The organism is Desulfocicer vacuolatum DSM 3385, from assembly GCF_900176365.1.
GTDB classification, from domain to species: Bacteria; Desulfobacterota; Desulfobacteria; order Desulfobacterales; family Desulfobacteraceae; genus Desulfocicer; species Desulfocicer vacuolatum.
This window is the reverse complement of record NZ_FWXY01000006.1, coordinates 173014-230684: the sequence shown is the minus strand read 5'-3', so window position 1 is coordinate 230684 and position 57671 is coordinate 173014. Positions and strand designations below refer to the sequence as shown.

Sequence of the window (57671 nt, the reverse complement as noted above, 5' to 3'; positions counted from 1 at the left end):
CAGACATAAAAAACCGGCAGACCCGGTGCAATACAGCAGTAAAAACAAAGGGGGCAGAATCTGTTTCTGCCCCCTTTCCTTGAGATGTTTATCTGATGGAACATTTTACAACATAGCTTTTCACCGCATTTTGAAGCGCCAGCATCTCATGATCCTGAAAAAACCGGTTTTCTTTCTCAAAAAAAACGGGATTCAACACCGATACATTCCGGGAACAATGCTGCAAAATATAATGGGAGGCGCCCTTTATCATCTCCCCGATACCTGCCATTATCTCCAAATCAATAAAAGGCCGAACACAGGTGGTTCTGAACTCATAGGCAGGGGCTTTTTCCATGAGCAGCCCCACCGTCTCCATGAGCGCTTGTTTCTGAAAGCTGCCCTTGACAAGGGAAGGGTACCCGTCAAGGTTACTTTTAATGTCCATGGCCACAAAGTCAACCAGTTGCTGCTCTAACAGTCCTGCCACCATGCGTGGATGACTGCCGTTGGTGTCCAGCTTGATACGGTATCCCATGTTTTTAATTTCAAAACAAAACCCTTGAAGATCCTTTTGAAGGGTTGGTTCGCCGCCGGTGATCACCACCCCGTCCAGGAGCCCTTTTCGTTTTTCCAGAAATGCAAAAAATTCCGACGGTGTAATGCCGTCATCCACATCTGAAACAATTCCCTTTGCAAGGTCCGGATTGTGGCAATAGGGGCAGGTGAAATTACACCCCGATGTAAACGCCACACACGCCACTGTACCGGGAAAATCAATGAGACTGTTTTTCTGAAGCCCGCCCAGAATCATTGGGACTTCCCTCCTCAAGACGCCACTTTAAAGGTTTTTCGCATGCAGAACTCGGTCTGTTTACCGTTGTTCCATTGCTTCACCGGTCGCAGATATCCCACCACCCGGGAGTAAACTTCTGTCTCTTTCCCGCATTTGTGACACACGGCCTCTTCCCCGGCAATGTATCCATGGGAGGCGCACACACTGAAAGTGGGTGTCAGGGTAAAATAGGGCAGTTTATAATTATTGGCCACTTTACGTACCATCTGTTTTACAATTTCCACATCACACACCTCTTCTCCCAGGAACAGATGAAGCACAGTGCCACCGGTATATTTAACCTGGAGACCGTCTTGGAGATCCAGCACCTCAAACACATCATCGGTGTAATTCACCGGCAGATGGGTGGAGTTGGTGTAAAAGGGATCACTGCCCTCTTTGTATTCTGCCTCATTGGCACAGAGAATCTCAGGGTAGCGATTCTTATCCTTCATGGCAAATCGATAGGTGGTTCCTTCGGCCGGGGTGGCTTCCAGGTTAAACATCTCACCGGTTTCCACCTGCATTTTTTCAATTTTGCTCCTCAAATGATCCATGACACGGATGGAAAAGGCCTGTCCCTCTTCCGAGGCAATTCCCTTGCCCATGAAATTAACACAGGCTTCGTTCATGCCAAGCACCCCAATGGTGGAAAAATGGTTGCGCCAGAAACACCCGGCACTTTCTTTAATTTTTCTAAGATAAAATTTTGAATAGGGGTAAAGGTTGCCGTCGGTGAATCGCTCCAGCACCTTGCGCTTGATACTCAGGGATTCTCCGGCAATTTTAACCAACGCATCCAGATGATCCAGAAACTCCTGTTCAGAATTGGAAATATATCCCAGACGGGGCAAATTTATAGTGACAACTCCAATGGAACCGGTGAGGGGATTGGCGCCAAAAAGGCCCCCGCCCCGTTTTTGTAACTCTCTGTTATCCAGACGAAGGCGGCAGCACATGGACCGGGCATCATCCGGAGACATGTCTGAATTCACAAAATTGGAGAAATAGGGAATACCGTACTTACCAGTCATTTTCCAGACATTTTCAAGGTTTTCATTGTCCCAGTTAAAGTCCCGGGTGATATTATAGGTGGGAATGGGAAAGGTGAACACCCGGCCCTTGGCATCGCCTTCCATCATCACCTCGGCAAAGGCGTTGTTGATCATATCCATTTCATGCTGGTAGTCTGCATAGGTGTCCCGGCGGTATTCTCCTCCAATGACCACCGGAGAATCTTTGAGAATGGAGGGCACCACAAGATCCATGGTGATATTGGTAAAGGGTGTCTGAAATCCCACCCGGGTGGGGATGTTGATATTGAACACAAACTCCTGCAGGGCCTGCTTTACCTCTTTGTAACCCAGTTGATCTTCCCGCACAAAGGGTGCCAGCAGGGTATCAAAATTGGACATGGCCTGGGCCCCGGCAGCTTCCCCCTGGAGGGTGTAGAAAAAATTCACCATCTGACCAAGGGCCGTTCGAAAATGTTTGGGAGGTGCACTTTCCACCTTGCCGGACACCCCTTTAAACCCTTCCATTAAAAGATCCTGAAGATCCCACCCCACACAATAGACCGATAAAAGGCTCAAATCATGGATGTGGAGGTCCCCTTTTTCATGGGCTTCCCTGACACTGGGAGGATATATGCGATTGAGCCAGTATTCTGCGGTTATGTCCGATGAGATGTAATTATTAAGCCCCTGGAGAGAATAGCTCATATTGCTGTTCTCCTTTACCTTCCAATCCATGCGGCCAATATAGTTTTCCATGAGATCCAGGTGTTCACGGATGGTTATCTTTCTAATCTGATTGTGCTGCTCCCGGTAAAGGATATACGCTTTGGCTGTTTTGTAAAAAGGAGAATCAAGGAGTACCCGTTCCACAATGTCCTGGATCTCTTCCACCTCGGGACAGACCCCAAGCCGCAGATCCCTGGCAAGGGTGATCACCTTCATGGTCAGTTTCTTGGCCTCTTTTTCATCAAATTCGCCGGTTTCTTTACCTGATTTGGCTATGGCATCACTGATCTTAGATGAGTCAAATTCCGCAATCCTGCCGTCACGTTTTTTTATTTTTTCAAACATTCACCGCTCCCTTGAAATCCCTGATTTTTTATATGAATTATGGCTGTTTTTGAATCGTTTTACCGGTAGTTCTTCATTTATTAAACAGAATACCAGAGGAGGCAAAAATAATCAATATATAGATTTAAGTCAAGCGATAAAACGATATATTGTGTGTTTTTTGAAAAATCAAATCAGACAACGACTTGAAAACATAGGAATAAAAGGCCAAAAAAATCCTTAAAACAGATGGCCGGAGCATCTGCTGTGCTAAAAGCATTTTCAAAGCTGATTTTCTTAATTTTGAGACCTGATTAAAAGGTATTTAAAGGAAGGGATAAGGGGTTTATAGGTGTTCTCACGGCAAAAAAACAAAAAGAAACCGGGCAGGCAGCGCAAATTACCTGTGAAAAGAAAATAAAGACCATACGGTGGGATAAAAAAACAACTCAAATTCATCAACGGGAATGAGAGCCGTTGAGTCTGTCCGGTAAAATTTCCATGAGATGATGAATAATTTTTGCCGTAACCCCCCACACCACCACATCTTCATAGGGGTAGGTCAATTCCTGGATATCCGGATATCTGCCGTTGAATTTTTTATCCCTGTGAATCTGAACAAAATGGCGTAACGGAATTTTAAAAACCCGGGAAATTTCATTTCGATCAAAGTCAATCTCTCCCATTTGGTCCCATATTCCCAGAAATGCTTCGATATCCCTATTATTAATGGTCTGAAAATGGCCAAGGGAGCCCACCACAGTCACCTGCTCCCGGGGAATATTCATCTCTTCTTCAAGCTCACGCAGGGCAGTCTCCTCCCGGTTGAGATCTTCAGGGTCCACATGGCCCCCGGGAAATGCCATCTGGTTACGCCAGGGATATCCCTGGCGGTCGGCTTTCTGGATCAGGAGCAAAAAAGGGTCCGGACGGGCACCGGCCAATGCCATGACACTGGTGGGTTGGAACAGATCGGCATCCGGGGCAAGGGGGTGGCTGGCGTCATTAACAGCGCGACTGAGTAGTTCACGGCAATGGATTTCACGGGATAACATTACATTCAGCTCCTTTCTTTATAACCGCCACGGGCGGACCTTATTCTGATCCGGTTCTGCCCACAACAAAATTTAAAATACACCCCCGGTTTGCGGAGTATTTCTTATAAAACGGGCATGCCCTGTGGAACACAACAAATATAGAAAATGGTATTATACCGCCGCCCCCCGATGGGTAATGGGCCCGGACCGGAACTGTAGACAGCTCAATTGTCCGGTTCCTATTACCCATCGGGGGGCGGCTCTGCTGAAGTTGCCTTGGAGGCTGCATTGTATATAAACTGCCATGGGCAGACCGTATTCTGATCTCGTTCTGCCCACCACAACGCTGGAAATATTACTTAAACAGATTTTAGAAGTCCTGAAATGTCTTGGGAAATTTCTTTTTCCATATCAAACAAATTTTCCTCAGGTCCCCGGGTTTCCACTCGATCCAGGAGCCTGAAAAAAAGATCAACCAGATAATCATTCACCTTTTGTGACACGGTCATGTCCGGCATATCCCAGTAAATGGGGGATTTTTTGTCTGACATGGACCTTAGCACCGTGTGGCAGGCAAATACCACACGCCGGGCCATCCATTCCACACCGGGGTCCAGAAAAGTCACTTCCCCTTCAAACCCGAAGAGACCGCTTTTTTCCAGGCGGTTGAGCTGTTCAAATGCAGCATACCCTGAGGTGCCGGCAAGGACAATCTGGCAGTGACACATGAGATTAGCGGTGCGCTCCAGCCGATCCAGGAGATTGTTTTCCATGAGAAAAGCCATGTTGGCCCGAAGATCTGCCACAGAACTGTCCGGCACAAACATGAGAAAACCGATTTCCGGCTCAATGCCGTGCCTCCGGCAAAGGGCAATGGCCCCGGCCCCGGCCCGGGCCGCTGATTGTTTATTTAAATTGCCAAGCACTCTTTCAGACCCGCTCTCAATGCCCATGAGAAGGGAATTAAAGCCTGCGGCTGTCAATTTTTCCAGAATTTCATCATCCAGGTCTGCCGGACGTGTTTCCATGCCAAAACGGATATTCAAAGGCTCAATAAGCGTCAACAGATCCAGCACCCTTTTTTTACCCCGGCGGCCGGGACCAATGAAATTAGGGTCTGCAAAATAGAAATTTTTCACTCCCCGGGCAACCAGTTGCGACATCTCCAGGGCAATGTTTTCCGGGGTCCGGCCCCGCCATAACGGCCCCTGGTTGTAAAAGGAAGGCACCGGGCAGAAACTGCAATGATTATAACAGCCCCGGCTGGCCAGCACCGTCACCGTCCCCTCCAGGGAGGAGCGCCAAGGAAAAGCAAAGTGATCAGGGTTTTTCTCCGGTGATCGCACCGGGGTTTTTATCAGGCCACCATTTTTCCGGGATGCCAGTCCCTCAATTCCATGAAAGGCCTCTCCCTTGTCAAGGCGGTTTGCCAGTTCCACCAGGGTATGTTCAAACTCCCCCACCGCCACAGAATCCACTGCTGACCACTTCTCCAGAATTTCACCATACACAAGAGTGGGAAAAAAGCCAAACAGATTAATATGGCCGTTAAAGCCCTTTTTTTTCAAATCCTCCAGAAAATCAAAAAATAAAATGGTATGTTCCCAGAAATAGACGGCATTGATACACAATAACGCCGGGGCCGAACAAAGGATTTTCTCCTCGGTTTCCCGGAAACTCCACCCCCCCTGGGCTCCGTCCATGAATCGGGTATGAAATCCGGCCCTGTCCAGTGCAGCTGCGGCATATCCCCCCATGAGACAAGACCACAACGGGGTATTTGCAATGTCATTGAATCTTTTTGTGGAAGGCATTCTGGGATGTTCCAGAACCACTGTGTTTATCATTTTGCAACCTCCATGGCATGTTGATCCAGTTTCAGGCGGGAAAAAACACCGGCACTGTGGCACCGGGCTTCAAATTCATGGAGCAGATGGCTCCCCCGGGCCGGATTGTGGTATACGGGATAAAGTAAATCCGTTTCCGGGTCCAGATGTCCGTCACGGATTAATTTTTGGGTAACGGGGGCACCGGGATAGAGACGGATATGATTAAAAATAACAGCCCCCAGATTACCGGCAGCATGGTGTATGGCAAGGAGTTCATCCAACATCTGTCGAGCCTCTTTCACATGATTTTCTGTTTCTCCGGGCAGATTCACCAGAAAATGGCACATGGTGAGCACCCCTTGTTCTGCCGTCAACCGGGAGGCCTTGAGAATATCCTCCCGGGTCATTTTTTTATTCAAAAGCTCTAATCCATGATCGGTGAGGGCATCCCCGGAAAAGTACACGGCCACCACCCCGGCTTTTTTGGCCAGATCAAGGTTGTCCCGGGTCAGGGAATCCTCCCGGAAAAAACCGGTCCAGGAAAAATCCAGATTCCGGCGTATCAGCTCCCGGCAAAGCGCTTCAAAATGATCTGCCGGACGGTTGAGCACCCCATCTGTGAAATGAAAAAGTTTTATCCCTGCATCCTTATGGAGCAATTCCATCTCATCCACAATTTTGACGGGGCTTCGAAGGCGCATGCGATTCCCTCCTAAGAAGGGATAGAGGCAATAGCCGCACCACAGATCGCACCCCCTTTTTCCCTCAATGCCCATGGCCGCCACATAGGCATTGCCATGGGTATAATCCAGGGGAGGAAAGGCCCCAAGGTCCATGGGCGGGAGGGTATCCATGTCAATCCTGGCCCCGGGGGGATTTAAAACAAGCTCTCCCCCATCCCGCCAGATAATGCCGGGAATGCTTCCATAATCAGGGTCCGGCTGCACAAGTAAGGGAAAAATCAACTCCCCCTCTCCCTTGAGCCCCACATCAAGCTGGGGCACCTCCTCCATGAGGCGCCGGGCAAAAAGTGAAAAAGCAGGGCCACCTGCCAGAACTCTGACATCGGGGAGCTGGTTTTTCACCACCAGGGCCGCTGTTTTTAAAGAAGACAGATAGGATGCCTGATGACCTGCCAGGGGATCAAGATTCCGAAAGGAAAGGGCCACAACATCCGGCCGCTGCTGTGTCAACGCTTCATTAAGTGCAGGCCATGGGTCCACACATATATTCATATCCAGCACCTTTTTTTCCACGCTGTCCGGCACCGTGCCGGAGAGTCGGGAGAGGCCCAGGGGGTACACTTTTTCCCCGGCCCCCAAATGGGAGGTTGGAAGCTGCACAAGTAAAATTTTCATCATAACTCCATATTTCATATAACCGCCACGGGCGGACCTCATTCTGATCCGGATCTGCCCACAACAAAGCTTGAAATACGCCTTAAATTTTCGGAGTATTTCATATAAACTGCCACGGACAGGCCTTATTTTAGAAGCAAAAGCCCCATGTATTTGACATAATCCATTTTTTTCTGCACAGGTTTTAACCGCACCCCGGCCCGGGCTGCGGTTTCATAGACATCTATGCCCGAGGCTTCCATGGCAGGACGGGCCAGATCATGGTGACGACAGGTGTCGTCATCGCTACATCGGGGGCATAAGGTGCAGGGGCCTGCCCCGAAAACAAAGGCTTTGTGAAATCCTGCCATAAATGCTGTTTTTTCCAGGGCCAGCAATTTTTCATGAAACGCCTTTCCCGGAGGAGTTCCCTCCAGAAGAATCAGGGTTTCATAACTGTCTATCATCTCCCGGGTCTCTTTATGGGACATGCCCCGGGGTGGACATTGCAGATTTTTCCCAAACCCGTCACACCCCCATTGACATTTTTTGCGCACCCACGGGGCTGTCACCACGGTGTCAGGGGATATGCCCACGGCACGCTCAAATCCATGGTTTCGGGCAATGTTTATCCATGCCTTGAGGGGATCTCCGGCCTTGCCGCTGCCACCTGCCACCATGAGGGAGGTATCCGTATCAAGGTCAATGATCTCACACGGTGTCATCCCGCCGGATTTAAGCCAGCGTGCAATATCCCGGGCCTCATGGCAACACCCATTATAAGTGTTGAGCATCATAGTTAAATCATAGAGTGCCCCTTTTTCAGGATTTTTTCCTGCCCTGTCCGGAAAATAGTCATGGATCAGTATAACGCCGTGATCGGACAGGAGAGAGATGGCCTTTTCAAGGAGTTCCCGGGCTTCTTGCGGGCCATAGGCATGGAGAAAATTACTCAACATCACCACCCCGAATTTCTCATCAAATGAATGACTCCTGAAATCCCCCTCCATTGTTTCAATGCAATTCCAATCGGATGTTTCGGGATAGAGCTCATGGGCCGCCTCAATGACCTCGGGAAGTTCAAATAACACGGCATTGCATTGCGGTATCAATGGCAGCAGCGCCCGAAGCATGCTGCCGGCACCTCCGCCAACATCCAGAAAGGGCCCTTTAAGGGGCTCAGATTTTAATATCTGTGCAATGTTCCGGGCCTTTTCCTTTACCAGGGTATCCATGGCGGTGACATAGCGAAGATTTCTTGCCCTGTAATCTTTGTTTGAAATTTTTTCCAGTGCCGCAGAATCGTCACAATCCCGGGACAAGCGCTCTTTCCGGGAGACCCGGCAAGCAAGACGGGACCAGTTGGGCTGCATGTACCGTCGATAAAGAAAAAAATCCCCCATATAGGTCTCTTTTCCGGGAACCAGACAGAAAGAGGCCAATGAAGTGTTGAACCAGACATCTCCATACCGGGCCACCAGGGCCATTTTTTCCAGGGCTCTTAAAAGACGAAACAGGGCATCCCCATGACAGTCCGCAACATGGGAAAGCCCGTCAATAGTGACACCTTCCTTGTCCAGGTGCTCAAACAGATTCAGCTCCAGGGAGGCAAAAAGGACTTCAGAATACCAGTATGCCGTGGCCAGATCTTCCAGGTACTGGAAATTTTTATGGGTGGGATCTGAGTTTTGAAAATCAAGACATGTCACAGGAAGTACCTCCCAATGGATGGTACGCCCATGTTTAAAGGAACTATTTGAAAAAACAAACAGGTGTGATACCCGCTCATAGGGCCTCCGTATAAGCTCGGCATGCAAAAATCCCCACGCCGATGATTCATCGACCCGGGGATTTACCGTCTCTCCGAAAGCCTTTTATTTACACTGGTCCAACAGATATTCTGACTTGTGATTCTTCCTACTTGCCGCGCCTTCCCATGCAGTTTCGATCCTTAACAGCACAGTGACATTTATGCAGCGTTCGTCCTCACTTACAGCGGCGGGTCCGTCCCGGAATTGCACCGGGTTCCCTGGGGACAGCGATCTCAGTAATATGAAAAAACAATACCACAACAGCGACCTTTGTCAACCAAAGAGAAACAGTGCAAATCCTGTTACCGGGTATCATTTGCCTTTTAAAGGGATGACATGTTAATAAAGACACCAAACCCTTGGCAACCATCCCTCAACATTTAAGGAGAAAAAATATGTCAATCTACCGTTTTAATGAAAAAAGCCCCCAATTGGATTCCACTGCCTATGTGGCCCCCGGTGCCACCCTGATTGGAGATGTGACCCTGGCGGCAAACGCATCGGTGTGGTTCAACTGTGTTCTTCGGGGGGATTGTGATTCTATTATTGTAGGCGAAAATTCCAATATCCAGGATCTCACCATGTGCCATGCCGATTACGATGTACCCCTTATCATCGGCAAAGGCGTGACCATCGGCCACAATTGTGTGATCCATGGATGCCGCATTGAAGATGACTGTCTCATCGGCATGGGAGCCGTGGTGATGAACCACGCCGTCATCGGTCGGGGTTCCATTGTGGCGGCAGGCTCCGTGGTGCTGGAAAAAACAGTTATACCACCATTCTCACTGGTGACAGGGGTCCCCGGCAAGGTAAAAACCCAGATGGATGAATCCGTACTTGAAGTGCTTCAAATGCCGGCGGAAAACTATGCCCAGCGGGCCGTGGATTATTCCTCTGATAAATTTGAAAAAATCGGATAATGGATAAATCGCAACCCAACAACCCCTTACACGGCATTTCTCTGGAACAGATTGTAAACAGCCTGGTGGAACACTATGGCTGGAATGAGCTGGGGCACCGCATTGATATCCGGTGTTTCAACCACGACCCCTCTGTGAAGTCCAGCCTTAAATTTTTGAGAAAAACCCCCTGGGCAAGGAAAAAAGTGGAAACCTTGTACATCGGCTTAAAAAAGTGGGTAGGATGACAACCATTTTCACACCAAGTCACCCATTATTTAACACTGCAGCGGCACTTTGCCAACTTAAGTATAATTCAGACATAAATATTGATGCTCATGGGTTGTTACTCACATCAAAACAGGGTCGATCTATAAGAAATACCCCGCAAACAGGGGGTGTATTTCAAGCTTTGTTGTAGGGGGAACCGAATCAGAATACGGTCTGCCCGGGGCAGTTACAAAAATGTCGCTGTGGCGTTAAGAATTCCGGAATTATTTATTTTCAACCGTTGTTGCGGGCGGCTGCAAGATCAGCAAATGACCCGCCCATGTCAGTTATTCAATGAGAATAATCTGCATATCCATGACATTGGTCCGGGTGGGACCGGTGATGAAAAGATCCCCCAGTTCCCGGAAAAACCCATGGGAATTATTTTCTGCCAGAAATTTTGCAGCAGACATCCCAAGTGCCCGGGCACGGCCAAGGGTGGAGGCATGGGCAAAGGCCCCTGCGGCATTTGTGGGGCCGTCGGTACCGTCCGTTCCTGCGGACAGCATCACCACATTTTCCATATCCTTCATGACCATGGCGGCGGAAAGGGCCAGTTCCATATTTCGCCCCCCTGTTCCCCTGCCCCTGACCACCACCGTGGTTTCCCCCCCGGACAGGAGACAGGCAGGTTTTACAACAGGCCGGTTGGCAAGTTTCACTTCAGCTGCCACGGCACAAAGCACCTTTGCAACTTCCCCCGCCTCCCCCTGGATCATGGAGGAGAGCACCATGGGATGATACCCTGCCTTTATTGCCTGCTCTTCTGCGGCATTTAAAGCATGTGAAATATTGCCGACAATATAGTTATCAATCCTTTCAAACAGGGAATCACCCGGTTTCGGGGTCTCTAAAATTTTCCCCGAAATTCCGGCTTCAATGTAACTGCGAACAGACAACGGAACCCTTTCCAATAGATTGTAACACTGCAATATATCCCGGCACTCATCAAAGGTACTGGTATCCGGGGTTGTCATGCCCGAGGCTATGATACCCAGATCATCCCCAATGACATCGGACAAAATCAGGGAGACTACACGGGCCCCCCCGGCCTTTTCACACAATTGCCCCCCTTTTATGCGGGACAGATGTTTGCGGATGGTGTTGATTTCATGGATGGTGGCTCCGCAGGACAACAAAAGACGGGTGGTTTCCTGCTTATCCGTCAGGCTGATTCCCTTGGCCGGAGCCGGGGTAAGCGCCGAGCCACCACCGGAAATCATGCACACAATCAGATCCCGGGGACCGGCACTGGACACCAGGGATAAAAGTTCATCTGTGGCCCTGCAGCCGTTTTTGTCGGGCAGCGGGTGACCGGCCTCCATTAAACGGCATTTGGTCAGGGGCACCCCATGATCATATTTGGTGATCACCACACCGTCGTGGATGTGATCCCCCAGGATCTTTTCCCCGGCCCGGACCATGGCAGCCGAGGCTTTTCCTGCACCGATGAGATAAATGCGCCGGATTTCATCCAGGTAAAAGGAACTGTCTTTGATGCGCAGCACATTATTGACCAGAACCAGATTCTTTCCAACGCAGACTTCAGGGTCAACCGCCAAAATGCCTGCCTTAAAAATATTGGCGGCTGTTTTTTTCATTGTTTGAAATCTTTTCATCATTGCGGCTCCTTTCTGTGCTGCCTGAAACCCGGTTTTGCAGACATTGATACCCGGATTGCTTATTTTGACACCCGGGTGGTACCGTCACCGGCGGTGATAACTTTAACCCTGTCCCCGGGAGCCATGATCACATCGGCCTCCTGAACCACCACAATGAGGGGCCACTGTCAAAAATTACACCTGAAAATGGGCATCCATCAGTTAAATCTCTGCGGCCAGAAAAGCGCCCTGGGAAATGGCAGCTTTGGCATCCAGCTCCCCGGCTTTGTGGGCACCACCGATGATGTGGCAGGAAATGGACATCTCTTCAAGCGCATGTGCCAGTTCCACCCGGGACTCCTGACCGGCACAGATCACCACATGATCCACTGCCAGCACTTTTTTATTTCCATCATGGACAATGTGCAGCCCCCGGTCATCAAATTTTTCATAAACAACCCCGGCCATCATCTCCACCCCCCGTTGTTTTAGTACGGACCGGTGAATCCATCCGGTGGTCTTCCCCAGCCCGGCCCCGGGCTTTGTCTCCTTTCTCTGGAGCAGATAAACAGTTCTGGAAGAACCGGTCTCCCCACATGATTGAACTCTTCCTGGGTCAACCGGGAAAAGCCCCCCGGGAAAACGATAAGTTCGATCCACCCCCCACTCCTTTAAAAAGGCATCCCCATCCAGGCTGGTGGATTTTCCCCGGTGAGTCAACAATGTGGCCACATCAAATCCAATGCCACCGGCACCGATGATGGCCACCCGGGCCCCCAATGTGTCACTATTTTGAATGGCCTGTATGTAGGAAACCACCCGGGGATCATCACTTCCCGGAAATACCGCTTGTCTTGGCACCACACCCGTGGCAATGACAATTTCATCAAATTTTCTCTGATCATTGTCCCCTTCCCCGGGAGCATGGGAAAGAATGTCCTCCAATGTGACTTTTCTCCCCAGAACCAGACAAACACCCAGTTTTTCCAACTGTCTTCGAAAATATGCCAGGGTTTCATGAAACTCCTCTTTACCCGGAATCATCACCGCCAGATTGAGCAGCCCGCCAATGTCCGGTTGCCGGTCAAACAAGGTAATCTGATGGCCCCGCCGGGCCGCATGCAAGGCAAAGGAAAGGCCTGCCGGTCCAGCCCCCACCACGGCAATATTTTTCATCGCAGCAGCGGGCTCAATCAGCAGTTCTGTTTCATGGCAGGCCCGGGGATTAACCAGGCAGGAACACACCTTGCCCTGGAAAATATGATCCAGGCAGGCCTGATTGCAACCGATGCACACATTGATATCCCGGGGCCTGTTCTGCCGGGCTTTTTCCATGAAATCGGGGTCAGCCAGAAAAGGACGGGCCATGGACACCACATCGGCCTGGCCCTCTGCCAGCACTTTTTCTGCGATTTCCGGTGTATTGATGCGGTTACTGGTCACCAGGGGCAACGACACTGCCCCCTTTAATTTTTCTGTCACCCAGGCAAAGGCGGCCCGGGGAACCATGCCAGCAATGGTGGGAATCCGGGCCTCGTGCCAGCCAATGCCCGTGGAGATAATGGTGGCACCGGCTTTTTCCATCTCCCGGGCCAGTAAAATAACCTCATCCAGAGTGCTGCCCCCCGGCATGAGATCCAGCATGGACAGGCGGTAAATAATGATAAATTTTTTCCCCACCTGCTGCCGCACCCGGCTTACAATTTCCAGGGCAAAACGGATGCGATTCTCATAGCTGCCCCCCCATCGGTCGTTGCGCAGATTGGTGACCTTTGAAACAAATTGATTGATGAGATAGCCTTCGGAACCCATGATTTCCACACCGTCATATCCGGCCTGCCTGGCCAGGCCTGCACAATGAACAAAATCCTGGATCTGTTTTTCAATCTCTTCTTCATTCAATTCCCTGGGGGTGAAAAAATTAATGGGGGCCATGACAGCCGAAGGGGCCACCAGATGTTCATGAAAGGCATAGCGGCCGGTGTGAAGAATCTGCATGGCGATTTTGCCGCCATTGTCATGCACGGCCCGGGTGATCATACCATGATGTATCATTTCGGATTCATTGGTGAGCATGGCCCCGTGATCTGCCACACACCCTTCCCTGTTAGGGGCAATGCCACCGGTGATGATAAGCCCCACCCCGCCCTTTGCCCGCTGACCAAAATAAGCAGCCATACGCTCAAACCCACCGGGAATCTCTTCAAGTCCCGTGTGCATGGAGCCCATGACGGCTCTATTTTTCAATGTTGTAAATCCCAGATCAAGGGGCTTGAACAGATGGGGAAACAGTGCATGTTCCATGTCTTTAATCTCCATAAATAAGATTTAGTGCCGATTCAACATCAGGGGAAAAACTTAAGTTTATGACTGTCACAGCGTATGGGGCCATGGGAGAGCTAAGGATCAATCCTCCTGCAATTAAACAATACCCATGCAAATCAATCAAGGGATGTTATTTTTTTATACATTATTAAGAGATTGAATTCAATCAAAATAAGTTGACTTTAACACCCCCTTTTTGTTAGAGTTTTAATCTGTTTTCCAGACAAATCCCTGGGAATTCAAAGCAGCTACACGGTGTAAAATCACATCCGGGCTTCACAGTTAACCGGTCCATGGAGCAAAAATGCAAAATATCCTCATTGTTGATGACATGAAGGTTAATCTGAAGGTACTTGAGGTCCTGTTGTCCCGCAACGGGTATAATACCACCGCTGCATTGAGTGGCAAAGATGCCATGGACCTGCTCCGGGTAAAACCTGTGGATCTTATTATTTCCGATATTCTCATGCCTGAAATGGATGGATTTCAATTTTGTCGTCTCTGCAAACTCGATGAAAACCTCAAACACATTCCCTTTATATTCTATTCATCCACCCACACCGAATCCACAGCCAGAAAGCTTGCCGGAAAAGTGGGGGCAAAGGCCTTTATCACCAAACCGGCTGATCCGGCCATGCTGCTTAAAACCATTGACACCATCCTTGACGGCCGGGATCTTCTCCTTGACGACCATGAAGAATCCATGGCCGACAATGCATCCGCCACAAAAACATACAATGGGCCGGATACCGGTCCTTCCGGGGATCAAAACATCTGCCGGGCATTGCTTAAAAACATTCCCTGTGCCGTGTGGACCGTTAATTCCGGGGGCAACATCACCTATATCAGCCCTGCTGTGGAGAGCATCACAGGGTTTGCCATGGAACATCTTTTGAAAACAGGCAAAAGACAATGGTTGACAAGGGTCCATCCCGACCATGTGCAAAGTGTGAAAGATGCTTATAAAAATCTTTACCGAAACCGCATTGCCCTGGACATTGAATACTGTTTTGAGTGCCGGAACGGCGAATTCATCTGGCTCCATGAAAAGTCAGGGCTGCCCTACACAAAAAAAGGCATTCAATATGTTGACGGCGTCTCCCTGGATATCTCGGAAAAAAAATTTCTCCAGGCCCACCGGATGGAATCCAGGGAACGTCAGACCATGCAGACCTTCAGCCAGGGGATTGCCCGGGATCTGAACACCTTTATCACCGGTATAACCGGCTACATTGAACTGTCCGGTATGGCCTGTACAACACCCTCTGAACAGCAAGATTTTCTCACCGGGGCACTGGAAATCGCCCAAAGGGCATCGCAACTGACCCGGCAATTGGCGACCCTGTCCGACCGGCATTCCCCCACAATGGAAAAAGTCCTGCTGTCAGAGGTGATAACCGCAGCCACCCATGGGGTGTTTGACAGCACCGGGATAGACCTCAAACTGGACATTCCCACGGATCTGTGGCCCTGCCGGGTGGACCCCGGGCCCATGACCCGGGCCATGACCAATGTACTTTTAAATGCAAAAGAATCCCTGGGTACAAACGGATTCATTGAAGTCGTTGTACAAAATTTATCTGTTAAAAAAATAGAGTTCATGTCCAACACAGCTTTAAGCCCCGGAGATTACACAAAGATAACCATACGGGACAATGGCCGGGGAATTAAAACAGAGCACCTCCACCGCATTTTTCAACCTTATTTTACCACAAAACCCCGGAAAACCTCACAGGGCAAAGGGCTTGGACTTACCATGAGCCAAGCTGTCATCACCCGGCATGGCGGTGTTATTACAGCAACCTCCCCCGGGGAGGCAGGCACCACCATGAACATATACATTCCCGCATCCAGAACCACTGCCATTACAAAGTCCTCCCGATTTCCGGGTCCGGCGACGGATAGAATACTCATGGTGGATGACGATGAAACAGTGCAGCCCATCACCTGCCAAATCCTTGAACGTGAGGGATTCCAGGTGACCTGTGTCAAAACCGAAACAGATGCCGTCAAAACCTGCAAAAATGCCATGACAGACAATCTTCCCTTCAGCCTGGTGATTGTAAATCTCATGGCCGATGAAAATAAAATCCCCGGACTCACCATACTGAAACAGCTGAAAACAATGCATCCGGACCTGCCGTGCATTGCCTCAAGCATATACACCGATGATGCTCTCATGCAGCAATACAAACACCACGGTTTCAATGTCATCCTGCCCCAACCCCATGCTGCCGGAGAACTTGTGGCAGCCGTGAGACAACTGTTGAGGGCCCCCACCGGATAAAATCCCCAGACCGGCTTGCACCATGAATTGCCAGCGAACACCGATGACATAAGCACCTTTGAAAAACCATCCGGCAACCCATTTGGAACAGATACACCCGGAACACCAGGGAAGACAACGGAGAACAGAGATGAAAAACAGTAACAATGCCACCATCCTCATAGTTGACGACACAAAAACAAATGTTGATGTGCTGGTTCACACCCTGAAAGGGCAGTACAAGCTGGGGGTGGCCCTTAATGGAAAAGATGCCGTCCGTTTTGCTACCACCCACCATCCCCAGCTGATTTTGCTGGATATTATCATGCCGGAAATGGACGGATTCCAGGTGTGCCGGACATTAAAAGCAAACCCTGAAACCCGTGGGATCCCCATTATTTTTATCACCGCCATGGACAATGAGATCCACAGAAGAAAATGCATTGAATGCGGCGGGGCAGATTACATCACCAAGCCTTTTGTGGCCGCTGAAATAAAACAAAAAATTCGCCATCACATTACACCGGCCTGATTCAAACCCCATTCATAAAATCACCCCATATCCCATGACTTCAATCATTTTACCAAGAGAGACAGACAGCTAATGGAACAACACCTTCATGACGGCACTGCAGTCCCAGGGGAATACCATGGAAAAATACTGAAGGGAAACCACAGCCGGGCTCTAAAAACCTATATTTCAGACACCATTTTAAGGATACAAGGCTTTGAACAGACCCCAATTCCTGTGATTCCCTATCTGTCTGCCTGGCAGGAACAGGAAAATACCATGTGGTATGAATTTGCCGGACAAGATTTTTGCACCCTCATGCAATGTTCCCCGGACGCAATGGCAGAAACTTTTAGAAACAGCATTGTTGAACGACGGGTTTACAACTACCGGGAAACCGACAAAGGCCAGATCAACACCCAGACAATTGATTCCTCAGAACTGCCCCATTGGCGAAAAGGCCTGCGTGAAGAAGGGAAAAAAACGGGAAAAACCGAAGCGGTTTACAAAGTAAAACTCCCGGATGGATCCATTGTGTGGCTCAAGGATCAAGCCACGGTAAAATCCTTTGACACAGACCGCATCCACATCTCTTCGGGGTGCCTGACCCCGGTCACCAAGGAGATGGAAGCCGAAGAAGAGCTCATCAGAACCCGGAATAAACTGGAAAAAAATGCCCGGGCATTAAAACTTGCCAAAGAAATCCAGGACAAAAATTCAAAAGAGTTATCCCTTGCCATTGAAGCGGTGGAAACCGCCAGAAAGGAGGCGGAAAAAGCCAACAGAGCCAAAAGCGAGTTCCTGGCCGTGATCAGCCATGAAATCCGAAATCCCATGAACGGCATCCTTGGCACCTGCGACCTGATCATGACAGATGAACTATCCCCCCGGCAGAGCGAATATCTCGGCATCATCAAAAGCGCTGCCATATCCCTTTTGGGGCTCATCAATGATATCCTTGATTTTTCTAAAATCGAGGCCGGAAAGCTGGCCTTCATGGAAACCCCTTTTACCATACGGGAGGTGATTGAAGATGTGTCAGACCTTTTTCTGGAACTGGTGTCCAAAAAAAGACTGGAACTGGTGCTGGATATCCACCCGGACGTTCCTGACACAGTGATCTCCGATCCCATGCGCCTTCGCCAGGTGCTCATCAACCTGACATCCAATGCACTGAAATTTACGGAAAAAGGGGAAATCATCATTGGGGTGACCCCACGCCAAAACAACGGCTCCCATGCAGACCTGGAATTCCATGTCACAGACACCGGTATCGGCATTGCACCGGAACACCAGGAAAACCTGTTTGACTCTTTTACCCAGGTAAATGATCCGGAAAAGCAGGAATCCGGCGGCACTGGACTGGGGCTTGCCATCTCCCGGCAGATCGTCACCATGATGAACGGCTCCATCTGGGTGGAAAGCACCCCGGGCAAGGGAAGTGCCTTTTATTTTAAAGCGCCCTTTAAATGCCCGTCCCCGTCCCGGGAACCGTCACTGACGGTTCCTAAAGCCTTTGCCCGGTACAATGCCCTTGTTGTGGCTGGCAACAGCAGCAGTCAACAGGTACTTAAGCGACTGCTCCACGCCTGGGGATTTAAAGTATCTGTGGCAATGTCCGGGGATGAGGCCCTTGCCATGCTGACACCAAAAGAGTCAGGCCCCCCCTTTGAATTGATCCTCATGGACATGGCACTGGACGCGCTTGAGCCTGCCCACGGCCTGGCAAAATTAACACAATTTTCACCACGGTCACTTTTCATTGCCCTCATCAACACGGGCCGGGAAAAAGAGCTCCGGCGTGCCATGGATCTTGGCATAAAAAGCTCCTTGACCAAACCCCTGAAACAAGCCTTGCTCCTGGAGACCGTCAAACAGGGCCTTGGGTTTCCCACAAAGGCCCTTGATGCAGGCACCACAACTGCCCCGCCCGGGGAACGGTTTTTAAATACCCGGGTACTTATTGTGGAGGACAACATCATCAATTTAAAAATCGGGGCAGAAATGCTTCGCCTGGCAGGGGTTGAGGTGGATACGGCCCAAAACGGCATGGAAGCGGTTGAAAAAGTTCAGAGCACAACCTATGATGCCCTGCTCATTGACATACAAATGCCCTTATTGGACGGCATTGAAGCTTCCCAGGTCATCCGGCAGAAATTTTCCAGCCATGATCTGCCCATCATTGCCATGAGTGCCCATGCCAAATCCATAAAATGGAAAGCATGCCTGGCAGCAGGTATCAATGATTATATTCTCAAACCGTTTAATAAAAAAGATCTGCTGGCGGTTCTCAAAAAACAGTTGGGATACCGCCATGGCATTGCCCCTGTGATTCCCCCGGAAACGACCCGGGAAAAAACAGACATACCTGCAATGGAAACATTGTCCCCCCTGAACCTCCGGGAAGGCATTGATCGTCTGGGGGGAGACCCCCGGATTTTTGCCGATATACTGTGGGATTTCTGTGAAGAACATGCCGCCTTTTACATCACAATGAAAAATTATCTTAAAAACAATGATTTCCAGGGGGCCGCCACCCTGGCCCATTCCATTAAAGGGGCTTCCGGCAATATTTCCGCCCCCCGTCTGTTTGGGGCGGCAAGGGATCTGGAACAGGCATGCTGGGACAAAAAAGAAGATAAAATAAAACAACTGCTTCCCCGGGCAAAGGAAGCTTTTTTGCAGGTGTATGATGCGGCCCGGCAATTTATGACTCAAATTTCACAGGATGACGACACCACCCGGGGCCCCTCCCGGGAACAAGCAAGGACAAGTAATGCCCCACACACCGTTTTACCCCAAATGGAAGCATTGCTGGAAAGCCTGGAGAGTTTTGACCCCATTGCGTCCGAGACCCTATTCAAAGAAATTGAGCCGCTGGTGCCCGCTGTGGAAAAAGAAAAAATGAATCTCCTGGCAAAGCATATTCAAAATTACCAATTTGATGATGCCCGCACCGTACTGGAATCGCTCATGGGTACCTTGACTTACCCATGAAATAGAGATAACGGGCATGATGGACAACAGATCCCATGCAACTCCAGGCATCCTTCATATACCGTTAAAAGTACGTTACACTTTTTAAAAACGATCACCGAAAAATGGGGGTTCCCCCTGCGAAAGTGTAAAGTAAAAAGAAAAGGCAACCGATTTCGGCATTTTTTTGAAATTAAGGACTTAATCCATGAAAACCATTAATGACTGTACCATTCTCGTGGTGGATGACACCCGGGCCAACGTCACCGTACTTGTCCAGGCACTTAAAGAAATCTATAAACTGGGGGTGACCCTTAATGGTGAAGATGCCATCCGGTTTGCCCGGGAAAAACAACCGGACCTCATCCTTCTGGACATTGTCATGCCCGGCACCGACGGGCTTGAGGTGTGCCGACGGCTCAAAGCAATGCCCGACACCCGGGATATCCCCATCATCTTCATCACTGCCATGGATGATCTGAGCCATAAAACCAAGGGGTTTGAATTTGGTGCCGTGGATTACATCACCAAACCCTTTGATGTCACAGAAGTCAAGGCCCGGGTGAAAACCCATCTCACCCTGAAGCTTGCCCAGGAGGCCCTTAAAAATCAAAATACCATATTGGAAGAGATGGTCAGAGAACGCACCATGGAGCTGAGAAAGGCCCAGATAGAGGTGATCAGCCGTCTGGGAAAGGCTGCAGAGTATCGGGATCAAGATACCGGTGCCCACATAAACCGCATGAGTAAATACTGCCGGATCATGGGCAAGGCCCTGGGGTTGTCCCGGGAAGAATATGAACGCCTGGACCTTGCATCCACCATGCATGATGTGGGGAAAATAGGCATTTCCGATAATATTCTGCTCAAACCCGGTAAGCTGGACGGAGATGAGTGGAAATCCATGAAAGGTCACACCCGCATTGGCGAACAGCTGCTTTCCGGGGGCTCCTCCCAGCTGCTGGAAGTGGCCCGTATCATTGCCATGACCCACCATGAAAAATGGGACGGCACAGGATATCACCAGCATCTCAAGGGCGAGGAAATTCCCCTGGCTGGACGTATCACCTGCATCTGTGATGTGTTTGATGCCCTGATCTCCCGGCGGCCCTACAAAGAACCCTGGCCCGTGGACAAGGCCCTGGAAGAGGTCAAACGGGGCAAAGGCACCTTTTTTGACCCGGAACTTGTGGATCTATTTATCTCCCTCCAGCCGGAAATCATGAAAATTGTTGAGGCCCACCAGGATGAAATTCTTTGATCCGCCCGGCCCGCCCCATAACCTGAAACCCAGAACCCAAAACCTATTCAGCACACCCGGGGCACCATGCTTCCGGCAGTACTGATTTCAATATAAGAGGCCCCATGCTCACACCCGAAATGACCGGCCAGGACAGTAATTAAATCCCCCGGCTCAAATTTTCCCTCATCCACCAGCCGCCGGATGGTCTTCCGGATGGGGTCTGTATTAAAATCCTGACGCTCAATAAAATCGGGGAACACCCCAAAAGAAAGGCCCATGACCCGCATGATCTGTTCATCATAGATCTGGGCATAAATGGGGTTATCCCCCCGGTAGGCGGCAATGGCCAAAATGGTCTGGCCGGAGATGGAATCTGCCACAATGGCCCGGGTGTTTAAACGCATGGAAGCCTTAACCGCTGATTTGGCAAGATAAGCTGTGACTTTATTTTCCAGAAGATAGGGCGTATCCAAAAATGACACCCTATCGGCTTCAACCTCTTCGGCAATGCGGGCCATGGTCTGTACTGCCTCCAGGGGATACCGCCCATTGGCTGTCTCCCCGGACAGCATCAGGGCGTCGGCATGATCCAGGCAGGCATTGGCCACATCAGACACCTCGGCCCGGGTGGGGCGGGGGGAATGAATCATGGAGTGGAGCATTTGGGTGGCTACAATCACCGGACGATGGCGGTTAATGCAGGTCTTAATCATTTTCTTCTGGATCAAAGGAATTTTTTCCGCAGGAATTTCCACTGCCAGATCCCCCCGGGCAATCATCACCCCATAGGCCACATCCAGTATTTCATCAAGATTATCCACCCCTTCCCGGTTTTCAATCTTGGCAATGATCTTTATGCGACTTTGTTTTTCATCAAGGATTTTCTGCACGGCCAGGACATCCTCCTTGTTGCGCACAAAGGAGTGGGCAATGAAATCGAGATTCTGCTCTGCAGCAAAACGGATAAAGTCTTTGTCCTTCCGGCTCAGGGCCGGTAATTTCACGTGCACCGACGGGATATTCACACTTTTTTTTCCCTGGATCACCCCGTCGTTTTCCACGGAGCAATGGAGGAAAACATCATCTTTGTCCGTGACGGTTAAAGCCACATCGCCATCATCAATGAGCACCGAGCTTCCCACCGGGATATCCCGGACAAAATCCTTATGGGAGACACAGATGATATCCCCTGCACATTGTCCCAGGGGATCCCCCATGATGCGCACCCTGTCCTCGTAACTCACCTTCAGGGGCTGATCCGCCACACAGGTTCGTATTTCAGGACCTTTGGTATCCAGAAGGATCGCAATTTTATTGGATATTCCCCGCACAGCTGTGATGACTTTCATGGCAGAATCATGGGTCATGTGGGCCGTGTTAAGCCTCACCACATCCATGCCTGCCCGGTGAAGGGCTGTTAAAAAATCGTGCTGACAATGAAGGTCTGATATGGTGGCAACTATTTTTGTTTTTCTTGGCATTTTGTCTCCTCTTTAACAAAATAATCCCGACAAAACCGATGGTTTTCCCCATCGGAGAGCTCATGGGGTTCAGGCAAGGGTAAATACTTAATGACAAATGGAACGTTAACTGAATTGTTTCTCTAAGATTTCAGCAATTTTTTCAGTTTCTCGGATATTTCTACCGGTGGTTTGAACGATAAGCCCCAACCCCTGATCGGTATGGGGTAACACAATTTCTATCAAACCGTTGGCATCTGTTGATTTAATAAAATTCCGACACTTTGGATTAAAGGGGAGAGAATTGACAATCTCCGTAATATAAGGGGATTTTGTTAAACGATTTGAAAATTTCAGTAAGACATCTTTCCCATGATCATGGCGTAATGATATCCGTTTTTCGTTTATTTCAAGGGTAGTTTTAATCAGGTAAACGGGTTGATGAAACTCTATCCATTCTTGGAAAACCTGTAGTTTAAAATGATGGGAATTTGATACAGATAAAACTGTCTCAAAATTCGAGCCCAGACCATTATCTGAAATTTCTAATCCATGCTCAATCTGTTTCCAAAAACTTTCTGATTCAAATCCGATGCAAACAGTATCATTTAAGTATGCTGAAGCCAATCCGATGGCCTCTTTCTTATCTCCATGATGATTCAATTTATAGCTTTTCTCAAGATAGAGATCTTCTTCCGGAGTATTGGGATCAATAAACGGATGTCGTCCAAGCCCTAAAAGCAGGGCACCAACGGTACGTCCTTTGGGATTTTTGCAAAAATCTTGTAACGAGATGGAATCCGTCAATTGCAGTTCTCCAATATGATTTTCAAGTCGTATTCTTTTGTCAAAAATGACGGGTCTTGCCTTATAAGTTTGCAGGAACTGCGTGACACGTTGATAGGCTTCACGGAAATCGGCGGCCAAGGGAAACTCGGTTAGCTCGTTAAATACAAGATCCTTCATTTTGCCCTTAACGTTCATATCAGCCTCAGCAATTGATTGTTCCACTCTTCCAAAAAGCCTTCCGGATATTCACTCAATTCTCCGTTTTTATCGATTAAAATATTGATGATATCTGTATATTGCTCTGTTTCCGTTGTCACTTTATGAAACCATGGGCATTGAGTTTCTGAGGGAGGAATAATTCCTTCTTTAACTGCGACTCGAATACCATTGATAACATGGTCGCTGTGGGTTTCAACTATAATCTGGGCACCGGAGGATGCTGCAAGAGCCATGAGTTTACCAAGTTTAGCCTGTCCTTGTGGATGAATATGGGCTTCGGGATTTTCTATAATAATCAGTTGATCTTTTTCGGCAATCAGCAATGCCACCACAATGGAAAGCGCACATGTGATGCCGAATCCAACATTGGTTGGTTTAAATGGCTGAGTTCTTCCTTTTTGGAGCTCAAATTCGTATGTTAATAGCATTTTATCAGCACCGGGAACTTCAGTTACGTTAATTTTAACCCCGGGTGATAACTCTCCAAGCCAGGCATTGACCTGGTTTACAAGAAATGAAGATGGTATTGAAGGATGTAAGCGTCGAGGCTCTATTTTTAATCGATGCCCGTTTACTGAAAGAAAATGGGAGGTATATTCTCCCAAAGCGCCAAGAAGGCCCTGCTTCACGGAGTTTTGAGACATATCGTACATAATGGATGGTCCGAGACGATCCGCTGATATGTATTGAAGATTTTCAATATATGGGGATATATCTGTTTCAGACTTAGACGATGAGATACGATCCAAATAATTGCTTTCCGGCATCCATTCAAATTCATAGGTTGCCAACTGCTCTTCATTCCATTGAAGAGAAAAGGCCAGCACTTCATCCTCGGCAAATTGATACAAAGCATCGGAGCCTTTGCCGATATTCACAAGCGCCCCCGTGAGCGCTAATTTTTCTGTGCGAATCAGCTGACTTTGCCTCAGCAGCAGCAACACTTGAATTAAAGAACTTTTGCCCATGCCGTTCAGGCCAGCAAAAATATTCAGCCTCTTCAAAGGCAGGTCAATATTCTTAAGGGATTTAAAATTGTGGACACGAATGTTGTCAATCATTTAGCATCTATTATCTCTTTGATAAGTTGTTGAACTTTAAAAAAACGATTTATGACTCGGCCTTTGTCACCGGTTGTCTGGGAAACAGATGAAATGAAACCTTGATCAGTTTTACATAATTGTGCAAATTTATTGAGTACCATATCCCTTTTTTCAATTAACAATTGTCTCTCATTATCTGACAACCTGGCCAATGCAACAGCCCAAATTTCAAAAATTGACTTGTTGATCGGTTTTCTTCTGTCAGGATATAAATCCGCTTTTCTAAAATTCCATTTTCCAAAAATTTGTGTTGATGCTGCCATGGATTTTCGAAATAATTCTTTGATAAAATTCCGTTCATCTTCCGTTTTGACAGAAATTTTTTCCATGGATTCATTCAAAAATGAATCCAGATCCGGGACATAATCCTTGGGAGGGGTAATAAAAAACGCAACAAACCGATTTACAAATTCTCTATCAAGCATTCTTTGGGAACTTATTTTTTTATCTGTAGCTTCTTTGAATTCTTTAAGTGTTGCAAGATCATTGATGAAGGTTGACGGAACGCCCTGATAAAGGGCGTGTCTTATTTCCTGTGATTTGAGCACCATTCCACCGGTATTTATGCGTTTAAAAATATTGTATTTTACATTTTTGGGTGTACCCGGATTAATGATATATGCTGTAACCTGGGTTTGATCGATAATTCGTCGCAGCGGTCTATCAAGATCAGAATAGTGCTTACCCTCAAGTTTTTGCAAAAATTCAAGTCCGGTCAAAGGAAGATTTTCATCCACGATAAATTCTTGAAAACAATTCAACCGTTGCAAACCATCCACCACCAGCCATTTGTTCTCATTTTCATCACCGGCATCAAAATAAAATGAAGGTAATGGAAATTTCACCAAAATGGATTCAATCAATTGACTTTGCTGAACCGGAGACCATAAATTTCCACTTCTTTGGAATTCTGTATTTAAATCGATTTCCGAAGGGGATTGTTTCAGCATATCAACCAAATTTGAAATTGTAGGAAACTCTCTTTTAATATTTATCAAAGAAGGGTTAAAAGGTTCTCTCATTAATTCAGAACCAGATCCTTCGTCCTCTTCTTCAACAGAAACTTCCCGGTACAGATCTGTATTGTCGTTGTTGTCGATCATTGACTATCCTTGATCTCAGTATGGTTCTTTTTTATATGATTCAATTACCCTCAGCAGCGTCCTTGAGGGGCAATGAAATTCGCCAACTGGGCAGTCTACTGTTCCAGGCCAGCCCCATTTACCTCTCGGAGACGGCATAATATCACTTTCTATGTCCGTTATGTCTGCCATGTCCGCCAGGAGGTGGGATTTTAAGATACCTCCAACACTTTTTCATACTTCGTTGTGGGCAGAATCAGATCAGAATACAGGCTGCCCGTGGCAGTTATTTGTTTACAAAGCTAATTCCATTTTGCAAAAATTTACATTTCCCCAGTTCAAATTTTTTTTCAACAGTTTAGGTTCAACATCTATCACAGCAACTGGCCCATACTGCCTTAATTGTGTATTGAAATCAAATGAGTAATGCATTTTATTTATTATGCATGATCACAAGGGATGGGGCTTGTGACCATCTTCCACAACCACATCAATTTTTCATAAACAAATGCTACGACCTCCTGGGTCGTCAGCGGAAGATTGCCTTCAGCCGCCTTTAAATAAAGGTAATAAGCGCCGTATATTTTTGCCGCCTGCTGTCTGTCAAGACGAATGATGTGAAGATGGCTCTGTTCTGCCTTTAAAAATTCCGGAGCTGTTTGCCAGCCTTTTCCGGGAATCTCCTTGAGCTCCGGCGTCCTGAAAAAAACGGTTTTGGCATCTTTGTTGTTTTGTTGTATGATTTCCGATTGCCTTTGTACGGCCTGCCACCGCTTCCAGTGAGAGCCGCTTTCCAGGCCAAAGTAAATTTTCCGGCCCTCCATTGTCCAGAAAAGAGAAAAATACGCGTTATCGTGTCCCAGTTTTTCAATGGAAACATCCGGGTTAACACGGGCCACTTCATGGACAAGCCAATAAAATGTATTTGGATCAAAAAGGATATTTTTAGAACGGGTTGACACGATTTCCACACTGTTCAGATAATATGTGTCAATATTCCGGGAGGGACTGTTTTCCCCCATTACAATGTCCCATTGCCGACTGCATTTCTGAAGGAAATAACGCACCCCCACCTCAGCCCGGACTTTAAAAAGTTCTTCCAGCCAATGTTGATTGCCGATCAGCCGATCATGGGCCTTTCTGTTAAAGGAACAGCTCCTGAATTCAATCAATTCCATGCCCTGGGGCCGGGTAAGCCCCTCAAGTTCCATGGGCAGGCTCAGGCGATTTAAAAAAGCCTCTTCCCAATGCTCTTTGATGCGATGGTTCCACGGGGTATGATTTGCCGTTATCACGGTCATCTGGTTACAGCTTTCATCCACAAGAACCTGAATAACTGATCCCAGGGCCTTGGCAAGGGTTCTATCCTTTCCGTAGTTTTCTGTCTGGTCAAAGGAAAAAATAAAGGGCCTGAAAAAACCGGCCAGCTTACAAAAGTCAAGGATTCTGTGTTTACAGATTTCGCCGGCTTCTCTGTTTCCCATATCAAAACCGGGAACATCCCGGTTCCTAATACCGATGTCCAGGGCCATATCCCGATCCAGACTGCTGCCCAAAAGCCATGCCTCGCAGGCATCCCGCAGCTTGACATTATTGATATAAACAGATGTAAACAAAACGTAGAGCCAGCTCACAGGAGAGGCATACAACCGGATTCCCTTTTGATTTACCTGATCAGCCAGCTTTGGAATGAGACAAAACATCTTTTTAAGAAACCCATGGCTTTTTTTCAGATCTTTAATGGTCAAGTTTTGAAGAATGTTTGTAAAGTTTTTATTTTTGGGGAAAATATGCCCGGCTTTAACAGCTTCGGTGATCAGAGAGACCATCACACCATGGGCAAACACTTCAAGCTGGGAAGGTTTCTCTTCACTGGTGCATTCATAGTTCACATCATCGGGGAAATTCAATTCCTGAACCGTTTTAAGAAGAATGGATTTCCAGCAGGTGGACGCATTTTCAAAGGGCCTGACATAAACCAGCGTTGCCTTCCCGGAAATAATCCGGAATAATCGTCCTATCAGGTGTGATTTACCATAGCCCGCCTGGGGAGAGATCACAAACTGGGCATGGGGCAGTTTGGATTTTCGCGGGATCTCTCCTTCTTGAAGAAGCTTAAACCTGGAAAGCAGACGATCCAGATTTTTTTCATTCAAACCCGAAACCGCCTGTTCTTCAACCTGACGCGGTTCGGAAACAATGTCATTTTCAAAGGGATTAATTATGGCAATGTGGTTCACAGGATCTCCTCCTGTAATTTAAAACGAACAAGCAGGTGGGGGGTGCCGTCGATGTCGATGGAACAGGAGCGAATCTCTTTCGAAGACAAAGACCAATCCCCAAAACTGAGCACCGCAGAGCCCTTTTTACTTTCATTTAACAAAAAAGGCTCAAGAATCTCCATCTCCACGCCCAGCGCCTGTTGCAACCGATAAATTTCAATATTGGAATAGCCTGTCCGGGATGTGATTTCCATGTATGCACTGAGTACCTTTTGTCTATCCATATCTGTTTTTGGGGTTTTAAACAGTGATGTCAAATGCTGGTCTGTGGAGGGAAAGGAACTGATTATTGTCGGTACATGGAGGTGAAAAATGGCATTGCCGTGCTTAAGTTTCATCAATTGACGGTTTTTGATCAGCCAATCAATGGCCCGTTCCAGCTCTTTTTTCACTTTTCCCGGTAAGCCTTTATTGAACTGAGCTGTCAGCTGTCCTTTGCTCAATAGTTTGTTTCCCTGGGAAGTGAGAATTTTCTCCACCTTTTGACAGGCCCGTTCCAGGGGATTGTCAAATTCCTTTAGCACATACAGGTACCTGCCCCGGCCTTCGAGATTAACGATTTTACTCTCATTTTCAAGCTCGTTAAGGGCCTGTTTTTTTAATTTTGACCCATTTATTTTAAGCCCGCTCTTGTTAAGGCCTTTGACACCTGCCGTTTTGAGCAGCTTTAATAGATTTGCCTTTTGGTCGTCGATCTTTGTGGCTTGCATATGTCAACCGTCCAGGTTTTTATATTTTCTATTCCTCAGCTATTTGTATATTTTCATACCTGCAATCAACTCATAGTGCCCTAAATCCCCATTGAAATCAAATAAGTATTCATGTATTTGATATCCACATGAAATTTATTCACCGGTTACAGCCAGTCATGCCGATAACTGAAACAATAATTGAAGCGGCAGCAACAGATCCGCATGCTAATCGCCCAAACTATCCGTCCGGGAACAAGAGATCTGAGCCTTTGGCGAAACATCCATAATATGAAGGTCTCTCTGGGGAAAGGGAATCACCACATCATGTTCCCTGAAAAGTTTGTCAATTTCAAAACGCAAATCACTTTCAGCGGTGACAAAATCATCAATGCCGGACCAGAACCGCAATTTAAAATCCAGGGAGCTCTCCCCGAAATTGAAAAACAGCACCATGGGCTTCCGGGGATAAGAATAAACGTGCTTCACCGAATCAGCAGCCTTCAGCAACAACTCTTTCACAAGTCCAGTGTCAGATCCATAGGCCACCCCCACCAGAAGATCCCTTCTGATGTAAGGATCTTGATGGCTCCAGTTCACCACCTTGGCACTGATGAATTCTGAATTGGGAATAATCAATGAAGAATTGGTATAGGTCTGCACCAGGGTGGATCGCACATTAATCTTTTTAACTTCCCCCCAGATATCTGCCACTTCCACCACATCCCCCACCTGGATGGGACGCTCAAACAACAAAATCAAGCCGCTGATGAAATTACTGAAAATATTCTGCAAGCCAAAACCAAGTCCGATGCTCAACGCCCCAAAGGCAACGGTGAGGGAGGTGGTGTCAAGACCAAAAACATTCAAACCTATGAGAATGCCGCCCCCCCATATGATATAAATGGAAATAGATATAACCGATTCCTTTGCCCCGGTGGACATCCCGCTCTCTTTTAATACATGGGCTGTCATCAATCGCTTCCACAGGCGAATAAAAAAATAGGTGGCAAGAATCACCAGCAGAAAATAAGCACACCCTGCAAGACTCAATTGAAAATTACCCATGGCATATTGCCGGTTAAAGTTCTCCCACAAAAAAGGAAAGAACAGATCGCTGATGCCCCAGGAAAAGGAAAATCCTATGACAGCAAAGGCAACAATAAAACAATAAATGCTATTGGAAAAAAGCCAGTAAAGGGGGGAAAACACCCCATGGGATTGCCGGGAATCTGACTCAAATTTGTCTTTAAATTTGCGGTCAATGTCCTTCATGGAATAAAACAGCAACACGCACACACACAAGATCACAATGGAAATTCCCCAGGAAATATACCACCAGGCAGAAAAGTACCCATACCCTGCAATCTCCGTAAAAAGACCGGCCACCACCACTGCCTTTGACCAGATGTTAAGCAATTTAATACCCAGGGAGGAGGAAGGGGGCCCGGCCTTTGCAAAATCCCTCCAGAACAGAAACACCCCCATCACAAGAATAATTTCTGAGCCTATCCTGATGAGCACCAGAAGTGAACTTTCCAGGGAGAGGAAACGATAAAACAACAAATACACAAGAGTATAAAATCTCACCCCCATGACAAAGGCATTTTTCCATTTAAACAGGGCCTTGAAAAGCTCATGTCCCTTTTCATTGACGATGAGGCGCATGGAATCTGTAGCAATCTTTGTACACAAAGCAACGATTAACAGGGTCTTAAAAAAATTAATAATATCTGGAAAAACCACATAAAAAATGCTTTTGGACAATGTGACGGTGAGGCATATCCAGAATATATAAAAAAGGGCATCCTCAAATACAATGATAGGGTAACCTGTTCGCCGGGAAATAATCTCAGCATACCCCTGCTTATGTCTCATCAGCTTCAGGCTTTTCCTGAAAAAAAAGCAGATCAGAAGGAAAACCCCCAGAATAACGATACTTTTCAAGTTCGTCTGTTCCTGGAGCTGATTCCATCTCAAGGACAATTGTTCCCTGCTAAACAGCTGCTTCACCGTTGAGAAGCAAAGCATCATCTCCTTTACCACGGTGGTGGGAAAAAAGGTTTTTATCTTAATTTCATTGCGCTGGAGCAGTCGGCCGCCTTTTCTGTCTTTCAGCTCCTTTTTCAAGGTCACCCGAAGTTCTTTAAGGGCCATGAGCAGGTCATTTTCCGATTCTATCTCCAAGGTTACAACATCCAGGATGGTGTGCAATACTTTTTTCTGTTTTTCCAGAAGCACCCGGTAGGTTTTAAATTTTTTGATATCCGCCGCTCTGTCAGTGCTGTCTCCGTCCGCAATTTCCCCGGGCATGGATTCTGCTTCTTTGATCCTCTCATCAATGAGGATGATTTTGTCATGGACCCCTGAAAGGTTTTGATGAATTTTTTCCTCTCGCTCCCGGGATTTTTCAAGTTTTGATTGAACCAGGGTGGTGGTTATGTCCACCTCTTCCAGCCCCTTTCCAATGACCGAGGTGCTGATATCAGGAACAATGAGAAAATTTCGAAGAGAATTAATCTGGGTCCGGTAAACCTGCTGCTGTGCCATGAGTTCTTCAAATATTTTCTTTTCCACCAAAAAATCTTCTTCCAGGGTGCCCAGGGTATCTTTGGCAGCCTCAACGGCTTGGTCAAACTGCACCAGGATGGGTTTATCCTCCACAGATGGGGCTCCCGCAGGGGGTTGGGCAAAGGACAATGATGTCAGGCAGATAAAACAGAATGCCCAGAACAATATTGTTTTTTTCATTTTTTAAAGCGCTCCTTTTCTATACCCAGCTGCTTCATTTTGCTGTACAATCCTCTGGGATGAATCCCTGCCATGGTGGCAGCTTTGCCCACCCGCCCTTTTGCCTTTAAAAGCACCTGTTCAATGAAAATTTTTTCAACCTCTTTTACTACCTCCTGCCTCACTTGGGGAAGGGTTTTTCCCTCCCACTCGCTGACATTAAACATAATGTTTGCCTGATTACAAAGGGAAACATCCTGCAAATTTTGCCCGGTATCCAGAGGATAAGAGTCCCCGGAAGCCCTGCCGGATCCAGAGGTGGAAATATTGTTTTCATTTTCGTGATCTCCCCCCGTTAAAATTCCTTCTGGTAAATTTTTCAGGGTAATGATATTGCCCCGGCACAGAAGCATGGCCCTTTCAATGACATTCATCAACTCCCTGACATTTCCAGGCCAGGCATACCGGGTCATCACCATGACCGCATCATCTGAAATCCCCAGCACATCCCGCCCGATGCGTTTCCGATAATGGGAAATAAACGTTCGAATCAGGGCAGGAATATCTTCTTTTCTGCTGCTGAGGGGTGGAATGGTCAAAGAAATAACGCTGATGCGGTAAAACAGATCCCGCCGAAACCGTCCCTGCTCAATCTCCTGTTCAAGATCTTTGTTGGTGGCGGCAATGACCCTTACATCCACCCAGGTGGGTTCCTCGCTGCCAATGGGAACAATCTCATACTCCTGGAGAACCCGGAGGAGCTTGGTTTGAAGATGCAGGGGCATATCCCCGATCTCATCCAAAAAAATGGTACCGCCATGGGCCAGTTCAAAACTTCCCCGACGGGCACGGATGGCACCGGTAAAAGCCCCCTGCCCATGCCCGAAGAGTTCACTTTCCAAAAGTTGTTCCGGAAGCGCTGCGGTATTCACGGCAATAAATGGGCCATTGGAACGGGGACTTTCGGCATGGATGGCCTTGGCCAGATGTTCCTTTCCCACCCCGGTTTCCCCGAGAATCAACAAAGTTGTATCGCTTGTTACGACCTGATGCACCTCTTCCATGAAAATCTGCATCTGCTGGCTTTCCGATATAAAATCACTGAGTTTAGGCTTCAACCGCCCCTTGCGATCATAGCGATCCATGAGGTTATACTGCCGGCGTGAGTCAATAACAGTCTCCATAACCTCAACAAGTCTGGAAAAAACAACTCCTGAATAGATGACAGAATCTGCCCCTGCTGCCAGGAGACGGGCATGATCGGCAGAGGACTCATTGCCATGAAGAATGATGGTCATGGGATTTTCCGGAAGATTATTCAATATGGAAAGCCCCGATTCCACCGGTTGGGGGATCATGGTATCGCTGATGAGAAAAATATCGGCACAACTTCTCACCAGGGATTGCCAGGCAGTGTTGCTGGCGCCAAAATGCTTGATTTGAAGATCAGAGAGAAAATCCAGCTTTCCCGCTATTTTTGTTTCCAGCTTTTTATCATCAATGGCCAGGGCCAGTCTGAGCAACATGTGGTTCTCCTGAAATCCCCGGCAATGGGTCTGCCTGGAACGATTTTCATAAAAATAATTCGGTATTAATTAAGCATATTTTAGATTTTCGGTATTTTATACCCTATTTTCATGGAGATATTAAAGAAAAAAAATACCATTTTTAAAAACACAACGAAACAAAACTTGTTATTCATAATAATATCAAACCCATACACAAATATCATTCAGATGGCATATCCTTTGCTAATCATAAAACGTACACAGATATGGGGACGTTAATCATAAGATACCCCGATTGCCAGCAACCCCAAAGGCTTCTTGGGTGAGAATGGATATCAAATGGACATTATTTTTTCATATAACCGCCACGGGCGGACTGCATTCCGATCCGGTTCCACCCCAACAAAGCTTACAGACACCCCTGGTTTGCGGAGTATTTCATATAACCGGGCATGTCCTGTGGGACACAACAGATATAGGGTCGTAGACGCGGAGCCAAATGGTATTATACCGCCGCCGCCCCCGATGGGCAATGGGCCCGAACCGGAACTGTAGACAGCTCAATTGTCCGGTTCCTATTCCCCATCGGGGGGGGCGGCTCTGCTGAGGTTGCCTTGGAGGCTGCCTTTTCATATAAAAAAGAGATCAAAAAAATGAAAAAAGCCAAAAACAGATACATTAAAAACAGCGACGGCAGCAAAAAATCAATTTTGAAATTCAAGGACACAGTTGATGATGAATTTTATGGCGATGAGAATATAACAAAATCAAAAAAACGTAAAAATGTGGGCAAGAGGTTCCATCGTAAAAAAACTGCCAAAGATGATTTTCTGGACAATGAGTTAAGGAATAAAGACAGGCGGTAAACAAAAAATGTTTACCACTCCAGATCTCGTATTGAAAACAGTTTTAGGAACAACAACACTTGAAAATTGCTATTGCTGGACAGAAATTTTCTTTTAAACGCCACGGGCAGACCTTATTCTGACCTCGGTCTGCCCACAACAAAGCCTGAGATACTCCCTTGGCTTGCGGAGTCTTTTTTATAAAAAATAAGGAGTTTAAATATGGGAATTGTTGCATTCAAAAATATTGCACCGGTCCGGGATGCATGGGGCATTGCGTCATCCATCGATATCTATGGCTGCAATCCGGAAAAAATTCGGAATGCTGATTATATTAAACAATTTGTCAAAGATCTGTGTGATCTCATAGAGATGAAACGATTCGGCGATACCCAGGTGGTTCACTTCGGAGAAGACGAAAAAGTGGCAGGTTTTTCCATGGTTCAACTCATTGAAACATCCCTGATCTCCGGGCATTTCGCAAATTTGACCAACACTGTATATCTGGATGTTTTCAGCTGCAAAACCTATGATCCGGAAGTGGTAAAAATCTTTTCCCAGGAATATTTTGAAGGTGCGGCCATTTTATCCAATGTCACCCACCGAAAATAAATACATGAAAACCATTGGCACCATAGAGGACGCCCCCACCTGTGCCCGATTATGGAAACATTTTTACCCCCGGAGCACTGTTTTTGATCTTTGGGAGGTCAGAGAAATTTTTGCCCGGCACTTTGGAAGAAGGCACTGCTTTGTGGTGCATTATACCGATGAAAAAGACAATGTTTCTCCCGGAGAAAACGGTGTGAGGCTTAAAATCAAGGACAGTGACATCAATGCCATAGACGGTGTACTGCCCCTGTCCTGGATTGAAGAAAAAAAAGAATTTGCCTTTTTCCCCGGAGAAACCTGGAAGGATCGAACCTGGCTTGAGCAAAACAAAATCATTGCCCCAAACAAAGAGGTGATGACCCGGCTGATCCATGGTATTCCAGGAGCTGCAGAGCTTCGCTATCTGTGTCCGCCCCCCTGGGAAACCGGGGATAAAATTGGCCAAAATGGGACAAACGCGCCTGTGACAGGGTCCATGGGGGAGATGCACATTGATGAAGTGGGATATCTTTTTCATCCAGCCAACCATGGCATAAAGGAGGAACAATACCCCGCGTACCTCTTGGGTTTTGCCGGTAAATCCAGGAAAAAAATTCTGGCTGAAATTCATGCCATAGAAAAAAAAGGAGTCAAATTTCGATACAATGTCCTGGAAGACATTGAATTACTGTTCCAGTTTAACCAAGACAATTTCAAAGAAAACGGTTACTTCCATGATCCACGCTTTTTAAACGCTTTCAGGGAACTTGCCCAAATGCTGCACCAGAAAAAAATGCTGCGGGTGGTGACGGTGCTGGTGGACAATAAAACGGCAGCAGTGGACATGGCAGCAGTTTGGAACCACACCTGTTTTTTTCTGGCAGGGGGGACATCCAGAACCGTTCCCGGAATTGCAAAATTGATCAATCTTCACCACATCCAGTGGGCCTGCTCCCATACCCACCATCTGGGTGATATGCCCCTGGAAGAAATCCATAGCCTGGACTTTCTATGCGGTGACTTTGGATGGAAAGAGCGATTCCACCTCTCTCCCCGGCCATTGTATAAAATAATTGTACCTGAAAAAGGACATGGATATGCCCCTTTGTCATAAAATTGCTGTGGTGGGAACCACTCCAGACTATATTGATCTTTTACGAAAAAAAGCACCGGAACAATTGTTGTTCATCACCCAGACTGGGCTTGAAAAAAGTGATCGGCAAGAGGTTCTCCCTGCCCAAGAGGAGATGTTGTGCGAGCTTTCCCGCCCGGAAGCAGTAATGGAACAGCTGAAAAAACACTTGAAGAATCATAGTCTTGCCATCAATGGAATCGCCTGTTTTGACTGTGAATCCATGATGCTTGCGGCATATTTGGCAAGGGAGCTGAATCTTTCTTACCATTCTCTTCAAACCATAAAGGCCTGTAGAGATAAATCGGTGACACGCAGTCTATGGCAGCAAAACGGCATTGAGACACCCAGGGCCCAACGCATTGCTTCGGCCCCGGCGGCCATGGCATTCCTGGCTCAAATGGAAGGGCCTTGCGTACTCAAACCGGTGGAGGGCAGTGGCAGTGAACGGGTATATCGCTGCGATACAGCCCTTGCCTGTGAAACAGCCTGGTACACCATCTGTAGCCTTCAAAAACAAACCGATGTCATCATGGAAACCTTTGTGGAGGGAAACGAGTACAGCTGTGATTTTTTAATGACTCCCCAGGGAGCCCGTCCCATCCGATTCACCCGGAAAATTCATTCCCCCATACCCGTGTTCGGCACCATCATGGCCTATGAACTGGTGAATTTTCCCCGGGGTAACATTTCACCGAAAAACTTTGAACGACTCTTGACAAAAGCGGCCCGGGTACTGGGAATCAAAAGGGGTATCTGCATGCTGGATTTCATTGTTACAGAGACCGGGGCATCCCTTTTGGAAATGACACCACGCCCCGGCGGAGATTGCCTGCCCTGGCTCATTGAAAAAGGTATGAACCTTGATATACTGGCCCTGAACATCACCTTGGCGGCGCAACCTGCTTTTAAATTCCAACCCTCCAGGCGGTTCTCATCCCTGGTGGGCCTGAGAATCCATGGGCACCGAACCGGTATCCTGAAAGCCATTGACACTTCCCGCCTCATGCCAGACAACCGGGTCCGGGAGGTATACATCAAACATAAACCCGGACATATGATTCAACTGCCCCCCAAGAACTATGATTCATGGAATCTGGGACATATTCTATTCAAGCCATCACCGCTTATCTCCTGTGAGCATCAGTGTCTTCATCTTTTATCTCTTTTAAACATAGATATCTGCCATGGAAAAACACCGCCAAATGGCGGCACCCGGCAACCCCCAAAAAAGTCGCAAAGGACCATGGAAATATAAAAAATGTTTTTGCCCGTAAATACCACCCATAGAACTGAAACCGCCCCTGACTTTAGAGATGAAGAGATCACCTCCTTTGTGGAAATTTTTTTCAATAAAGGCAGGCAGTTTATTCATACCATGGGCAGCCGCCTGACCCCCTGCTATCTGTTTGAACCGGCGGTGATCACGGACAGGGCAGAAAAATTCAAACGCGCCTTTCAAAGCCACCTGCCGGACACGGGATTTTATTATGCCATGAAAAGCAATAATTTTCCCGATGTTTCCGGAACCATTCTTAAAAGCGATTTTGGACTGGATGTTTCAAGCGGTGTAGAGCTGGAGCTGGCCCTGGAACTTGGTGCCACAAACATTGTGTTCAGCGGCCCCGGAAAAACGGAAACAGAGCTTGATATGGCAGTGATGAACAATGATAAGGTGGTGGTCCTCATGGACAGTTTAACGGAACTCAAACGCCTTGAGGAGCGTGCTGCCCGGATCAATAAAAAAATCCGCACCGGGGTGCGGCTCACCACGGAACCCACTGGATTATGGAAAAAATTCGGCATTCTTCCGGAAAATCTAAATAAATTCATTCAAGCGGCAAAGGCTTGCCCCCACATCCGTTTCCAGGGGCTTCAATTTCACTCCAGCTGGAACATGGCACCTGAAAAACAGGTCAAATTCATTGAAAAACTGGGTCAGATCCTTGGCGCTCTTCCAGAACGCCATCGTGGAATGATCCGCTTTATTGATATTGGCGGAGGCTACTGGCCGGAACAGGGGGAATGGATACTTGAAACCCAGGAAATGGAAAAGCAGAGAAATGGACGGGGCAAGGCCATAAGAATCAATCCCTCAACCCCCATTGAGCATTTTGCAGAAGAAATCAGCCAGGCCCTTTTCCTGCATATCCATAATCAGATAAATTGCCGAATCTATTTTGAACCGGGACGCTGGATCAGTAATGATGCCATGCACATCATCATCAAGGTGATGGACAAAAAATATGATAATCTGGTGATCACCGACGCCGGAATCAATGCTGTGGGATGGGAACGGTTTGAAACCGACTACTTCCCGGTGCTCAATCTCAGTCAGCCAGCCATGACCGAAAAGGATTGTCTGATACTGGGATCCCTTTGTACCCCCCATGATGTGTGGGGATACCGTTACTGGGGAGAGGATATCAAGGAGGGGGACCTTCTCATGATTCCCACCCAGGGGGCTTACACTTACAGTCTTGGACAGGCGTTTATCAAGGCGGTTCCCCCGGTGCTTTCCTTTCCATAAGCGGCGTGGGGAATCAAAGTGTTGCTGCCGCGCACTTTTTCATGGGACAAGTCTTTTTGAAAATTTATATTTCATATAACTGCCACGGGCGGACCGTACTTTGATCCGGCTTTGCCCACAACAAAGCTTACATACGCCCTTGTTTTACGGAGTATTGTTATCGGCGGGCATTTCCTGTGGGACACAACAAATATAGGGTCGTAGACGCGGAGCCAAATGGTATTATACCGCCCCCCCGATGGGCAATGGGCCCGGACCGGAACTGTAGACAGCCCAATTGTCCGGTTCCTATTGCCCATCGGGGGGGCGGCTCTGCCTTAGCTTGCCTTTTCATATAAAAAAGCGCTACAGTCACAGATTTGGTAAAAATTACTTGTCCTGCACCCCCACAGTCATGCGGGTCTTCATATGGGCGTTTACCCAGGAAGCATAGGCTCCGATATCTGCCACAGTTAGTCCGCAGGTATCCAGAATGGGACTAATGGAGTCGTGGGTTCGTCTGGCATCATCAATGTCCAGGGAATTGTTGGCCACACCGGCAAGCCCTTTTTTGGGGGGCACAATGCTTGTGATAACATTGGCACCGGCATCCAATCGGCCCTTTAATCCGTCCAGACCATCCACATCCAGGGAGGCCGGGATTAATCTGTCGGGGAACAAAAGACGCATGACAGCAATGATCATCCGCTCTTTTAAGTTGTTACTGGGGAAGATATCCGACATGGGGGTTCCCTCCTGGGGCACAAAGGTCATCACCCTTACCTGGTGGGCATCCAGTTCTGCCATCATCTCCATGGAAGTGGCCAGATCATCCACAGATTCCCCCACACCGGTGAGAAGTCCCTCTTCAATGAGCATTCCAAGTTTTCCGGCATTTCGTTTTGCATCCATGCGCGCTTCAAAATCCTGACCGGGTCGAAGGCGGCTGTAAAGTTCTTTGGTGTGGGTTTCCTGGTAACAGGCATACCAGGCGACCCCTGCATGGGAAAGCATTTTTAAGGCATTTTCCGGCATAACCCCCGGAGAAATCATCACCGGCAGACCAGTCTCCTGCTGCACCTGCCCGCAAAGATCGGCAAGTCGCTCAAAACCGTTGTCACCGTCAGAAAACAACTCGGGGTCTTCCCCCATGGTCAGATCAATAAGATGGACACCGGTGTCGGCCATCTCCCTTGCGGCGGCCAGAATATCGGATTCATTTTTACGATACCGGGGAAGGGCATGGTTGGCTTCTCTGTACTGACAGAATCGACAATTATTTCGACAAAAGGTGCTGAAATAAAGAAATCCATACAAAAAAACCTTGTCTCCAAAGTGTTTTTCACGAACTTTGCGGGCCGATTCAAACAACTTTTCAATATCGGCATCATGGGAAAGGTTCAACAAAAATTTAATCTGATTTCTGTCGGCTTTACCGCCGCTTACCAGATGTTGTAAAACCTCCGGCAAATAAAAAACATTGGACTCTGTCTGCATGATTTCCTCCATGCCTGCTCTTTTTACCCAATAATCCATTTTGGGGACGGATGCCTTAAAAAACGGAAGCATTGAATTTGACTAAAAAAAATCAGGTTTTTCCAGCATTCTGTTTGCTGAAAAAACCTGATATCAACCCTACAACCATAAACCACAACTTCAGAATCTGAATGCATAATTCAGAAGGAGGTAATTGACTTAACTTACAATGGCACCGGAGCGAACGCCTTTCAGGTAATTTCCACAAAACTGGTCATTTCCAAGGAGCATATCCGCAGTTTTAATACTGGCCATGATTTTTGCATCCAGGGGATCAATGATGGCAGAATCCATACCGGCATCCATCATCAGGGTCACAAAGGTCCTGTTGATAACATGTCGCTGGGGAAGACCATAGGAAATATTGGACAATCCACCAGTGATGTGAACTTCGGGGTATTTGGCTTTAATGGCCCGCACAGCATCCAGAACCATCACACCTTTGTTGCTATCGGTGCTGATGGGCTGAACCAGGGGATCAATGTAAATGGCGTTGGTGGGGATACCGATTTTATTGAGCTCTTCCACCAGTGTTGTGGCCCGGGCAACAATATCGTCGGCAGATTCGGGCATGCCGTTATCATCCATGCAAAGGGCAATGACCTTGCATTCTTTTCCCGTAAGAAAGGGAATCATGGCCTCAAAACGATCTTTTTCCAGGCTGATGGAGTTGATCATGGGGGTTTTTTCCACCATGGCAAAGGCCATTTCAAGCACAGCAGGATCAGGGCTGTCCAATGTCAGGGGAACTGTGGAAATGGGCTGAATGGTGTCCAGCAACCATTTCATGTCTTCGGTTTCATGACCGATGCGGGCACCTGCATTTACATCAATAAAATTGGCACCGGCTTCCAGCTGTTTTTTTACATCATTAATGATATATTCTGCATCTCGCTCTGCCACAGCAGCCTGGACCAATTTCCTGGAAGTGTTAATTCTCTCTCCAATTACTTCAAACATCTTAATTTTTTCCTTTTAATAGTCTAAGGCTTTATATTTTAAGCAACAAAAGATTTGGCCATTTTAGCGGCAGACCCTGCATCAGGGGCAAATCCGTCAGCGCCGATCTCGTCACAGAAAGCCTGGGTAACAGGGGCTCCACCCACCATGATTTTTACCTGATCCCGAAGACCGCTTTCCACAATGGCATCAACGGTTTGTTTCATCATGGGCATGGTGGTGGTCAACAGGGCGGAAAGACAGACAATCTGAGCATTTTTGCTTTTGATTTCAGCAACGAAATCTTCAGGAGCAATATCCACACCCAGGTTGTGAACTGCCATACCGGCACTTTCCATCATCATGGACACCAGGTTCTTTCCAATGTCATGGAGATCGCCTTTTACGGTACCGATAATCACGCTGGCACCCTCTGTGGATTCACCTTCGCCCAGAAGGGGTTTCAGGGTTTCAACACAGCTTCCCATGGCCTGGGCTGCCATCAGTACCTCAGGAATAAACATGTCACCGTTTTCCATTTTCTCACCAACAATATCCATACCGGCAATGAGGCCCTGGTTCAAGATATCTGTTGCAGGAACTTTTTCTGCGATGGCTGCGTCTACCAGCTGGGTTACTTTGTCAGTGTCACAGGCTACCAGTGCTTCGATGATTGCGTTAAAATCTGCCATTTTTTTCTCCTTAGAAATTTTGTTTTTTTGAGGTACTTAACTTTGACATGGGACCTCAATGTTAAATTTTAAATCTTAAGCGTATTCTTAACAAGTTAATGCACATTACATGCCAATATATTTTATATTTCATCGTATCGTGATTTAATGAATATTTTTTTAATGAATTTGATATTTCAAGGCAGTTGTTAAGTGGGGGTGGGGGCAGTAGCTGTCCTAACTTTACCAAAAAATTATTTTACCTTCTCATCAATAATGGTCCAACACCAAATGCCGGATAAAATGGAATATGGATGGTGAAATCTCACACTATCCATAAAAAGATTTTAATTTTTTCTAAAATAATTGAAAATTTATCAGACAAATTCATAAAAAAATTTTAATTTAAAAACAAATCCGGCATATTTTTTCTGTCACTGCTCCTTGTCTTTCAATAGCATGGAACCCTGATGCCGTTTGAAAAGAGTGGTTGAATATTTTTCCAGTTTCCAGTCCGGTACACCGCATTTGGGGCATACCCGGCTGAACCATTTATTTCGTAACCAGCGCGCAGCCCTGCTGTTCAGGGAATTACTGATGGTGAACTCCTTATTACAATGGGTGGTCACCCGGGCGGTGTCACCTGTAATTACAAGAGAGCGCACACCATGGAGCTGTCCCGTGCGAGAGGGCCATAGCTTGATTTTATTAATCAAACTGAAAAGCGGCACCCGCTTTCTATAAAATCTTTTTTTCAAGGCCTTGGGCTGTTTTTCAGCTGCCATTTCGCCATATCTCCTTCCCCGGACAAAGTATTTCCTGTTTTAATTGGGGGTTCATATATGCTTATTCTCATTATTTTTCAAGAATAAACATTGTTTCTGCAAAACTGTTCACACCCGGTCATTCCATGGTCATCCATTGTTTTTATTTCCCACCCTTAAACCAAAAATTTCCATCAGACAAAGGCTCTGTGCCCCCATGGCCGCAAGAGTGTAAGCCGTTACACATATGTAATTGTCAATATAAACAGATGGAAAAATCGTTTTTGCACCAATGGGGACAAAAAGCGCGGAACGCTTCTCGAACCATCTTTAAATCAATTCGGTAAAAAATCTTATAATAACAGACAATTAAGAGTATCATCAAAATCGAATCAACATAACTATTTGAAATAAAAACTTTTTTTAAAAAAACAAATTCAATTCGAACCAGAAGCAATTCAAAAAGAGTTTCAAAGGGGGGGGTATCAGGATAACGCCGTCTTATCTTTCAGGCAACAGGTTGGAATAGCGGTGGCGGAGAGCCCGGGAGTCGCACCCGGCTGCATGGATTTAGAGTCCATGTGATCACATCCGATCCACCCTCCGCATTCTTAAAGATTATCTGAAAGATACATGATTAACATGTCTGTGCAGCAAATACAAGATTTATGCTGGATGATCAAGCTTTTTCCACATCAATTCAAGAAAACGGGTAAAATCATTTTTTTGGCGGCAACTGATCCAACACCACATTTTCACGGCCATGGTAAACCAGAAAACGCGATTGCTTGGCCCGGCCGATGATGGTCATTTTTAAATCCCGGGCCAATTCCAGGGCCATGTTGGTAATCCCGGATTTGGAAATCAATACGGCAATGTCCATCTGGGCCGCCTTTATTACGATTTCCGAGGTAACGCGTCCTGTGGTGTAAAGCATTTTACCGGCACCGGTAATATTTTCAATCCACATTCTGCCGGAAATGGCATCCGTTGCATTGTGCCGCCCCACCTCTTCAATAAAAATCAACACCCTGTCTTTCTCACAAAGGGCACAGGCATGCACAGACCCGGCCCGGCGATACACCTCATTTTTTCTGGCCAATCCTTTTAAAAGGCTGTACACATGGCTTTGCAACACTGTAACCCCGGACAGATCCACCTCGTATAATTTATCAAGGCTACAGCTGAAAAGGGTTCCCTGACCACATCCACTGGTGACAATGCGAGTGGACAATTTACTTTCAATCTCCACAGGGGTGTTATGCCCATGGGTTGTGATCTCTGCGGTTTCATGGGTCCAATCCACATTTACCTCTGCGATATCGCCAATATTTTCCAGAAGTTTCTGATTTCTCAAGTACCCCAGGGCCAACTCTTCTGGATTTGTGCCAATGGTCATCAAAGTGACTATCTCCCGACCATCCACCTTTATGGTCAAGGGATATTCACTGGCCACCCCAACCTCTTTTATCTCACCGGCATGATCCATCACCTCCATGGTACGGGCGGGATTGATACCGGCATTACTCATTTTCATATTCATACAAAAACCCCTTCGATATTTAAGGCTATTTGTGCCAAAGGATATAGCGGTCAACTTATATTTTTATCCATCTTCTGCGTTGGAACGTCCATGCATGGCAAGACCCACTTTTTTTCAAACAAGAATTCTGCGTATCCCGGTTATTATCCCGCCGTTCCCCCAACGCGCTTTCTTACAAAAAGCCACCTCCCAGATTCTCTTTCCAGATCAGATGACAGATATCAACACTAATAATAAACACAATCTTCCCACCTGTGAACAGCATATTTTTCCATTTTATACTTGACAAATAAAGACGTCATCGATAATGAATACTTTATATTTTGCACATTTTGCACATTCCGCATACGCATATTACGCACAAACATAAAAAAGGCTCCCTTTATGTACCAGACATTGTTCCAAAAAAATATTTTGGTGTTTGGCTGTGGAAACCCATTGTTCGGCGATGATGGCTTTGGCCCCGCCGTCATCGCCCACCTGGAAAAACACCACACCATCCCGGAAAACTGCGAAATCATGGATGCCGGAACCTCCATCAGGGATATATTATTTGATATGCTTCTTTTACCGGATCATCCTGAAAAAATCATCATCGTGGATGCGGTGAATTTTGAGGGGCACAAAGCCGGAGAAATTTTTGAAATTGATGTCAACGATATTCCCCGGAACAAGACATCAGATTTTTCCCTGCATCAATTCCCCACCACCAACATGCTAAGGGAACTAAATGAAGGGACCGACATTGATGTCCGGGTGTTTGTGGTACAGACACAACCCCTGCCGAATGAAGTGGCACCGGGATTGAGCATTGCAGTAGAGCAGGCCATATCTAACATGTGCGACAAAATTTTAACAACCATTGCGGGCAAACAGAGAGGAAAAAAACATGTTCGTGTTTAAGGTGGGTAAACTGGCACAGATGCTGAATGTCCACAGAAATACCATCACCAACTGGATCAAAACAGAAAAACTCAAGGCAACCCCTGCGGCAGCCAAACAATACACCATCCCAACCCGGGAATTCATGTCATTTTGCCGGGAGGAAAATATCCCTGACAATGTATGTCAATCCATCCTGAAACATGCCCCGGGTACGGGCCATGTACCCGTTATTGAAGAGGCAAAGGGAAAACTTAAAATACCCAAAAACAGATTCAAACCAGAAAAAAAACTGGGTTCTGTTATGGTTGTGGGGGGCGGTATTGCCGGTATCCAGGCAACTCTCGATCTTGCCGATGCGGGATATTATGTCTACATGATTGAAAAAACAGCGGGCATTGGCGGTGCCATGGCCCAGCTGGACAAAACCTTTCCCACCAATGACTGCTCCATGTGAATCATTGCACCTAAACTGGTTGAGTGCGGTCGGCACTTAAACGTTGAGCTGTTAACCCTGTCCCAGGTGGATCATGTGGAAGGGGATGTGGGCAATTTTTCCGTTAAAATCAAACAAAAACCCCGTTACATTGACATGGACAAATGCATCGCCTGCGGTGTGTGTGCGGAAAAATGCCCAAAAAAAGTGGATGATGAATTCAACATGGGCATCAGCAAAAGAAAAGCTGCCTATATTAAATACGGCCAGTCCGTTCCCCTGAAATATGCCATTGATCCAGATCAGTGCATATATCTTACCCGGGGAAAATGCCGGGCCTGCGAAAAATTCTGTCCCACCGGGGCCATTAACTTTGACGACAAAGAAAGAACCCACACCATTCATGTGGGGGTCGTGATCCTTGCTCCGGGATTTAAGCCTTTTGATCCCTCCATTTACGATGTGTACGGCTACGCCAGGCTAAAAGACGTGGTCACCAGCCTGGACTACGAACGTCTGTTGTCGGCAAGTGGCCCCAACATGGGTCACCTCATTCGTCCGTCTGATAACCGGGAGCCCAAAAAAATTGCCTGGATTCAATGCATTGGCTCCCGAAGCCACAATCGCTGCGACAATACCTTCTGCTCCAGTGTCTGCTGCATGTATGCCATTAAACAGGCCCTGGTCACTGCCGAGCATCTCTCGGGCAATGATATTTCCCAGACCATATTTTTCATGGATCTAAGAAGCCATGGCAAAGATTTTGAACGATACTACAACACTGCCATGGAAAAAGGGATAAGATTCATCCGGGCCCGGCCCCACACCATTGATCCCGGCAAAGACGGCAACGGCGTCTCCATGAGGTACATCACCGAACTGGGTGAAACCGTTGATGAAGCCTTTGACATGGCTGTACTTTCCATTGGCCTTGAAGCGTCACAGGACAGCATTTTCCTTGCCAAAACATTTAATATTGACCTGGATGCCCACCACTTTGCCGCCACCACAAGCTTTACCCCGGTGGAGAGCAATCGTGCCGGGGTCCTTGTCACCGGTGCATTCCAGGCCCCCAAAGCCATACCGCGATCCGTGGCCCAGGCATCGGCGGCGGCGGCATCGGCAGCCACATTGCTGTCCGATGCCCGGGGCACCCTCACCAAAACAAAAACCTATCCCCAGGCAACAGACATCAGTGAACAGGCTCCGGCCATTGGGGTGTTTGTGTGTGCCTGCGGCATTAACATCTCCAATGTGGTGGATGTAAATGCTGTGGCAAACTACGCAAAAACCCTGCCCCATGTGGTGTATGTGGAAAATAATCTCTTTACCTGCTCTGCCGATACCCAGGAACTCATTGCAGAAAAAATCAAAAAGAACAATTTAAACCGCGTTGTCATTGCCGCATGCACCCCCAGAACCCATGAGCCCCTGTTCCAGGAAACCTTAAAGGAGGCAAGCCTGAACGGTTTCATGGTGGAGATGGCCAATATTCGAAACCAGAACGCCTGGGTTCACCAGTCAGATCCGGAAAAAGCCACCCAAAAAGCCATGGATCAGGTGCGCATGGCCGTTGCCAAGATCACCTTTAGCAGCCCCCTTTCCCAGGGAAAGCTCAAGGTCAATCAAAGGGTTTTGATCATCGGCGGCGGGGTGTCGGGCATGACCTCGGCCCTGTCCATGGCAGACCAGGGATTTGACACCCTGATTCTGGAAAAAACAGATACCCTGGGGGGTAATGCCAGGGCCCTTGAGTGTGCATTTAAGGGAGAACCGGTGCAGCCCATGGTGGAACAGCTCATTGATCAAATTGAGTCCCATGAAAATATCACAGTGTATAAACAAAGCACCTTGGAATCTGTTTCCGGGTCTGTGGGTAATTTCAACGGTTCCATCAGTGTGAACAATGCCTCCATGGACATTGATTTTGGCGGTGCCATCCTCACCACCGGGGCCGGGGAAGCCATCCCCCAAAGCTATGGTTACGGTGAGCATTCCCACATCATGACCCATCTTGAGTTTGACCGGGAAGTGATGAAAAATCAAAAAACAGAGCCCAATGACAATGTTGTCTTTATCCAGTGCGTGGGGTCCCGGGAGCCGGAACGCCCCTATTGCAGCAGAATTTGCTGTGTTCACTCTGTTAAAACCGCCATTGCCCTCAAAACCCGAACCCCTGACATCCAGGTGTTTATCCTCTACCGGGACATGAGAACCTACGGAGTATGGGAACAATACTATCAGCAGGCAAGGGAGCTTGGGGTTATTTTCATTCGCTATGATCTGGATTCAAAGCCAAAAGTGACCCTGAAGCAAAAAGAGATCCAGGTGAACATCACCGATCCCATCATCGGAATCCCCCTGGAAATCCAGGCAGATTACCTGGTGCTGGCCTCCGGGGTGGTGGCACATGACAGTGACAAGCTCACATCGCTTTTTAAATGCAGCGTGGATAGTGACGGATTTTTAAATGAGGCCCATCCCAAGCTGCGCCCGGTGGACATGTCTGTCAACGGGCTTTTTCTGGCAGGTATGTGCAACTACCCCAAACCCCTGGATGAATCCATTGAACAGGCAAAGGCGGCGGCCTCCCGGGCCGGGGTGCTGCTCTCCCGGGAATACATGGAGCTTGATGCCATTAAATCCTTTGTCACGGACAAGTGTGACGGGTGTGCCCTGTGCCTGGATGTCTGCCCCTATGATGCCATATTCCTGAAAGAGATCACCACGGAAACCGGGGAAGTCACAAAGCGCGTGGTCACCGATTCTGCCCTTTGCAAGGGGTGTGGTATCTGTTTTGCCACCTGTCCCAAAGAGGGCATCATGGTGCACGGATTTACCATGGATGAACTCAAAGCCCAGGTATCTGCTGCCATGGCATAAGAAAAACAGTGCCCCCAGCACCACAGTTGAAATGATATAACGGGCATTTCCTGTGGAACACAACAAATATAGGGTCGTAGACGCGGAGCCAAATGGTATTATACCGCCGCCCCCCCGACGGGTAATGGGCCCGGACCGGAACTGTAGACAGCTCAATTGTCCGGTTCCTATTACCCGTCGGAGGGGCGGCTCTGCCTTAGCTTGCCTTGGAGGCGGCCCTTTCATATAACATACATGGCTGTAACCACCGGCCACAACGAACAATGAAAAAGCAGTTGCTGTGAACACCCAGTACCCAGTACCTACTTTTTCATAAAAAAATAAGGAAAGAACAATGAGTAGACATTTTGAACCGGTGATTATCGGTTTTTTGTGTAATTGGTGTGCCTATGCCGGAGGCGATCTGGCAGGGGTATCCCGGCTGCAATATCCTCCTAATATGCGTCCGGTGCGGGTGATGTGTTCCGGCATGGTCCACCCCAATCTGGTGACAGATGCCTTTCACAAAGGAGCAGATGGCGTCATTGTCATGGGCTGACACCTGGGCGAATGTCATTACCTGGATGGTAATACCAAAGCAGCGGCCAGAGCCCATGTGATCAGAACTGTTCTGGAAGACAGCGGCATTGATCCCCAACGTTTTGCCCTGGAGTGGGTCTCCTCGGCAGAAGCCCCTCGGTTTGCAAAACTTGTCACACAGTTCACCCAGACCATTGAACAGCTGGGCCCCCAGATCCTGCCGTTGACAACATTGCCAAAGAACAGATAAATTAACGATGATCCCAGAACCCAAGGAGACAACATGAAAACCTTTTTCAACCTTGTCCAGGATGTACAAAAAAAAGGGCTGTGTCATCGTTGCGGCGGCTGTGCAACATTCTGCACCGCCATTAACTATGGCGCATTGAAAATTGACAGCAACGGAAAGCCCATATATGCCGATATGGAAAAATGCATTGAATGCGGTCTCTGCTACTCCATATGCCCGGAAATAAATGATCTTGAAGAAGATACCCGCCGAATAGCCGCATGGAGTGAACCCATGGGCCGGGTCATTGAAACCACTGTGGTACGTGCGGCCGTGGCCCCGGTGAGGGAAAACGCCACAGATGGAGGGGCCGTCACCGCCCTTTTGCTTCATCTTTTTGATCGCAACCGCATTGACGGTGCCATTGTCACCCGGCCTGTGGGAAAATTCCAAAGAGAACCCCACCTTGCCACCACCCGGGAAGAGATCCTCAACTCTGCCGGTCTTTTTTTTGACACCTCCCATGGCATGCAGCAATTCAGCGACCAGTATATGACCTATGCAAGCATCCAGGAATTTGACCCCATGGTGAGGAAAAAACTCAACCGGGTGGCATTGGTGGGAACCCCCTGCCAGATTAAATCCATCAGAAAAATGCAGGCCATGAACCTGGTGCCCTCGGATGCCATCCAGTTCTGCTTTGGTCTGTTCTGCTCGGGTAATTTCACCTTTGGGGAAAAAGAGCGGCAACAACTGGCAGAGGCCGGGGGGTTTTCCTGGGAGGATGCCGTTAAAATAAACCTGAAAGACCGCTTACTGGTCACCCTGAAATCCGGTGAAGAAAAAACCATTTCCATGGAACAGATGTCCTCCATAAAACGATACGCCTGCACCTATTGCCAGGACTATTCTGCGGAATTTGCAGACATCTCCTTTGGGGGCCTTGGTGCCCAAAAAGGATGGACCACGGTGATCAGTCGCACCCCCCTTGGCCGGGCCGTTCTGGCCGATGCCAGGGATCGTAACGCCCTGGAGCAGTACAGCATCAAAGATGACAATGAGTTTGCCACCAAGGCCCTGCAGGCCGTGAGACGCGCCTCGGCCCAGAAAAAGAAAAAAGCCAGACATGCAAGATACGACATGCAAAAGCGACCGGTCCGGGTGAACATATAATGCAGGAGATATAAAATGACTGTAAAAGTTGCAAGTGAATGGCTCAACTCATGTTCAGGGTGTGAAATTTCCATCATTGACATGGGAGAGCGACTGCTGGATGTGCTGAAAGTGGCGGACATTGTCCACCTTCCCGCCCTCATGGACAATAAATATTTCGGCCAGCTGGGGGACGGCACCCATCTGGATATCCCCAAGGCGGATGTGGGTATTATCAGCGGCAGTATCCGCAATGAAGAACACCTGGAAGTGGCCAAAAAAATGAGGGAACAATGCAACATCATCATCGCCCTTGGCACCTGCGCCACCCATGGCGGTATTCCTGCCCTTTCCAACTCCTACACCAATGAAGACTTAATGGACCGGTATTACCACACGGAAACCACGGACGATGATGGAAAAGGGTATCCTGACAAAGAGATCCCGGCCCTGTTGGATGCCTGCCACGCCGTGGATGAAAAAATCAAGGTGGATATTTATCTTCCCGGCTGCCCCCCCCATCCGGATCACATTTTCAAGGCCCTGGTGGCTCTGGTGCAGGGGGATGAAATAAAGCTTCCCGAAAAATCAGTGTGCGACACCTGCCCCACCATCCGGGGAGGCAAGGGTAAAATCACCAAAATAAAACGGTTCCTGGAAGCACCGGAGTATGGCAGCGCCGACGAACCCCTGGATAAGATGCAATGCCTTTTGGAACAGGGCTACCTTTGCATGGGGCCTGTCACCCGGGGGGGATGCGGCGGAGACGGGGTCCTGCCCCGGTGCATTTCAGCCCGGGTACCCTGCCGGGGATGTTATGGCCCGGTGCGACACAACGGCAACCAGCGCCTTGACATGCTCAATGCCCTGGCATCCAACGGCATTAACATTGGCTCATTGCCTGAAAGTGTATCATTACTGAGATTTTCCGGAGGACACGGCATGCTCCGCCCGGGATTTAAAAAAAAGGAGAGTTGATCCATGGGTAAAGTGATCAATATACAACCTGTCACCCGCATTGAAGGACATGCATCCATCAGCATTGAACTGGATGACCAGGGCGATGTGGCCGATGCCAGGGTAAATATAATGTCCCTGAGGGGATTTGAAAAATTTGTGGAGGGAAAACCGGCAGAAGAGCTTCCCCGCATTGTGAACCGCATCTGCGGCATCTGTCCCTGGATGCATCACCTGGCCTCCAACAAGGCTGTGGACGGCTGTTTCGGGGTTACCCCCACCCCCACGGGCCACAAACTGCGGGAACTGATGCAGACCATTTCCCATGCCGAAGACAAGCTGCTGCACTTCTTTTTTCTGGCAGCTGCAGATTTTGTCATCGGACCGGACAGTGACTATGCCGTTCGCAATGTCATCGGCATTGTAAAGGCCAACCCGGAGCTGGCAGGCCAGGTGGTGAAAATGCGGCAGATGGCAAAAATGATTCTGGATAAATTTTCCAGAAAAACCATCCATCCTGTGGCCGGGGTACCCGGTGGATTTGCCAAGCCCCTTCTGGAGGAAGAGAGAAAAGATATACTTGGCAAAATGCGCCAGATCCTTGATTTTGCATTGTTCACCATGGATTTTGCCAAAAAGGATATTTTCCCCAAATACATTGATACCATCACCTCCCTTGGGGTGATCAACACGGGATTCATCGGTACTGTGGACGATGAAGGGGCCTTGAATCTTTACCACGGTAAGCTCAGGCTCATGAAGCCGGACACCTCCCATGTGGAATTTGCACCGGAGGATTATGCCGATTACATTGCCGAAAAGGTGGTGGATCACTCCTATGGGAAATTTCCCTATGCCAAGGTGTGGGATGAGGGTTTTTCCATGGATCTGGACAATCCCAAAGGGATGTACCGGGCCAACACCCTGGCCCGCATCAATGTGGCAGACAGCATTGCCACCCCCCGGGCCCAGGCAGAGCTGGAAGAATTTCGGGATCAGTTTGGCAGACCGGCCCAGGCCACCCTGCTCTATCACTATGCAAGACTCATTGAAGAGATCTATGCCTGTGAGCGGGCCATTGAGATCCTGGAACACCCGGACATCACAGATCCCAATGTAAGGGCCAAAACAGAGCCCAAAGCCGGACGGGGTGTGGGCTGTGTGGAGGCCCCCCGGGGCACGTTGATCCATGATTATTCCACCGATGACAACGGTCTCATCACCCGGGCCAACATGATTGTGGGAACCACCCACAACCTTGGCCCCATCAACATGAGCGTTAACCAGGCAGCCAGACTTCTCATCAAAAAAGGCGAATATGATGAAGGCTCACTGAACAAAATAGAGATGGCGGTGCGCGCCTATGACCCCTGAATCAGCTGCGCCACCCATTGCCTGGACGGCAAGCCGGTTATCAGCGTTGACATTAAAGACAGTAAAGGCAACCTTCTTTACCAGAACCAGTAATTAATTTTTCCGCTCGAGGGCTCTTTCAGGAGTTCCCCGGGCACGGCACAACACCATTTTCAGTCTCTCAGGACATGATCGTTTTATATGAAACACTCCGCAAATCTGTGGAAATATTTCAAGCTTTGTTGTGGGCAGAGCCGGACCAGAATACGCTCTGCCCGTGGCAGTTCTATAAAAAAATCATGTTAGATCTGATATTTTTTAAATCTTTGTTGTGCAGTCCCGAATCAAAACAAAATCTGATCGTGGCAATTTTGATGAAACTCTGTCCCACAATATGGAACCATGAGAGTTTCAATTTCCGTTTTGGCTGGTTTTCACAGCCATGTATGTTACAAGAAACTGTGTGTGGGCATTCATATCCACCATGGGAAAGGGGGCATCATCACCGATCAATGGTTTCAACGCCTGAAAAAAATATTCATATCCCTTAAAATCCGTTATAAATTTCTAATCAGTTTTTCCACAATCTTCTTTTTGTTCATGCTCCTGTGCTGCCTTGTGGTGTATTTTTTTCTTAAAAAGAATATTGAAGAAAACATTGAAAGTGAACTAAACAACACCACCCAGATGATTCACAGCATGGTGAAAACCTCTGCAACGGTTTCCATAAAAAATTATTTGCGGGCCGTGGCGGAAAAAAATAAGGAAATCATTGCCAATATATACCGCCAGACCCTTGAAAACACCCTGAGCACATCCCAGGCAAAGAAAAAGGCAGCCAAGATACTTCTAAGTCAGACCATTGGTACCTCGGGATATATCTATTGTGTTGACAGCACGGGCACGGTACTCACCCACCCCAGAACGGCCCTGCTTGGTGCCAATGTGGCCCACCATGCATTTGTGACCCGGCAGATGACATCCCCCCGGGGGTATCTTGAATATGACTGGAAAAATCCCGGAGAAACGAACTCCCGACCAAAGGCCCTTTACATGGTTTACTTTGAGCCCTGGGACTGGATTATCTCCGTCACCGCCTACCGAACGGAATTTAACAAGTTGATCAATGTGGATGATTTCCAGAAAAGTATTCTGTCCCTTAAATTCGGGGAAACCGGGTACTCTTTTGTTATTGATAATCTTGGCAATGCCATTATTCATCCCAAGCTCCAGGACATTAACATCCTTAACACCAAAGAGCTTTCCAATGAATGCTTTGAGTATATGAAGGAAAAGAAAAAGGGTAAATTAATTTACTATTGGAAAAATCTCGATGAATCCGTTGCCAGGCAAAAGCTGGTGATATTCAACTATATTCCTGAATATCAATGGTTTGTGGCGTCCTCCTGCTATTTAAAAGAATTTTACCGTCCCCTTGAAACCCTGCGCAACTGCATTTTTGGCATCTTTTTCGCCTTTCTCATGCTCATGCTTCCCATCATTTTTAAAATCTGCGCATCCATTACCACGCCCCTTTATGAACTTATGGAACGGTTTGAAAGTGTCCGTGGAGGAGATTTCAGTGTACGCATGGTCACCGAATCCACCGATGAAATCGGACAACTGACCAGTTATTTCAACCGCTCCATGGAACAGCTGGAAACCTACCATGACAATCTCCAGAATCAAATAAAGGAGCGACGCATGGCCCAGGAAGCCCAGAAAGAGAGTCAGCAAAGATATTTCCTGCTCATGGAAGCAGCCCCGGACCCCATTATCACCTATAACAAAGAGGGGGATGTCCTTTACATTAATCCTGTTTTTACAAAGGTTTTTGGATGGCCCCTGGAGGAGTGCATCGGATTGAGAATGGACCATTTTGTTCCAGAGGACAATTGGAGTGAAACCCAGATGATGATCAATGAAATCATTGCAGGCCGGGCCATTAATAATATTGAAACCCGACGGTATGCAAAGGACGGTCAAACAGTTTATGTCAGCATCAGCGGGGCCCCCACCCGGGATCGCAACGGAGATCTTTCCGGCAGCATCATCATACACCGGGACATCACCAAGTCCAAACAACTGGAAAAACAACTGCTCCATGCCGGTGACCGGGAGCGTCAAAAAATAGGACAAGATCTTCACGATGACCTTTGTCCCCATCTCATCGGGGTGGCAGGGTTGGCCACGGTGGTGAAAAATGACCTGGCCCAACAATCCCACGGCTCTGCGGCCCTTGCCGAAAAGATCGTAATGCTCATGGAAGATGCCATCTCCAAAACCCAGACCATGGCAAGGGGGCTGTGCCCAGTCCACCTGGTGGCCCATGGGCTTCAGAATGCACTGGAACAGATCGTAAATACCTTTAAATATACACCGGGGATAAAAATTGGCTTTAAAACCAGTGAAACCGTGATATGTGAAGATAACAACGTGGCAACCCACCTTTACCACATTGCAAGGGAGGCGGTGAACAATGCGGTGAAACACTCCGGCGGCAACTGCATTGAAATTTCATTGTTCAAAAAAAACGGATTTGTGCATTTATGGATTGAAGACAACGGCAAGTGGATAAAAACCACCGGCCCCACAAAGGGAATAGGGTTGCAGATCATGGCATACAGGGCAAAAATAATTGATGGGGGATTTGAAATTAAAACAACCCCCGGCGGGTCTAAAATCAAAGTATGTATAAAATATAAATATTCGGTTTGATAATGTAAATGTTTGGCAGTGCCCCATATTTACTATAAGGTATCCATTATCCAAGAATAACAGGAGGATCTTGTTCCATGAATTCCCGCTTAAAAGAGGGCGTTACCATCATGATTGTGGATGATCATCCCATCTTCTGCCTTGGCATGGCAGAGCTGATCAACAAGGAGCCGGACCTGGAGGTGTGTGCCAGTGAAGATACCGCAGCCGGTGCATGGGGTGCCATCCAAAAAAAACAGCCGGATCTGGTGATTCTTGATATTTCATTAAGGGAGAGCAACGGCATTGATCTGCTGGAAACCATTGCCAGGGAATATCCGAACCTGCCGGTGCTGATGCTTTCCATGTATGATGAATCTTTGTATGCAGAAAGAGCCCTGATTGCCGGTGCCCGGGGATATATCATGAAACAAAGGGCCATTGAACAGGTTGTCAGTGCCATCCGTCAGGTGTTGTCCGGGGATATCTATGCCAGCCCCCAGATTAAAAATAAAGTATTTAACCGTCTGGTATCTGCCAGAAAGCCCGACACCAAGTTGTCCCTGGATATATTAACCAACAGGGAACTTGAAGTTTTCCGGCTCATAGGAGACGGTCTCGAATCCCGGGAAATCGCCCAGCGTCTCAACTTAAGCATCAAAACCGTTGGCAGCCATCGTGAAAATATTAAAGAAAAATTTCATCTCAAGCACTACACAGAGCTTGTGAAATTTGCCGTCCACTGGTCCGGTAAAATTAAAAAATAGGGGCCGTAACCGAGGCTACTCATACCCCAATGCCCAGCCCACAACCCATCCCCCACTCCCCTGCATCCAAAAGTAGGTTAAGCACCTATGACCCGTCAGATCTCCACCAGTTAAAATACCGGACAATAACCGATTGAAACCATTGCATCCTGTTGTTAGATATAAAAACGTTCAAAAAAAATTGAATTTATTAGCTGAGGTCCAGTGAGCTTGTTTGACCTGTCCATGGCAATGGAAATCCAGAAAATTTAGCCAACGCCCCATCACAGAAATCGTACATCACAGTATTTTCGTTATAACGGACATGTCCTGCCGGACACAACGAATATTGAAAATGCCATCATGCCGCCCCCCCGAGGAGCAATGTGCCCGGAACCGTATACGGCCCAATTGGCCGGTTCCTATTGCCCCTCGGTGGGGCTCTGCTGAGATTGGCCAAAAGTTTTATTTTCTAATAAAAAACAGACAGGCCTGAAGTTTTGAGTCATTGCACCTCAACCACAACAAGGATCGCGATTCCAACAGGTGGCATTCCGGTTCAGATACCTGGATAACCGGTGCTGCAAAATTGAAATCGCCCCAGAAAAAGGGACAAAAACATGCCTGAACAAAACGTAAATCTTGATCTGCTCAGCCCCGTCAAATTTCTCAACAGAAGTGCTGAAGTTTTTCCAGACAAGTTAGCTGTCATATACGGAGAACAGCGCTATACTTATCTGGAATTTCAGAAAAGGGTGTTTCGTCTGGCCAGTGCCTTGAAAAAGAACAACATCGGCAAAGGGGATAAGGTAGCTTTTATCTGTCCCAACACCCCCCCCATGCTGGAAGCCCATTTTGCCGTCCCCATGATTGGGGCGGCACTGGTGAGCGTTAATATCAGACTTTCTGCCCCTGAAGTATCATATATAGTTGATCATTCCGATGCAAAGGCCATTTTCGTTGACAATGAATTCGGAGAAATGGTGGCCTCCATTCAATCGTCACTGCCCAAGGTGAAAACCTATGTCAATATCTGCGATGTGGATGACAATATCCCTCTGGACGGGCCGGATTACGAAACATTTCTTACCACAGGCTCAGATGCCCCCCTGGACATTGACATCACCGATGAAAGGGATGTCATTACCATCAACTACACCAGCGGTACCACGGGAAAACCCAAGGGAGTCATGTACCACCATCGCGGCGCGTACATGAATGCCCTGGGTGAACTTCTGGAATTTAAAATCAGACCGGAATCCCTCTATTTGTGGACCCTTCCCATGTTTCACTGCAATGGCTGGTGTTTTACCTGGGGCATCACTGCCATGGGTGCCACCCACGTCTGTCTGCGCAAGGTAATTCCCCAGGAAATTTATGAAATCATCCAATCAGAAGGGGTCACCCATTTATGCGCGGCCCCCACCATTCTTATTGGCATGTCTGTGTATGCCAAGGAGAATAATTTAACCCTGGAAGATGGTTTGGAAATCATGACAGCAGGAGCCCCCCCGGCCCCGGCCATCATCCAGAACATGGAAGGCATCGGCGCCACCATCATGCAGACCTACGGCCTCACAGAAGTGTTTGGCCCCCACAGTGTCTGCCAATGGCAAACCAAATGGGATGAACTTCCCTCCATGGAAAAAGCCCAGCTAAAGGCCCGTCAAGGGGTGCCCATGATCGTTGCCAAATACATGGATGTGGTGGATTCAGCCACCATGGAACCGGTTCCCCGGGATGGAAAAACCATGGGCGAAATTGTCATGCGGGGCAACAATGTCATGCTTGGATACTATAAAGACCCCGATGCCACAGAAGAAGCCTTCCGGGGGGGCTGGTTCCACAGCGGGGACCTTGCGGTGATGCATCCGGACAATTATATCCAGATCATGGATCGGAAAAAAGATATCATTATCAGCGGTGGCGAAAACATCTCCACCGTTGAAATAGAAAACACCCTTTACAACCACCCTGATGTGCTTGAAGTGGCAGTGATTCCGGTACCTGATCCCAAATGGGGGGAAGTGCCCAAGGCATTTGTGGTCACCCAGGCAGGTGCGAAAACTGAACCTGAAGCCCTCATTGCATTTTGCAAAAAAAACCTTGCCCGTTTCAAGGCCCCCAAATACATTGAATTTGGCGAACTGCCCAAAACAGCCACCGGTAAGATTCAAAAATTCAAACTTCGGGAAAAGGAGTGGGAAGGCCACAATCGTATGGTAAATTAATCAATACTACATTGTTATGATAAGCGCCACGGGCGGCCATTTATTTGAAATACTCCGCAAATCAGGAAATATTTCAAACGTCGTTGTGGGCAGAGCCAGATCAAAAGAAGGCCTGCCCATGGCAGTTATTTTAATCTTGGTCCGCCCGCAACAAAAATTAAATCACACAAACCAGCTTTGCCACAGAATACCAAAAGCGACAAAAC

At 47.7% G+C, this 57671-nt stretch carries 43 protein-coding genes, 1 pseudogene and 1 riboswitch (1 of these 45 running past the window's edge); of the genes and pseudogenes, 23 read left to right on the top strand and 21 right to left on the bottom strand.

What is annotated here, in order from left to right; genetic code table 11:
* A protein-coding gene (locus B9A32_RS07730; protein ID WP_084068208.1) for a helix-turn-helix transcriptional regulator crosses the window boundary here: on the top strand, positions 1 to 9 show its final stretch. 942 nt of this gene lie to the left of the window's left edge; only the last 9 of its 951 coding nucleotides appear in the window; the start codon falls outside the window, past its left edge; it ends in the stop codon at positions 7 to 9.
* Between the two features lie 79 nt (positions 10 to 88).
* Here the strand turns inward: B9A32_RS07730 and B9A32_RS07725 are convergent, their stop codons facing one another.
* The 6 genes from B9A32_RS07725 to B9A32_RS07700 all read right to left on the bottom strand — a co-directional run bounded on the left by B9A32_RS07725 (position 89) and on the right by B9A32_RS07700 (position 8792).
* Positions 89 to 793, bottom strand: coding sequence for an anaerobic ribonucleoside-triphosphate reductase activating protein (locus B9A32_RS07725; RefSeq protein WP_084068205.1), 705 nt, complete (start codon positions 791 to 793; stop codon positions 89 to 91).
* A 14-nt stretch (positions 794 to 807) separates the two neighbouring features.
* Positions 808 to 2901: a ribonucleoside triphosphate reductase gene (locus B9A32_RS07720; RefSeq protein ID WP_084068202.1), complete on the bottom strand. Its 2094-nt coding sequence runs from the start codon at positions 2899 to 2901 to the stop codon at positions 808 to 810.
* A 437-nt stretch (positions 2902 to 3338) separates the two neighbouring features.
* Positions 3339 to 3935, bottom strand: coding sequence for an NUDIX hydrolase (locus B9A32_RS07715; RefSeq protein WP_084068199.1), 597 nt, complete (start codon positions 3933 to 3935; stop codon positions 3339 to 3341).
* 341 nt (positions 3936 to 4276) lie between these two features.
* On the bottom strand, positions 4277 to 5764 hold the full coding sequence (locus B9A32_RS07710) for a B12-binding domain-containing radical SAM protein (RefSeq protein ID WP_084068196.1): 1488 nt from the start codon (positions 5762 to 5764) through the stop codon (positions 4277 to 4279).
* Entirely contained in the window at positions 5761 to 7107 is a 1347-nt protein-coding gene (locus B9A32_RS07705; RefSeq protein ID WP_212637856.1) for a B12-binding domain-containing radical SAM protein, read from the bottom strand. Before B9A32_RS07705 ends, B9A32_RS07710 begins: the two co-directional genes overlap by 4 nt.
* A gap of 122 nt (positions 7108 to 7229) precedes the next feature.
* Entirely contained in the window at positions 7230 to 8792 is a 1563-nt protein-coding gene (locus tag B9A32_RS07700; RefSeq protein ID WP_170923753.1) for a DUF2284 domain-containing protein, read from the bottom strand.
* 164 nt (positions 8793 to 8956) lie between these two features.
* Positions 8957 to 9169: riboswitch (cobalamin riboswitch) on the bottom strand.
* 120 nt (positions 9170 to 9289) lie between these two features.
* On the opposite strand from B9A32_RS07700, the gene B9A32_RS07695 reads away from it, so the two are divergent.
* Both B9A32_RS07695 and B9A32_RS07690 read left to right on the top strand, forming a co-directional pair.
* Positions 9290 to 9817 (top strand): gamma carbonic anhydrase family protein, encoded by a 528-nt coding sequence (locus B9A32_RS07695; protein WP_084068188.1) that lies wholly within the window; start codon positions 9290 to 9292, stop codon positions 9815 to 9817.
* Positions 9817 to 10044, top strand: coding sequence for a VF530 family protein (locus tag B9A32_RS07690; protein WP_084068185.1), 228 nt, complete (start codon positions 9817 to 9819; stop codon positions 10042 to 10044). Before B9A32_RS07695 ends, B9A32_RS07690 begins: the two co-directional genes overlap by 1 nt.
* 309 nt (positions 10045 to 10353) lie before the next feature.
* Here B9A32_RS07690 and B9A32_RS07685 read toward each other — a convergent pair whose 3' ends face one another.
* On the bottom strand, positions 10354 to 11667 hold the full coding sequence (locus B9A32_RS07685) for a glycerate kinase type-2 family protein (protein ID WP_084068233.1): 1314 nt from the start codon (positions 11665 to 11667) through the stop codon (positions 10354 to 10356).
* A gap of 3 nt (positions 11668 to 11670) precedes the next feature.
* Between B9A32_RS07685 and B9A32_RS21330 the strand changes: the two genes are divergently transcribed.
* Positions 11671 to 11832, top strand: coding sequence for a hypothetical protein (locus B9A32_RS21330; RefSeq protein ID WP_170923752.1), 162 nt, complete (start codon positions 11671 to 11673; stop codon positions 11830 to 11832).
* A 57-nt stretch (positions 11833 to 11889) separates the two neighbouring features.
* Here B9A32_RS21330 and B9A32_RS07680 read toward each other — a convergent pair whose 3' ends face one another.
* The gene (locus tag B9A32_RS07680; protein WP_084068182.1) at positions 11890 to 13971 is read right to left on the bottom strand and encodes an NADPH-dependent 2,4-dienoyl-CoA reductase; all 2082 of its coding nucleotides are present in this window, start codon (positions 13969 to 13971) and stop codon (positions 11890 to 11892) included.
* Between the two features lie 325 nt (positions 13972 to 14296).
* Here B9A32_RS07680 and B9A32_RS07675 point away from each other — a divergent pair, with 325 nt between their 5' ends.
* The 4 genes from B9A32_RS07675 (at position 14297) to B9A32_RS07660 (ending at position 21006) form a co-directional block, all read left to right on the top strand.
* Positions 14297 to 16279: an ATP-binding response regulator gene (locus tag B9A32_RS07675; protein WP_084068180.1), complete on the top strand. Its 1983-nt coding sequence runs from the start codon at positions 14297 to 14299 to the stop codon at positions 16277 to 16279.
* A gap of 130 nt (positions 16280 to 16409) precedes the next feature.
* Positions 16410 to 16790, top strand: a complete 381-nt coding sequence (locus B9A32_RS07670; RefSeq protein ID WP_084068177.1) for a response regulator — start codon at positions 16410 to 16412, stop codon at positions 16788 to 16790.
* Positions 16791 to 16862: 72 nt separating this feature from the next.
* Positions 16863 to 19766, top strand: coding sequence for a hybrid sensor histidine kinase/response regulator (locus tag B9A32_RS07665; RefSeq protein WP_084068174.1), 2904 nt, complete (start codon positions 16863 to 16865; stop codon positions 19764 to 19766).
* A 187-nt stretch (positions 19767 to 19953) separates the two neighbouring features.
* Positions 19954 to 21006: an HD-GYP domain-containing protein gene (locus tag B9A32_RS07660; RefSeq protein WP_084068171.1), complete on the top strand. Its 1053-nt coding sequence runs from the start codon at positions 19954 to 19956 to the stop codon at positions 21004 to 21006.
* A gap of 47 nt (positions 21007 to 21053) precedes the next feature.
* Here the strand turns inward: B9A32_RS07660 and pyk are convergent, their stop codons facing one another.
* The 8 genes from pyk to B9A32_RS07620 all read right to left on the bottom strand — a co-directional run bounded on the left by pyk (position 21054) and on the right by B9A32_RS07620 (position 32868).
* Positions 21054 to 22469 carry a pyruvate kinase gene (gene pyk / locus B9A32_RS07655; protein ID WP_084068169.1) on the bottom strand — a complete coding sequence of 472 codons (1416 nt, stop codon included), beginning with the start codon at positions 22467 to 22469 and terminating at the stop codon, positions 21054 to 21056.
* Between the two features lie 105 nt (positions 22470 to 22574).
* On the bottom strand, positions 22575 to 23414 hold the full coding sequence (locus B9A32_RS07650) for a hypothetical protein (RefSeq protein ID WP_212637855.1): 840 nt from the start codon (positions 23412 to 23414) through the stop codon (positions 22575 to 22577).
* A 14-nt stretch (positions 23415 to 23428) separates the two neighbouring features.
* Positions 23429 to 24517, bottom strand: coding sequence for an AAA family ATPase (locus tag B9A32_RS07645; protein ID WP_084068163.1), 1089 nt, complete (start codon positions 24515 to 24517; stop codon positions 23429 to 23431).
* Positions 24514 to 25662, bottom strand: coding sequence for a DUF262 domain-containing protein (locus tag B9A32_RS07640; RefSeq protein ID WP_084068160.1), 1149 nt, complete (start codon positions 25660 to 25662; stop codon positions 24514 to 24516). Before B9A32_RS07640 ends, B9A32_RS07645 begins: the two co-directional genes overlap by 4 nt.
* Before the next feature lie 419 nt (positions 25663 to 26081).
* Positions 26082 to 27881 carry a hypothetical protein gene (locus tag B9A32_RS07635; protein WP_084068157.1) on the bottom strand — a complete coding sequence of 600 codons (1800 nt, stop codon included), beginning with the start codon at positions 27879 to 27881 and terminating at the stop codon, positions 26082 to 26084.
* The gene (locus B9A32_RS07630; RefSeq protein ID WP_084068154.1) at positions 27878 to 28633 is read right to left on the bottom strand and encodes a hypothetical protein; all 756 of its coding nucleotides are present in this window, start codon (positions 28631 to 28633) and stop codon (positions 27878 to 27880) included. The genes B9A32_RS07635 and B9A32_RS07630 overlap by 4 nt, the downstream gene beginning before the upstream one ends.
* A 207-nt stretch (positions 28634 to 28840) precedes the next feature.
* Positions 28841 to 31363 carry a mechanosensitive ion channel family protein gene (locus tag B9A32_RS07625; protein WP_084068151.1) on the bottom strand — a complete coding sequence of 841 codons (2523 nt, stop codon included), beginning with the start codon at positions 31361 to 31363 and terminating at the stop codon, positions 28841 to 28843.
* Positions 31360 to 32868 (bottom strand): sigma-54 interaction domain-containing protein, encoded by a 1509-nt coding sequence (locus B9A32_RS07620; protein ID WP_084068148.1) that lies wholly within the window; start codon positions 32866 to 32868, stop codon positions 31360 to 31362. Before B9A32_RS07620 ends, B9A32_RS07625 begins: the two co-directional genes overlap by 4 nt.
* 635 nt (positions 32869 to 33503) lie before the next feature.
* On the opposite strand from B9A32_RS07620, the gene B9A32_RS07615 reads away from it, so the two are divergent.
* The 5 genes from B9A32_RS07615 (at position 33504) to B9A32_RS07595 (ending at position 37948) form a co-directional block, all read left to right on the top strand.
* The gene (locus B9A32_RS07615) at positions 33504 to 33716 is read left to right on the top strand and encodes a hypothetical protein (protein WP_139795752.1); all 213 of its coding nucleotides are present in this window, start codon (positions 33504 to 33506) and stop codon (positions 33714 to 33716) included.
* Between the two features lie 201 nt (positions 33717 to 33917).
* Positions 33918 to 34307, top strand: a complete 390-nt coding sequence (gene speD, locus B9A32_RS07610; protein WP_084068143.1) for an S-adenosylmethionine decarboxylase — start codon at positions 33918 to 33920, stop codon at positions 34305 to 34307.
* Positions 34288 to 35400, top strand: coding sequence for a GNAT family N-acetyltransferase (locus tag B9A32_RS07605; RefSeq protein WP_084068140.1), 1113 nt, complete (start codon positions 34288 to 34290; stop codon positions 35398 to 35400). Before speD ends, B9A32_RS07605 begins: the two co-directional genes overlap by 20 nt.
* Complete coding sequence (locus B9A32_RS07600; RefSeq protein ID WP_084068137.1) at positions 35378 to 36676, top strand: ATP-grasp domain-containing protein; 1299 nt, start codon at positions 35378 to 35380, stop codon at positions 36674 to 36676. Before B9A32_RS07605 ends, B9A32_RS07600 begins: the two co-directional genes overlap by 23 nt.
* A gap of 3 nt (positions 36677 to 36679) precedes the next feature.
* Positions 36680 to 37948 carry a diaminopimelate decarboxylase family protein gene (locus B9A32_RS07595; protein WP_084068134.1) on the top strand — a complete coding sequence of 423 codons (1269 nt, stop codon included), beginning with the start codon at positions 36680 to 36682 and terminating at the stop codon, positions 37946 to 37948.
* A gap of 369 nt (positions 37949 to 38317) precedes the next feature.
* Here B9A32_RS07595 and pylB read toward each other — a convergent pair whose 3' ends face one another.
* From pylB to B9A32_RS07570, 5 genes are all read right to left on the bottom strand, one after another.
* Entirely contained in the window at positions 38318 to 39496 is a 1179-nt protein-coding gene (gene pylB / locus B9A32_RS07590) for a methylornithine synthase PylB (protein WP_232367078.1), read from the bottom strand.
* 126 nt (positions 39497 to 39622) lie between these two features.
* A complete protein-coding gene (locus B9A32_RS07585) occupies positions 39623 to 40423 on the bottom strand; it encodes a dihydropteroate synthase (RefSeq protein WP_084068131.1) in 801 nt (266 codons plus the stop codon).
* Between the two features lie 38 nt (positions 40424 to 40461).
* Positions 40462 to 41094, bottom strand: a complete 633-nt coding sequence (locus B9A32_RS07580; RefSeq protein ID WP_084068128.1) for a cobalamin B12-binding domain-containing protein — start codon at positions 41092 to 41094, stop codon at positions 40462 to 40464.
* A gap of 413 nt (positions 41095 to 41507) precedes the next feature.
* The gene (gene pylSn / locus B9A32_RS07575; RefSeq protein ID WP_084068125.1) at positions 41508 to 41858 is read right to left on the bottom strand and encodes a pyrrolysine--tRNA(Pyl) ligase small subunit; all 351 of its coding nucleotides are present in this window, start codon (positions 41856 to 41858) and stop codon (positions 41508 to 41510) included.
* Between the two features lie 697 nt (positions 41859 to 42555).
* Positions 42556 to 43380 (bottom strand): formate dehydrogenase accessory sulfurtransferase FdhD, encoded by an 825-nt coding sequence (locus tag B9A32_RS07570; RefSeq protein ID WP_139795751.1) that lies wholly within the window; start codon positions 43378 to 43380, stop codon positions 42556 to 42558.
* Between the two features lie 384 nt (positions 43381 to 43764).
* On the opposite strand from B9A32_RS07570, the gene B9A32_RS07560 reads away from it, so the two are divergent.
* The 10 genes and pseudogenes from B9A32_RS07560 to B9A32_RS07510 all read left to right on the top strand — a co-directional run bounded on the left by B9A32_RS07560 (position 43765) and on the right by B9A32_RS07510 (position 57465).
* Entirely contained in the window at positions 43765 to 44283 is a 519-nt protein-coding gene (locus B9A32_RS07560) for a hydrogenase maturation protease (protein ID WP_084068123.1), read from the top strand.
* Positions 44270 to 44404, top strand: a pseudogene (locus B9A32_RS22470) (helix-turn-helix domain-containing protein); the annotation flags it as partial. The gene B9A32_RS07560 and the pseudogene B9A32_RS22470, both read left to right, overlap by 14 nt.
* Positions 44405 to 44566: 162 nt before the next feature.
* Entirely contained in the window at positions 44567 to 47581 is a 3015-nt protein-coding gene (locus tag B9A32_RS07550) for a 4Fe-4S binding protein (protein ID WP_170923755.1), read from the top strand.
* A gap of 334 nt (positions 47582 to 47915) precedes the next feature.
* Positions 47916 to 48350 (top strand): hydrogenase iron-sulfur subunit, encoded by a 435-nt coding sequence (locus tag B9A32_RS21060; RefSeq protein ID WP_170923750.1) that lies wholly within the window; start codon positions 47916 to 47918, stop codon positions 48348 to 48350.
* Positions 48351 to 48383: 33 nt separating this feature from the next.
* Positions 48384 to 49502: a Coenzyme F420 hydrogenase/dehydrogenase, beta subunit C-terminal domain gene (locus tag B9A32_RS07535; protein ID WP_084068119.1), complete on the top strand. Its 1119-nt coding sequence runs from the start codon at positions 48384 to 48386 to the stop codon at positions 49500 to 49502.
* Between the two features lie 15 nt (positions 49503 to 49517).
* Positions 49518 to 50459 carry an NADH-quinone oxidoreductase subunit B family protein gene (locus B9A32_RS07530; RefSeq protein ID WP_084068117.1) on the top strand — a complete coding sequence of 314 codons (942 nt, stop codon included), beginning with the start codon at positions 49518 to 49520 and terminating at the stop codon, positions 50457 to 50459.
* Between the two features lie 3 nt (positions 50460 to 50462).
* On the top strand, positions 50463 to 51812 hold the full coding sequence (locus tag B9A32_RS07525) for a Ni/Fe hydrogenase subunit alpha (protein ID WP_212637854.1): 1350 nt from the start codon (positions 50463 to 50465) through the stop codon (positions 51810 to 51812).
* A gap of 444 nt (positions 51813 to 52256) precedes the next feature.
* The gene (locus B9A32_RS07520) at positions 52257 to 54509 is read left to right on the top strand and encodes a cache domain-containing protein (RefSeq protein ID WP_232367077.1); all 2253 of its coding nucleotides are present in this window, start codon (positions 52257 to 52259) and stop codon (positions 54507 to 54509) included.
* Positions 54510 to 54586: 77 nt separating this feature from the next.
* Positions 54587 to 55255 (top strand): response regulator transcription factor, encoded by a 669-nt coding sequence (locus B9A32_RS07515; protein WP_084068109.1) that lies wholly within the window; start codon positions 54587 to 54589, stop codon positions 55253 to 55255.
* 599 nt (positions 55256 to 55854) lie between these two features.
* Entirely contained in the window at positions 55855 to 57465 is a 1611-nt protein-coding gene (locus B9A32_RS07510) for an acyl--CoA ligase family protein (RefSeq protein WP_084068106.1), read from the top strand.
* The last annotated feature ends 206 nt before the right edge of the window (positions 57466 to 57671 follow it).

Bases quoted from the DNA above. Each gene is read 5' to 3' on its own strand.
- pylSn (WP_084068125.1), bottom strand. From the start codon at position 41,858: ATGGCAGCTGAAAAACAGCCCAAGGCCTTGAAAAAAAGATTTTATAGA.
- B9A32_RS07690 (WP_084068185.1), top strand. From the start codon at position 9,817: ATGGATAAATCGCAACCCAACAACCCCTTACACGGCATTTCTCTGGAA.
- B9A32_RS07705 (WP_212637856.1), bottom strand. From the start codon at position 7,107: ATGATGAAAATTTTACTTGTGCAGCTTCCAACCTCCCATTTGGGGGCC.
- B9A32_RS07620 (WP_084068148.1), bottom strand. From the start codon at position 32,868: ATGTTGCTCAGACTGGCCCTGGCCATTGATGATAAAAAGCTGGAAACA.
- B9A32_RS07645 (WP_084068163.1), bottom strand. From the start codon at position 24,517: ATGATTGACAACATTCGTGTCCACAATTTTAAATCCCTTAAGAATATT.
- B9A32_RS07625 (WP_084068151.1), bottom strand. From the start codon at position 31,363: ATGAAAAAAACAATATTGTTCTGGGCATTCTGTTTTATCTGCCTGACA.
- B9A32_RS07530 (WP_084068117.1), top strand. From the start codon at position 49,518: ATGACTGTAAAAGTTGCAAGTGAATGGCTCAACTCATGTTCAGGGTGT.
- B9A32_RS07630 (WP_084068154.1), bottom strand. From the start codon at position 28,633: ATGCAAGCCACAAAGATCGACGACCAAAAGGCAAATCTATTAAAGCTG.
- B9A32_RS07715 (WP_084068199.1), bottom strand. From the start codon at position 3,935: ATGTTATCCCGTGAAATCCATTGCCGTGAACTACTCAGTCGCGCTGTT.
- B9A32_RS07535 (WP_084068119.1), top strand. From the start codon at position 48,384: ATGAAAACCTTTTTCAACCTTGTCCAGGATGTACAAAAAAAAGGGCTG.
- B9A32_RS07710 (WP_084068196.1), bottom strand. From the start codon at position 5,764: ATGATAAACACAGTGGTTCTGGAACATCCCAGAATGCCTTCCACAAAA.
- B9A32_RS07660 (WP_084068171.1), top strand. From the start codon at position 19,954: ATGAAAACCATTAATGACTGTACCATTCTCGTGGTGGATGACACCCGG.
- B9A32_RS07675 (WP_084068180.1), top strand. From the start codon at position 14,297: ATGCAAAATATCCTCATTGTTGATGACATGAAGGTTAATCTGAAGGTA.
- B9A32_RS07600 (WP_084068137.1), top strand. From the start codon at position 35,378: ATGGATATGCCCCTTTGTCATAAAATTGCTGTGGTGGGAACCACTCCA.
- B9A32_RS07570 (WP_139795751.1), bottom strand. From the start codon at position 43,380: ATGAATATGAAAATGAGTAATGCCGGTATCAATCCCGCCCGTACCATG.
- speD (WP_084068143.1), top strand. From the start codon at position 33,918: ATGGGAATTGTTGCATTCAAAAATATTGCACCGGTCCGGGATGCATGG.
- B9A32_RS07580 (WP_084068128.1), bottom strand. From the start codon at position 41,094: ATGGCAGATTTTAACGCAATCATCGAAGCACTGGTAGCCTGTGACACT.
- B9A32_RS07725 (WP_084068205.1), bottom strand. From the start codon at position 793: ATGATTCTGGGCGGGCTTCAGAAAAACAGTCTCATTGATTTTCCCGGT.
- B9A32_RS07560 (WP_084068123.1), top strand. From the start codon at position 43,765: ATGTACCAGACATTGTTCCAAAAAAATATTTTGGTGTTTGGCTGTGGA.
- B9A32_RS07640 (WP_084068160.1), bottom strand. From the start codon at position 25,662: ATGATCGACAACAACGACAATACAGATCTGTACCGGGAAGTTTCTGTT.
- B9A32_RS07515 (WP_084068109.1), top strand. From the start codon at position 54,587: ATGAATTCCCGCTTAAAAGAGGGCGTTACCATCATGATTGTGGATGAT.
- B9A32_RS07665 (WP_084068174.1), top strand. From the start codon at position 16,863: ATGGAACAACACCTTCATGACGGCACTGCAGTCCCAGGGGAATACCAT.
- pyk (WP_084068169.1), bottom strand. From the start codon at position 22,469: ATGCCAAGAAAAACAAAAATAGTTGCCACCATATCAGACCTTCATTGT.
- B9A32_RS07680 (WP_084068182.1), bottom strand. From the start codon at position 13,971: ATGGAACATGCACTGTTTCCCCATCTGTTCAAGCCCCTTGATCTGGGA.
- B9A32_RS07525 (WP_212637854.1), top strand. From the start codon at position 50,463: ATGGGTAAAGTGATCAATATACAACCTGTCACCCGCATTGAAGGACAT.
- B9A32_RS07650 (WP_212637855.1), bottom strand. From the start codon at position 23,414: ATGAAGGATCTTGTATTTAACGAGCTAACCGAGTTTCCCTTGGCCGCC.
- B9A32_RS07605 (WP_084068140.1), top strand. From the start codon at position 34,288: ATGTCACCCACCGAAAATAAATACATGAAAACCATTGGCACCATAGAG.
- B9A32_RS07595 (WP_084068134.1), top strand. From the start codon at position 36,680: ATGTTTTTGCCCGTAAATACCACCCATAGAACTGAAACCGCCCCTGAC.
- B9A32_RS07685 (WP_084068233.1), bottom strand. From the start codon at position 11,667: ATGAAAAAAACAGCCGCCAATATTTTTAAGGCAGGCATTTTGGCGGTT.
- B9A32_RS07585 (WP_084068131.1), bottom strand. From the start codon at position 40,423: ATGTTTGAAGTAATTGGAGAGAGAATTAACACTTCCAGGAAATTGGTC.
- B9A32_RS07670 (WP_084068177.1), top strand. From the start codon at position 16,410: ATGAAAAACAGTAACAATGCCACCATCCTCATAGTTGACGACACAAAA.
- B9A32_RS07615 (WP_139795752.1), top strand. From the start codon at position 33,504: ATGAAAAAAGCCAAAAACAGATACATTAAAAACAGCGACGGCAGCAAA.
- B9A32_RS07510 (WP_084068106.1), top strand. From the start codon at position 55,855: ATGCCTGAACAAAACGTAAATCTTGATCTGCTCAGCCCCGTCAAATTT.
- pylB (WP_232367078.1), bottom strand. From the start codon at position 39,496: ATGCTTCCGTTTTTTAAGGCATCCGTCCCCAAAATGGATTATTGGGTA.
- B9A32_RS07720 (WP_084068202.1), bottom strand. From the start codon at position 2,901: ATGTTTGAAAAAATAAAAAAACGTGACGGCAGGATTGCGGAATTTGAC.
- B9A32_RS07695 (WP_084068188.1), top strand. From the start codon at position 9,290: ATGTCAATCTACCGTTTTAATGAAAAAAGCCCCCAATTGGATTCCACT.